At 61.8% G+C, this 57053-nt stretch carries 58 protein-coding genes and 1 pseudogene (1 of these 59 running past the window's edge); 48 read left to right on the top strand and 11 right to left on the bottom strand.

All coding sequences use genetic code 11. The features are described from left to right. The 4 genes from KBY77_RS14350 to KBY77_RS14335 form a co-directional block, all read left to right on the top strand. Positions 1-525, top strand: the end of a protein-coding gene (locus KBY77_RS14350; RefSeq protein WP_255105866.1) for a N2,N2-dimethylguanosine tRNA methyltransferase. 663 nt of this gene lie to the left of the window's left edge; the window shows 525 of its 1188 coding nt (coding positions 664-1188); the start codon falls outside the window, past its left edge; its stop codon occupies positions 523-525. Between the two features lie 17 nt (positions 526-542). Next, positions 543-641: a cytochrome b6-f complex subunit PetM gene (gene petM / locus KBY77_RS14345; protein ID WP_094556680.1), complete on the top strand. Its 99-nt coding sequence runs from the start codon at positions 543-545 to the stop codon at positions 639-641. A gap of 64 nt (positions 642-705) precedes the next feature. After that, positions 706-1668 carry an NAD(P)H-binding protein gene (locus KBY77_RS14340; RefSeq protein WP_255105864.1) on the top strand — a complete coding sequence of 321 codons (963 nt, stop codon included), beginning with the start codon at positions 706-708 and terminating at the stop codon, positions 1666-1668. 48 nt (positions 1669-1716) lie between these two features. Next, positions 1717-1932, top strand: a complete 216-nt coding sequence (locus tag KBY77_RS14335; protein WP_255105862.1) for a hypothetical protein — start codon at positions 1717-1719, stop codon at positions 1930-1932. A 75-nt stretch (positions 1933-2007) separates the two neighbouring features. Here KBY77_RS14335 and KBY77_RS14330 read toward each other — a convergent pair whose 3' ends face one another. Then, the gene (locus KBY77_RS14330; RefSeq protein WP_255105860.1) at positions 2008-2694 is read right to left on the bottom strand and encodes a pseudouridine synthase; all 687 of its coding nucleotides are present in this window, start codon (positions 2692-2694) and stop codon (positions 2008-2010) included. Positions 2695-2913: 219 nt separating this feature from the next. Between KBY77_RS14330 and infA the strand changes: the two genes are divergently transcribed. Further along, positions 2914-3183, top strand: a complete 270-nt coding sequence (gene infA, locus KBY77_RS14325) for a translation initiation factor IF-1 (RefSeq protein ID WP_094556684.1) — start codon at positions 2914-2916, stop codon at positions 3181-3183. 24 nt (positions 3184-3207) lie between these two features. Here the strand turns inward: infA and trxB are convergent, their stop codons facing one another. The 3 genes from trxB to KBY77_RS14310 all read right to left on the bottom strand — a co-directional run bounded on the left by trxB (position 3208) and on the right by KBY77_RS14310 (position 6654). Further along, positions 3208-4605, bottom strand: coding sequence for a thioredoxin-disulfide reductase (gene trxB / locus KBY77_RS14320; RefSeq protein ID WP_255105858.1), 1398 nt, complete (start codon positions 4603-4605; stop codon positions 3208-3210). Positions 4606-4810: 205 nt separating this feature from the next. Further along, positions 4811-5029, bottom strand: coding sequence for a hypothetical protein (locus tag KBY77_RS14315; RefSeq protein WP_255105855.1), 219 nt, complete (start codon positions 5027-5029; stop codon positions 4811-4813). Positions 5030-5160: 131 nt separating this feature from the next. Continuing rightward, positions 5161-6654: a DEAD/DEAH box helicase gene (locus KBY77_RS14310; RefSeq protein WP_255105852.1), complete on the bottom strand. Its 1494-nt coding sequence runs from the start codon at positions 6652-6654 to the stop codon at positions 5161-5163. Between the two features lie 224 nt (positions 6655-6878). Between KBY77_RS14310 and KBY77_RS14305 the strand changes: the two genes are divergently transcribed. Genes KBY77_RS14305 through KBY77_RS14295 form a run of 3 tightly spaced genes read left to right on the top strand, consistent with a single transcriptional unit; the run spans position 6879 to position 8829 of the window. Further along, positions 6879-7055, top strand: a complete 177-nt coding sequence (locus KBY77_RS14305; protein WP_255105849.1) for a hypothetical protein — start codon at positions 6879-6881, stop codon at positions 7053-7055. Between the two features lie 5 nt (positions 7056-7060). Continuing rightward, positions 7061-7780 carry an SDR family oxidoreductase gene (locus KBY77_RS14300; protein ID WP_255105847.1) on the top strand — a complete coding sequence of 240 codons (720 nt, stop codon included), beginning with the start codon at positions 7061-7063 and terminating at the stop codon, positions 7778-7780. A 20-nt stretch (positions 7781-7800) separates the two neighbouring features. Beyond that, positions 7801-8829, top strand: a complete 1029-nt coding sequence (locus KBY77_RS14295; RefSeq protein ID WP_255105845.1) for a YheT family hydrolase — start codon at positions 7801-7803, stop codon at positions 8827-8829. Here KBY77_RS14295 and KBY77_RS14290 read toward each other — a convergent pair. Both KBY77_RS14290 and KBY77_RS14285 read right to left on the bottom strand, forming a co-directional pair. Continuing rightward, positions 8778-9140, bottom strand: coding sequence for a ferredoxin (locus KBY77_RS14290; RefSeq protein ID WP_255105843.1), 363 nt, complete (start codon positions 9138-9140; stop codon positions 8778-8780). The two genes, KBY77_RS14295 and KBY77_RS14290, sit on opposite strands and share 52 nt — an antisense overlap. Then, positions 9137-10378 (bottom strand): 1-deoxy-D-xylulose-5-phosphate reductoisomerase, encoded by a 1242-nt coding sequence (locus KBY77_RS14285; RefSeq protein ID WP_255105841.1) that lies wholly within the window; start codon positions 10376-10378, stop codon positions 9137-9139. The genes KBY77_RS14290 and KBY77_RS14285 overlap by 4 nt, the downstream gene beginning before the upstream one ends. Positions 10379-10501: 123 nt before the next feature. Here KBY77_RS14285 and KBY77_RS14280 point away from each other — a divergent pair, with 123 nt between their 5' ends. After that, positions 10502-10768: a hypothetical protein gene (locus KBY77_RS14280; protein ID WP_255105839.1), complete on the top strand. Its 267-nt coding sequence runs from the start codon at positions 10502-10504 to the stop codon at positions 10766-10768. A 24-nt stretch (positions 10769-10792) separates the two neighbouring features. On the opposite strand, the gene cysS is transcribed toward KBY77_RS14280, so the two are convergent. The 5 genes from cysS to KBY77_RS14255 form a co-directional block, all read right to left on the bottom strand. Continuing rightward, a complete protein-coding gene (gene cysS / locus KBY77_RS14275) occupies positions 10793-12298 on the bottom strand; it encodes a cysteine--tRNA ligase (protein ID WP_255105837.1) in 1506 nt (501 codons plus the stop codon). 63 nt (positions 12299-12361) lie between these two features. Continuing rightward, a complete protein-coding gene (locus KBY77_RS14270; RefSeq protein ID WP_255105835.1) occupies positions 12362-12625 on the bottom strand; it encodes a hypothetical protein in 264 nt (87 codons plus the stop codon). 142 nt (positions 12626-12767) lie between these two features. After that, on the bottom strand, positions 12768-13484 hold the full coding sequence (locus tag KBY77_RS14265) for a hypothetical protein (protein WP_255105834.1): 717 nt from the start codon (positions 13482-13484) through the stop codon (positions 12768-12770). A gap of 227 nt (positions 13485-13711) precedes the next feature. Next, positions 13712-14380, bottom strand: a complete 669-nt coding sequence (locus KBY77_RS14260; protein WP_255105832.1) for a hypothetical protein — start codon at positions 14378-14380, stop codon at positions 13712-13714. A gap of 240 nt (positions 14381-14620) precedes the next feature. Beyond that, positions 14621-15949: a hypothetical protein gene (locus KBY77_RS14255; RefSeq protein ID WP_255105830.1), complete on the bottom strand. Its 1329-nt coding sequence runs from the start codon at positions 15947-15949 to the stop codon at positions 14621-14623. Positions 15950-16134: 185 nt separating this feature from the next. Here KBY77_RS14255 and KBY77_RS14250 point away from each other — a divergent pair, with 185 nt between their 5' ends. The 39 genes and pseudogenes from KBY77_RS14250 (at position 16135) to KBY77_RS14075 (ending at position 56043) form a co-directional block, all read left to right on the top strand. Beyond that, a complete protein-coding gene (locus KBY77_RS14250) occupies positions 16135-17259 on the top strand; it encodes an SLBB domain-containing protein (protein ID WP_255105828.1) in 1125 nt (374 codons plus the stop codon). A 6-nt stretch (positions 17260-17265) separates the two neighbouring features. Beyond that, positions 17266-17745, top strand: coding sequence for a dual specificity protein phosphatase family protein (locus tag KBY77_RS14245; RefSeq protein ID WP_255105825.1), 480 nt, complete (start codon positions 17266-17268; stop codon positions 17743-17745). Positions 17746-17844: 99 nt separating this feature from the next. Continuing rightward, positions 17845-18505: pseudogene (locus KBY77_RS14240) on the top strand (GDP-mannose 4,6-dehydratase); the annotation flags it as partial. Between the two features lie 8 nt (positions 18506-18513). Further along, positions 18514-18750, top strand: a complete 237-nt coding sequence (locus tag KBY77_RS16670; RefSeq protein ID WP_315856494.1) for a hypothetical protein — start codon at positions 18514-18516, stop codon at positions 18748-18750. A 225-nt stretch (positions 18751-18975) separates the two neighbouring features. Beyond that, positions 18976-20886 carry an ABC transporter ATP-binding protein gene (locus KBY77_RS14235; protein ID WP_255105822.1) on the top strand — a complete coding sequence of 637 codons (1911 nt, stop codon included), beginning with the start codon at positions 18976-18978 and terminating at the stop codon, positions 20884-20886. A 94-nt stretch (positions 20887-20980) separates the two neighbouring features. After that, positions 20981-21130 carry a FitA-like ribbon-helix-helix domain-containing protein gene (locus KBY77_RS16820; RefSeq protein WP_399212950.1) on the top strand — a complete coding sequence of 50 codons (150 nt, stop codon included), beginning with the start codon at positions 20981-20983 and terminating at the stop codon, positions 21128-21130. 1367 nt (positions 21131-22497) lie between these two features. Next, a complete protein-coding gene (locus KBY77_RS14230) occupies positions 22498-23607 on the top strand; it encodes a glycosyltransferase family 2 protein (protein WP_255105820.1) in 1110 nt (369 codons plus the stop codon). Next, on the top strand, positions 23604-24425 hold the full coding sequence (locus KBY77_RS14225; RefSeq protein WP_315856492.1) for a class I SAM-dependent methyltransferase: 822 nt from the start codon (positions 23604-23606) through the stop codon (positions 24423-24425). The genes KBY77_RS14230 and KBY77_RS14225 overlap by 4 nt, the downstream gene beginning before the upstream one ends. Before the next feature lie 161 nt (positions 24426-24586). After that, a complete protein-coding gene (locus KBY77_RS14220; protein WP_255105818.1) occupies positions 24587-25384 on the top strand; it encodes a glycosyltransferase family 2 protein in 798 nt (265 codons plus the stop codon). Positions 25385-26467: 1083 nt separating this feature from the next. Further along, entirely contained in the window at positions 26468-27631 is a 1164-nt protein-coding gene (locus tag KBY77_RS14215; protein ID WP_399212947.1) for a glycosyltransferase, read from the top strand. Further along, complete coding sequence (locus tag KBY77_RS14210; protein ID WP_255105814.1) at positions 27628-27900, top strand: Uma2 family endonuclease; 273 nt, start codon at positions 27628-27630, stop codon at positions 27898-27900. Before KBY77_RS14215 ends, KBY77_RS14210 begins: the two co-directional genes overlap by 4 nt. After that, positions 27890-28300, top strand: coding sequence for a Uma2 family endonuclease (locus KBY77_RS14205; RefSeq protein WP_255105812.1), 411 nt, complete (start codon positions 27890-27892; stop codon positions 28298-28300). Before KBY77_RS14210 ends, KBY77_RS14205 begins: the two co-directional genes overlap by 11 nt. 559 nt (positions 28301-28859) lie before the next feature. Then, positions 28860-29492: a Uma2 family endonuclease gene (locus KBY77_RS14200; protein WP_255105810.1), complete on the top strand. Its 633-nt coding sequence runs from the start codon at positions 28860-28862 to the stop codon at positions 29490-29492. A gap of 2 nt (positions 29493-29494) precedes the next feature. Next, positions 29495-29740 (top strand): hypothetical protein, encoded by a 246-nt coding sequence (locus KBY77_RS14195; protein ID WP_255105807.1) that lies wholly within the window; start codon positions 29495-29497, stop codon positions 29738-29740. Between the two features lie 10 nt (positions 29741-29750). Beyond that, positions 29751-29987, top strand: coding sequence for a hypothetical protein (locus tag KBY77_RS14190; RefSeq protein WP_255105805.1), 237 nt, complete (start codon positions 29751-29753; stop codon positions 29985-29987). Positions 29988-30382: 395 nt separating this feature from the next. Continuing rightward, positions 30383-31267: a glycosyltransferase gene (locus KBY77_RS14185; RefSeq protein ID WP_255105803.1), complete on the top strand. Its 885-nt coding sequence runs from the start codon at positions 30383-30385 to the stop codon at positions 31265-31267. Between the two features lie 10 nt (positions 31268-31277). Further along, positions 31278-32564, top strand: a complete 1287-nt coding sequence (locus KBY77_RS14180) for a glycosyltransferase (protein WP_255105801.1) — start codon at positions 31278-31280, stop codon at positions 32562-32564. 128 nt (positions 32565-32692) lie between these two features. Further along, on the top strand, positions 32693-33652 hold the full coding sequence (locus KBY77_RS14175) for a glycosyltransferase family 2 protein (RefSeq protein WP_255105799.1): 960 nt from the start codon (positions 32693-32695) through the stop codon (positions 33650-33652). A 1078-nt stretch (positions 33653-34730) separates the two neighbouring features. Further along, positions 34731-35867: a glycosyltransferase gene (locus KBY77_RS14170; RefSeq protein ID WP_255105798.1), complete on the top strand. Its 1137-nt coding sequence runs from the start codon at positions 34731-34733 to the stop codon at positions 35865-35867. 308 nt (positions 35868-36175) lie between these two features. After that, the gene (locus KBY77_RS14165; RefSeq protein WP_255105796.1) at positions 36176-37270 is read left to right on the top strand and encodes a glycosyltransferase; all 1095 of its coding nucleotides are present in this window, start codon (positions 36176-36178) and stop codon (positions 37268-37270) included. 5 nt (positions 37271-37275) lie between these two features. After that, positions 37276-38412 (top strand): glycosyltransferase family 4 protein, encoded by a 1137-nt coding sequence (locus KBY77_RS14160; protein WP_255105794.1) that lies wholly within the window; start codon positions 37276-37278, stop codon positions 38410-38412. Between the two features lie 288 nt (positions 38413-38700). Then, positions 38701-39237, top strand: coding sequence for an AAA family ATPase (locus KBY77_RS14155; RefSeq protein WP_315856493.1), 537 nt, complete (start codon positions 38701-38703; stop codon positions 39235-39237). Further along, positions 39182-39517, top strand: a complete 336-nt coding sequence (locus KBY77_RS14150) for a DUF4143 domain-containing protein (protein ID WP_255105792.1) — start codon at positions 39182-39184, stop codon at positions 39515-39517. The genes KBY77_RS14155 and KBY77_RS14150 overlap by 56 nt, the downstream gene beginning before the upstream one ends. A 189-nt stretch (positions 39518-39706) precedes the next feature. Next, a complete protein-coding gene (locus KBY77_RS16665) occupies positions 39707-40915 on the top strand; it encodes a glycosyltransferase family 4 protein (RefSeq protein WP_255105789.1) in 1209 nt (402 codons plus the stop codon). A gap of 462 nt (positions 40916-41377) precedes the next feature. Beyond that, on the top strand, positions 41378-41740 hold the full coding sequence (locus KBY77_RS16815) for an exostosin family protein (protein WP_399212960.1): 363 nt from the start codon (positions 41378-41380) through the stop codon (positions 41738-41740). After that, complete coding sequence (locus KBY77_RS14140) at positions 41737-42603, top strand: FkbM family methyltransferase (protein WP_255105787.1); 867 nt, start codon at positions 41737-41739, stop codon at positions 42601-42603. The genes KBY77_RS16815 and KBY77_RS14140 overlap by 4 nt, the downstream gene beginning before the upstream one ends. Then, entirely contained in the window at positions 42600-43766 is a 1167-nt protein-coding gene (locus tag KBY77_RS14135; protein ID WP_255105786.1) for a glycosyltransferase family 4 protein, read from the top strand. Before KBY77_RS14140 ends, KBY77_RS14135 begins: the two co-directional genes overlap by 4 nt. A gap of 206 nt (positions 43767-43972) precedes the next feature. After that, positions 43973-45076, top strand: coding sequence for a hypothetical protein (locus KBY77_RS14130; protein WP_255105784.1), 1104 nt, complete (start codon positions 43973-43975; stop codon positions 45074-45076). A 121-nt stretch (positions 45077-45197) separates the two neighbouring features. Then, a complete protein-coding gene (locus KBY77_RS14125) occupies positions 45198-46124 on the top strand; it encodes a glycosyltransferase family 4 protein (RefSeq protein ID WP_255105782.1) in 927 nt (308 codons plus the stop codon). Further along, complete coding sequence (locus KBY77_RS14120; protein ID WP_255105780.1) at positions 46121-47329, top strand: glycosyltransferase family 4 protein; 1209 nt, start codon at positions 46121-46123, stop codon at positions 47327-47329. Before KBY77_RS14125 ends, KBY77_RS14120 begins: the two co-directional genes overlap by 4 nt. Before the next feature lie 4 nt (positions 47330-47333). Further along, positions 47334-48449, top strand: coding sequence for a glycosyltransferase (locus KBY77_RS14115; RefSeq protein ID WP_255105778.1), 1116 nt, complete (start codon positions 47334-47336; stop codon positions 48447-48449). After that, the gene (locus KBY77_RS14110; protein ID WP_255105776.1) at positions 48433-49668 is read left to right on the top strand and encodes a hypothetical protein; all 1236 of its coding nucleotides are present in this window, start codon (positions 48433-48435) and stop codon (positions 49666-49668) included. The genes KBY77_RS14115 and KBY77_RS14110 overlap by 17 nt, the downstream gene beginning before the upstream one ends. Positions 49669-49672: 4 nt before the next feature. Then, positions 49673-50662 (top strand): acyltransferase family protein, encoded by a 990-nt coding sequence (locus KBY77_RS14105; protein WP_255105774.1) that lies wholly within the window; start codon positions 49673-49675, stop codon positions 50660-50662. Positions 50663-50685: 23 nt separating this feature from the next. After that, positions 50686-51234: a putative colanic acid biosynthesis acetyltransferase gene (locus KBY77_RS14100; RefSeq protein WP_255105772.1), complete on the top strand. Its 549-nt coding sequence runs from the start codon at positions 50686-50688 to the stop codon at positions 51232-51234. Positions 51235-51290: 56 nt separating this feature from the next. Continuing rightward, a complete protein-coding gene (locus KBY77_RS14095; RefSeq protein WP_255105769.1) occupies positions 51291-51848 on the top strand; it encodes a hypothetical protein in 558 nt (185 codons plus the stop codon). A 377-nt stretch (positions 51849-52225) separates the two neighbouring features. Next, positions 52226-53050 carry a glycosyltransferase gene (locus KBY77_RS14090; RefSeq protein ID WP_255105767.1) on the top strand — a complete coding sequence of 275 codons (825 nt, stop codon included), beginning with the start codon at positions 52226-52228 and terminating at the stop codon, positions 53048-53050. Between the two features lie 238 nt (positions 53051-53288). Further along, positions 53289-54221, top strand: coding sequence for a hypothetical protein (locus KBY77_RS14085; protein WP_255105765.1), 933 nt, complete (start codon positions 53289-53291; stop codon positions 54219-54221). A gap of 8 nt (positions 54222-54229) precedes the next feature. Further along, positions 54230-55171, top strand: a complete 942-nt coding sequence (locus tag KBY77_RS14080) for a glycosyltransferase family 4 protein (protein ID WP_255105764.1) — start codon at positions 54230-54232, stop codon at positions 55169-55171. 191 nt (positions 55172-55362) lie between these two features. Continuing rightward, positions 55363-56043 carry a hypothetical protein gene (locus KBY77_RS14075; protein WP_255105762.1) on the top strand — a complete coding sequence of 227 codons (681 nt, stop codon included), beginning with the start codon at positions 55363-55365 and terminating at the stop codon, positions 56041-56043. Positions 56044-57053: the final 1010 nt, after the last annotated feature.

Genomic DNA, 57053 nt, shown 5'->3' with positions numbered 1-57053 from the left:
CTGAATTTCAGTGATGGCCGCACCTTCCGCACTGCCGTGCAGGTGTTGCGCAGCCCCACGGCTGGGGACGAAGACCAGCTTGGTCTGCTGGCCCACTGCCACGGCTGCGGGAATCAGCAGGTGCAGAGCCTCAAACGCCTGCGGGGCTGGCAATCATGCGTCTGCAGCACCCCCCCACCCCTGGCGGTGAGTGGTCCGCTCTGGATCGGCCCACTCCAGGATCCCGGCTGGTTGGAAGAGCTCTCGTCCCTGGCTGCCGATGGCCACACGGCTGAGGAGGGCCATCGCCTGCTTGCCAACCTGGGCGCCGACATCGGGACTGGCGCTCGGGTCTGGCCGATGGCGGAGATTGCCAGGCGATCGCCTGGCGGCACGGTGCGCCTCAGGCAGCTGCTGGAGAGGCTGGACCGGGCGGGATGGAGCGCGAGTGTGAGTGGCGTGATGCCGGGCCAGCTGCGCACCTCGGCTCCCTGGGCTGTGGTGCTGGAGCTGGCCGCAACGGGGGATGGGACACTGGACCGGTAGCCGTTCTCCCCTGCCTCATGGCCTCGGAAATCTTCTTCACCGCAGCGATCTTCTGGGTGCTGATCCCCGTCGGCCTGGTGGGCGGAGCCCTGCTGCTCAAACTGCAGAAGGACTGACAATCCCCCGGCGCGTTGCTGACGGGTGCACCTTTAGGCTCAGCCCCTTCTGGTCGGGTGCTTCATGCAGGTTCTGGTCGTCGGCGGAACGGGCACCCTTGGTCGCCAGATTGCCCGCCGTGCCCTCGATCAGGGTCACCAGGTGCGTTGCGTGGTGCGCTCACCCCGCAAGGCGGCTTTCCTGCAGGAGTGGGGCTGTGAACTGACCCGCGGGGACCTGCTCGAGCCTGAAAGCCTGGCCTATGCCCTCGAGGGCCAGGAAGCTGTGATCGACGCGGCCACCGCCCGACCCACCGACAGCGCTGGCATCTACACGATCGACTGGGACGGCAAGCTCAATCTGCTCAGGGCTTGTGAGCAGGCTGGCGTGAAGCGTTTTGTGTTCGTCTCGCTGCTGGGAGCGGAGCGTCACCGGGAGGTGCCGTTGATGGACATCAAGTACTGCACCGAGCAGCTGCTGATCGGCTCTGATTTCGACTACACGATCCTGCGCTGCGTCGCCTTCATGCAGGGGGTGATCGGTCAGTTCGCCATCCCGGTGCTGGAGAGCCAGACGGTGTGGGTGAGCGGCACCCCGACCCCGATCGCTTATATGAACACCCAGGACGTGGCCCGCTTCGCCGTTGCTGCTCTCAGCCAGCCCGCCACTGTTCGTCAGGCCTTCCCTGTGGTGGGTCCCAAGGCCTGGAACACCGGCGAGGTCACCCAGCTCTGTGAGCGCTACAGCGGCAAGGCGGCCCGGGTGTTTCGGGTGAGGCCATTCCTGATCCGTCTGATGCAGGGGCTGGCCGCCTTCTTCGAGCCAGGGGTGAATGTGGCGGAGCGGCTGGCCTTTGCGGAGGTCACCGGTGGCGGTCAGCCCCTGGATGCCGAGATGGAGGCCAGCTACGAGGCCTTCGCCCTGGATCCAGGCGAGACCACTGGCCTCGAGGATTACCTCAAGGAGTACTACGACACGATCCTGCGTCGCCTGCGCGAGCTGGATGCCGACCTCGACAAGGAGGAAAAGAAGAAGCTGCCGTTCTGAGCGACCAGCAGTTCTTTTGTACCATGTTCCGACCGTGCTGACCCGTTCATGTCCATTGCCCAGATCAAGAATCTGCAGCGCCGGCTGGCCAATCTCGAGCAGGAAGCCACTGCCGAACTGAACAAGGCCTGCGGCAATGAGCTCTGGATGAGTCTGGGTTTCGATGCCTTTGACAGCCTCGAAGAGGCTGACCGGCGTGCCCGCGCGAACTACTACTACGGCCAGCTCCAGACCGTGCGCGAACTTCTGCAGGTCATTGGCTGAAGCGGCGGTTCGGATTGAGCTGAACCACTGGCCCGTGGCCCTGAACCACTTGCCTGTGGCCCACTCCAAGCCGCCCTACCCGCCCCCCCCGTCCCGCCCTGATTTCCCGCCTCCAGCCCGTCCGCCTCGCCCGGAGCGGAGCCTGCTCAAGCGCTCCTCTTCAGCGCGTGTGACCGGCCGCCACTGACCGGGCGCCAGCCCCTCGAGGCTGAGGGCAGGGCCCCCATCCATCAGGTCGATCGCCACCCGCAGCAACCTCAGGGTGGGCAGCCCCACGGCCGCGGTCATCCGTCGCACCTGGCGGTTGCGCCCCTCGCGCAGGCCCAGCTCGAGCCAGGCGGTGGGGATCGAGCGGCGCTGGCGTATCGGCGGAACCCGCTCAGCTAGGCCTGGATCCGCCAGGAGCTGGACCTGGGCGCTCAGGGTGCATCGGCCCTGGACAATCACCCCGTCCCGTAGCTGCTGCAGGCACCCAGCGGTGGGGGTTCCCTCCACCTGTACCCAGTAGCGGCGCCAGTGGCCCCAGCGGGGATCAGTGAGGCGCTGCTGCAGCAGGCCATCGCTGGTGAGCAGCAGCAGTCCTTCGCTGTCGGCATCGAGGCGGCCGGCGGCATAGACCCCCGGCACGGGCACAAGGGGGGCCAGGGTCGACCAGGGGCTGAGCGGCTCGGGGCTGAACTGGCTCAGCACCCCGTAGGGCTTGTGAAGCAGCAGGGTGGTCGGGGCCGGCTTGCCTGCGGATGCCGACTCAGAGACCGCCATCGCTGCGGCGGGCTTTCCAGAGATTCACCACCCCGATGGAAATAAGCAACAGGCCCAGATCAAGGGTCAGGGGTGGAACGACCAAGGCGGACGCCGGCAACGTCCCAGACCCTAGGGCTCTCCTGGATGGGGTGCTGATGCGGGGCTGCTGCGCCCGGGGGTGGCCAGCAGGGTGCCAATTTAAGGTGGAGTGATCTTTGAATCGAGCCACGGCAGCGCATGATCGAAACCTCGGGAGTGATCGAGAAGGAACAGGGCAACGGGTTCTACCTGGTCACCCTCGATCAGCCCTCCGGGCACCAGTGCCTCTGCCGTGCCGCCGGCAAGCTCACCAAGTTCCGCATCAAGCTGCTCGCCGGCGACAAGGTCCTGGTGGAAATCAGCCCCTACGACCTCACCCGAGGCCGGATCACCTACCGGGAACGCAATGCCGGAGCAGCCGGCCCCAGGCCAGGCGGCAACCGCCCCGGTGGACCGAGGCGGCGCTGAGGGGCAGCCGCATCAGGCTGAGGTTCAGGCCACCGGCGCGGGCAGGAGCGCTTCGATCGCGGCCTTGAATTCGCTGCGCTGCTTCACCCCTCGCCACTGTTGGCGCAGCTGTTTGCCGTGGAAGAGCTGCACGGTGGGCGTGCCGTTGACGCCGGCCTGGGTGGCGATATCCTGTTCGGCCTCGATGTCGATCTCCACCCCCTGGGCGGCTCCCTCCAGCTCCTGCAGCACCCGCTTGAGCTGGGGCTTGAGTACATGGCAGGGGCCGCAGCTGGGGGAGGTGTACACCACCAGCAAGGGTTTGTCGCTGTCGTGGTACAGCTTGCGCAGGGCGAAGCCACCTTTCTGCCAGAGGGCCGCGGGGTCGTAGTTGTCGGCGTCGCTCACGGCGGTGTGGACGGGCTCCCCGCTGGGCTCAGGCTCCACGTTGCTCCGCTTGACCGTTGTGGCTAGGCCGTGGTGGGTGAGCCAGCGCTCGGCGGCCAGGGCAGCCTGGCAGCCGCTGCCGGCGGCGGTCACTCCTTGGCGCCACTGGGCGTCGGCCACGTCACCGGCGGCGAACACACCTTCGAGGCTGGTGTCGGGCTGGCCTGGGGTGGTGACCAGATAGCCCTTGGCATCCACCGCCAGCTGGTCCCGGACCAGCCGGGTGTTGGGGGTGTGACCGATGGCATAGAAAAGCCCCCTCACAGGCAGTTCTTCGGTGCTGCCGTCTGGATTGCGCAGGGTGAGGGCCTGCAGCCAGCCGTTCCCCGAGACATCGGCCACTTCCCGCTGCCAGTGCACGGTGATGGCTGGGTTTGCCAGTACCCGGTCGGCCATGGCGCCGCTGGCGCGCAGGCTCTCGCGGCGCACGATCAGGTGCACATGGCTGCCGTATTTGGTGAGATACACCGCCTCCTCGCAGGCGGAATCCCCACCGCCGACCACCGCCAGCTGCTCATTGCGGAACTGGGGTGTGGCCCCATCGCAGATGGCGCAGGCGCTGATGCCCTGGCTCCAGAACTGCTGCTCGTGCGGAAGACCCAGCCGATTGGCGCTGGCGCCCGTGGCGAGGATCACCGCCTGAGTGCGGATCGTGCGCCCCTCGGCTACCACTTGGTAGGGGCGCTTGGAGAGATCGATCTTCTCTGCATCGGCCTCCACCAGGCGGGTGCCCCAGCGCACTGCCTGGGCCTTCATGCGGTCCATCAGGTCGGGCCCGAGTATGCCGTCGGGGAAACCTGGGAAGTTCTCCACGTGGGTGGTGGTCATCAGCTGTCCACCTGGAATGCCGCCGTCCTGGAAGCCGGTGATCAGAAGTGGGTTGAGGTTGGCGCGGGCCGCGTAGATGGCGGCGGTGTACCCGGCGGGACCTGAGCCCACGATCACCAGGTTCTCCACCACAGCCTCATCACCCATGGGGCCTGCGGAAACGCTCATCGGATCTAATGCGGACTGACTATGAGTTGAGCTTAGATCACGGGGCCCGCTTCCGTGGCGGACGGACTCTCAAGGGCATGGCCCTGAAGGCAGCGCTCCATTCAGGCTGGGATCTTGAAGAAGTGAGACGAGGATCGGCGGCGGATTTCACTTCTTAAGGATTGCCTTAGATTTGTCCCAGCTTCTTCGGTTGCGATGGCTTCGCCTAGTCCGCCATGTCCAGGGCCCCAAGGCCAAGCCCATGGGGTACCTGCAGGGGCTCGAGCCTGTCGGGGTGGTGGTCAAGACCGAGGATCCAGTCGCGGAATTCCTCGGTCAACGCAAAGCTGTCCTCGTAGCGCTCCTGACGGTCGAGTTCGGCGATGCGGGCCATAGCCCAGGTCACCAGAGCGGTGAGCTGGCTATGGGGAGAGGCCTTGGTCATGATCCATCTCCAGGTACGCACCAGGCTGGATGGCGGGTAAGCCATCAGCGGTGTTGATTTCAAGATCTTCGCACTCTCTTCGTTTTTGCGCTGTAACCAACGCAACTTGGTGAGGGCTTCTGTTCGGGTGTTCAGGAGCTTCGTCGGTCAAGAAACCCTGGCAACTGGGGGCCTCGCAGGCGAATCACCTCCCCCGCTCCATCGCGCAGGGCCTCCAGCGGCAACTGGCTCCCCCCTCCACCGCCGGCTGCTGGAAGCCCATCCTCCGGCAGCGCCCTGGGCCGGATCACATAGGCCTCGGCCACTGACCAGCTGCGGGCGTAACCCATCAGCCGTGGATCAGCCGGGGCGTACACGTAGGAGGGATGTCTGGGTATGGGCTCCGACGCGGCTCTGCCGGGATCGATGCGCACGGCCCGGGTGATCGCCTGAATGAAGCGGCTGCGGGTCACCACGGTGCTCAGGTAGGCCACCACCCGCAGCCGTGGGGCGTCGAATCCCTCGGCGCACATGTCGATGCTCACCAGCCAGTCGGCGTCCCCGGCCCGGAAGGCCTGGAGATGGGCGGCCGCTTCCGGATCCTGGGAGTGCACGAGCCGCACCCGGTCCCCCTCCTCCTCCAGCAGGCCGCTCAGACCCCGGGCGTGGGCGATGTCGCGGGCAATCACCAGTCCGCCCGCCTGGGGATGGTCGTCCTGGCGCAGCTTGGCCAGGCGCCGGCGGGCGTTGAGCAGCACTCGCAGGGCGATGCTGCTCTGGTCGCCGGGCCGGATGGCGCGACGGAGGTTTCGGGCCCGCCAGCTTTCACGGGTTTCCAGCGACAGGGGCGATCGCTCCAGCTCGCTCTCCCGTTCCCCTTCGCCATGGCCGTGGTCCACCCAGCCGTCCTGGAAGCGGAACTCCAGCGGCCTGACATCACCAGCCACGATCAGCTGGCGGGGCTCCACGCTCAGATCAGGCTCGATCTGCTCCACCAGCACCCCCTCCTGATGTCGGGGCACTCGCCGGGCGGCGCAGAAGGCCAGGTTGTCGGCACGGAAGGGTGTGCCACTCAAGCCCAGCCTCAAGGCGTGAAGGCGGCTCAGTTCGCTGAAGGCATGGCCCCAGGCCGTGGCTTCCGGCTCCTCGGGATCCAGGCCGAGGTGATGCACCTCATCGGCCACCGCGAGGGTGGGCCCGTTCAGCAGACTGGGCAGCTCCTGCTGCAAGCGTTGCCGGTGCCTGGCGGCGCTCTGGTAACTGAGCAGCAAGCCCTGGGCAGGTTCGGGGGCCTGAGCCGGGTCCCACTCGCACAGCTCCAGCCCCAGCTGGCGGGCCGAGTCGCGCCATTGGGCAGCGATCGAACTGCGATGGCAGAACACCAGCAGATGGGCGAGCCGGCCCTCCCGAAGCATCGACTGGAAGCTCAGCAGTGCCCCGAAGGTCTTGCCTGCCCCGGGGCCGGCATGGACCAGCACGTCCCGGCCCAGGCCGCTGGGCACCTCCAGGCGCCGGCGCAGCAGGTTGATCAGCTGGGACTGCCACTGGCGCGGGCGCAGCTGCAGGCCGCTGGCCCGGGGACTGCCGAAGTCAAACGATGGTCTGCCGCGGTAAACGGGCGATCGGCCGCTCGCTTCGTTATCCATGGCAGCGACGCCGGCGGGGGTGGCGCCATTGTGCGTGTTGCGGCCTGAAGATGAGTGTTTGCTACCAGGGCTTGGTTCTGCATCTTCCCTAATTTCCAGGCATTCACCTCGAGATTTCCACCGCTCACACCACACACCCACACCACACACAGCACACCGTGTGAACTGCCTCTCGCTTTGCTTTTCTCTCGCTTCGCCCGCCTCTGGCCCCGCCTTGATCACCGTTGGACAACCCCCATCCCATCAGCGGCTCCCAGCCAGGCTTCCATGAACACCTGGAGATCTGCTACCGGCTGGTCTGCGACATCGACCCCCTGATCCTGCGGGTGCGTCAGTTGCGCCATCGGGGGGACTTCCCTCGAGCCCGGTGCCTAGAACAGGAGCTGATGCCACTCGTCTGAATACCGTGCCTCTTGAGTCTTCGACCACCGAGCCCGCTGCTGGGCCGGGAGCCTGCCTGGCCGTGAGCGGAGCCTCCGGCAAGACCGGCTGGCGTGTCGTCCAGGAGGCCCTGGCCCGGGGTTACCGCGTCAAGGCACTGCTGCGCCCTGGGTCTCTGGTGCCAGAGGGGCTGCAGGGGGCCGAGCTGATCCGCCTGGAACTGGGTGATCAAGCCGCCCTGGAGCAGGCCCTGGCGGGGGCCCAGGCCCTGGTGATCGCCACCGGCGCGCGCCCCTCGGTGGATCTGGCAGGGCCCTTGAAGGTGGATGCCCTGGCGATCCGCCAGCAGTGCGCCGCCTGCAGGGCGGCTGGCGTGAATCGGGTGGTTCTGGTCAGCTCGCTGTGCAGCGGCCGCTGGTTGCATCCCCTCAACCTCTTCGGCCTGATCCTGGTCTGGAAGCGGCTGGGGGAGCGCTGGCTGGAGGCCAGCGGTCTCGACTGGACCGTGGTGCGTCCCGGTGGCCTGAACGAAGTGGAGGAGCAGCTCGAGGCCCAGGGCATCCGCTTCAGCGGTCCTGATCAGCAGGAGAGCAACAGCATTCCCCGCCGGCTGGTGGCCCGGGTCTGTCTGGATGCTCTGGAATCAGGGGCTTCGATCGGGCGGATCATTGAGGTCACCAGTGCGGCTGGAGTGGAGCCCCTTTCCCTGGCCCAGTGGTTGGCCCGCGCGCCCCAGCCGGTGTGAGCTCCCAGGCCCAGCGGCCCTTGAGCTCATCCCTGGAGCTGCTCGAGCGGCTGGGGCTGCAGCCGTTCCGTCCCCGACCGCCCTGGTGGGGTCCCGATCTGCAGACCCTGCGCGACACACTCAGGCCGGATGTGCTGCCCGAGCGCACCAGTAAACGGCTTGAGCTGGCTCTTGGGCCCTCCAGCCAGGGGAGGGGCGGCTCCCTGCTGGCCTGGCTCGATCCACCCGCCGCGGACGCTGACTGCGGCGGGCCAAAGGCCCTGGTGCTGCTGCTGCACGGCCTGGGCGGCTCCAGCGAGGCGGAGGGGGTGCGTCGCCTGGGCTGGTGCCTGAACCGGGCCGGCTTTGCGGTGCTGCGTCTGAACATGCGCGGCGCCGGTAAGGGGCGGGAGCTGGCCTCAGGCACCTATGCAGCCCGCTGCAGTTCCGATCTGGCGCCAGCCCTGGAGCAGGCCCGGCAGCTGGCGGCTGGTCAGCCCCTGCTGGCCGTTGGACTTTCCCTTGGCGGGACGGTTCTGCTCAATGCGGTTCTCGATGGGGTGGCGGCGCTGGATGGGTTGGCGCTGGTGAGCAGCCCCCTCGATCTGGCTCACTGCTCCGCCACCATCTCCAGCCCGCGCAACCGCCTCTATGAGCGCTGGCTGCTGGGGCGCCTGCGCCAGCAGACCCTCAACGATCGACCTCAGCCGGGCGAGGAGCTGGCGGAGCGACTGAGCCGGGTGGCGAGCATCCGGGCTTTCGATGACCTGATCACGGCACCCCGCTGGGGATACTCCAGCGTGGAGGACTACTACCAGCAGGCCAGTCCCCTGCCGCGGCTGCTGGCTCCGGAGCTAGCTCAGCATGCATCCCTGCCCCCCACCCTGGTGGTGCAGGCCCTGGATGATCCATGGGTTCCAGCCGATGCTGCCCTGGCCCTGGGACCGCCGCTGGAGGTGGTGCTCAGCCCCGGCGGTGGCCACAACGGCTTCCACGCGCCTGGGGGCTGCTGGTCGGATCAGTTGGTGCGGCGCTGGCTGGAGCAGCGGCTGGGCTCGAGGGTGTGCTGAGCCACGATCCACTCCTCGATGGGCCGTCCGCCGATCAGGTGCTCCTCCACGATCCGCTCGATCCGCTCGGGGCTGACACCGCCATAGGCAATACCCTCAGGCCAGATCAGCAGAATCGGTCCGCCGGCGCAGATGCGCAGACAATCGGCCTTGGTGCGCAGCACCACCCCCTCGGGGCGATCGGGCCGCTCCAGGCCGCGCTCCTTGATCAGCTGCTTGAGCCGGCTCCAGCTGGCCGCCCCCAGCTGAGGGTCGCCGCACAGGGGCTTGCTGGGGGTGGCGCAGAGCAGCAGGTGGCGCTCGACCTTCATGCCGTCAGCAGGGCGGGCGCGGCCGTGGCGGCCAGTTCACGGGTGGCCAGGCGGGCCCAGGCGTCGATGGCCAGCACGTCGTCGAGGCTGGGATCCTGGCGCAGGTCGGCCCCATGGCGTTCGCAGACCCCCTCAATCAGGCGTGGGATGTCGAGGAAGGAGATCCGCTCCTCGAGGAAGAGGGCCACGGCCTGTTCATTGGCGGCGTTGAGCACGGCGGGCATGGTGCCGCCGGCGCGCCCGGCGGCGTAGGCCAGACCCATGCAGGGGTATTTCTGCTGGTCGGGGGCGCGGAAGGTGAGCTGACCCACCTCGGTGAGATCGAGGCGACGCCAGGGCGTGTCGAAGCGCTCGGGCCAGCTGAGGCAATACAGGATCGGCAGGCGCATGTCGGGCCAGCCCAGCTGGGCCAGCACCGAGCTGTCGGCCAGTTCCACCATCGAATGAATGATGCTCTGGGGGTGGATCACAATCTCGATGGAGTCGTAATCCAGACCGAAGAGGTAGTGGGCTTCGATCACCTCCAGTCCCTTGTTCATCAAGGTGGCCGAATCCACCGTGATCTTGCGGCCCATACTCCAGTTGGGGTGGCTGGTGGCATCAGCCACGGTGGCTTTGGCCAGATCGGCGGCGGGCCAGTCGCGGAAGGCGCCTCCAGAGGCCGTGAGCTGGATGCGCCGCAGACCGGGGGTGGGGACGCCGGTGGACAGGCGGGCTGTGTCGGCCCAGGGGGTGCCCTGCAGACACTGGAACAGGGCGGAGTGCTCGGAGTCGGCCGGCAGCAAGCGGCTGCCACTTGCCTTCAGGGCCGGCAACACCACTGGCCCGGCGGCGATCAGGGTTTCCTTGTTGGCCAGGGCCAGGTCCTTGCCGGCCTTGATCGCTGAGAGGGTGGGAAGCAGGCCGGCGCAGCCCACGATGCCCGTCACCACCAACTCGGCGCTGGGCCAGGCGGCGGCGGCGCAGAGCCCTTCACTCCCCCCCACCAGCTCCGGCTGGCGGTTCGGCCGCTGGGAGGGGGCCAGCGCCTCCAGGCGGCGACGCAACTCAGGCAGGGCGTCCTCATCCGCCAGGGCCACCACCTCAGGGCCATGACGCCGGATCTGATCGATCAGCAGATCCAGGTTGCGCCCCGCTGTAAGTGCCACCACCCGGAAGCGCTCTGGGAACTCCTCCACGATCGCCAGGGTCTGGGTGCCGATCGACCCGGTGGAGCCGAGCACGCTGATCGCTTTCAAGAGGCCATCCCTGCGACGGGTGCCAGTCTCCCACTGATCCCCTCGGCATGGTCGGCCGCACCAGGAGGGGCCACAGCTCGTGCACACTGGCTGGGCAGGTGATCTTCACCCCTGGCGGCCGCGATGCTCTGGCTCAAGCGTTGGAACTTCATCGAGCGGGCGCGGCTGGAGCGCGAGCTCTGGGATGCCTTCGAGGCGGGTGACGACATCGAGGCGATGGTGGAGCAGCTGCGCAGCTCCCTGGCGGAGGCTCCCGCAGCCACTCCGGCTGCTGCTGACGGAAGCTTCCGGCTTGAAGTGTGGGAGACCACCCGGGTCCGCATCCGCCGGATAGAAACGCTGATGAAGGATCGAGCGCCGGCGCCGCCTCCAAAGGCACCACTGCGCTGAGCTTTCGATTGAATCAGGCGGGATTCAGCGCCGGATCCACTCGGTGCTGCCATCGGGGCGGTCGATCAGCTCAATGCCTTCGGCGCGCAGGCGATCGCGGATGGCATCGGCATCTGGGTAGCGCTTCTGCTGCCGGGCGGCCAGCCGCTCGCTGATCATCGTCTGAATCACCACTGGATCAGGGCCTGTGGCCGCCTCGGCCGCGCTGCTGGGGCTCACTTCCGGCTCCAGGCCGAGAACGCCGCTGAGTTGCTTCAGCAGCTGCCAGCGAGCTTGCAGAGCACGATCCTCGCCGTTGGCCTCCGATCCACGCTCGAGCCGCCGGGCCAGAGCCCGCAGGGGACGGGCGAGCTCGAACAGCACCGCCAGCGCCGCGGAGGTGTTGAGATCGTCATCGAGGGCGTCGATGAATCCCTGGCGACTGGTCTCCAGGCCCACGTCGAGGCCGTGGCCGGGATCAGGATCAGGTGCGGGGACGGGTTGGGCGGAAGCGGCTGCGGCCGCCCAGCCCAGGGCCGCAGTGAAGCTGGGATTCAGGCCCAGCTGAAGAGCTTCATTCAGCCCGTGCCAGCCCGTGGCGGCGGCGTCGAGGGCTTCACGGGTGAAATCGAGGGGTTTGCGGTAGTGGGCCTGGAGCACGAACAGCCGCAGGGTCATCGGCGATACGCCGCTGGCCAGAAGTGATCGGATTGTGGTGAAGTTGCCGAGTGATTTCGACATCTTCTCCCCATCCACATTCACCATGCCGTTGTGCAGCCAGTAGCGGGCCAGGGGTTCAGCGTTGGCCGCTTCTGACTGGGCGATTTCATTCTCATGGTGGGGAAAGATCAGGTCGGCTCCCCCCAGGTGAATGTCGATGGTGTTGCCCAGCTCCTGACGTACCATCGCCGAGCATTCGATATGCCATCCGGGCCGGCCGGGACCCCACGGGGAGGGGAAACTGGGCTCTCCAGGCTTGACGCCTTTCCAGAGGGCGAAATCAAAAGGATGCCGCTTGCGGGATTCCTCTTCGCTGTTGAGCCTGCCGCTGGCGCCTTCCTGCTGTTCGCTGAGGCTGCGCCCACTCAGTTTGCCGTAATCAGGTTGGCCCATCACGGCGAAATAGACATCGCCATCAGCGGAATAGGCCGCACCGGAAGCTTCCAGCTCTGCGATCATGGCGCGAATGCCATCCAGGCATTGGGTGGCGCGGGGAACCCTGTCAGGAGGGAGAATGTTCAGCGCCGCCATGTCGTCCTGGAAGGCGACGATGTTGCTTTCGCTCACCTCTTCCATGGAGCGGCCTTCCTTGGCGGCCCGTTGAATAATCTTGTCGTCGATATCGGTGATGTTCTGAACGAACGTCACCCGGTAACCGCTCCAGATCAGATATCTGCGCAGCACATCCCAGACGATGTAGCTGCGGGCATGGCCCAGATGGCAGAGGTCATAGACCGTGACCCCGCAGCAGTAGATCGAAACCTCACCGGGAACCAGAGGTTGAAAGGACTCGGTTCGCCTGGTGAGGGTGTTGGTGAGCCGCAGGGACAAGGCCAGCCGTCAGAAGGTGAAGGCACCGTAAGGGGTCAGGGCGCTGACCCTCCTCTCAGGTGATCACCAGAGGCCGCGCACGGGAACTTCCTGGAAGACGGGCTGTGGTGCCGGGCGGGCCACCTGGTAGGTGCAGGCTGGGTCGGAGTTCCTGAATCCCTGGGCCAGAAGTGGATCCTTGATCAGGCTGTCCTGGGTGATGGTGGCCGTGACGGCACTGAGGGTTCTGGGCTTCAGGCAGCTGGGAAGGTCGGCAAGATCAGCGGCAAAGGCTGGAGCCACCAGAGTGCCGAACGCAAGTGCACCGGTGCTGAAAAACCTGACCATGACTGAGCAGCGTATCGAATCTCTCCAATTGTAATGGGGAAAACCTGAAGCGAACATTCAGGCCAGATCGCCAACATCAAGATTGATACCGGTGATCCCCATGAACCCGCTCAGGTCGATCAGGAAGCCTCCTGCTGGGTGTTCAGCGGGACACGTTGTTGCTCCCACCGCCACCACCGCCACCACCGTTGAAGCAACCCGCCGCGGCACAGATGCCCACCCCCAGGCCCAAGCCGACGGGAATCACCCACCAGGGGAAGGGGTTGGAGGCTGAGGGTGCAATGAACCCGCAGGGGCTGGTTTTTCTGGACATGGAGGTGGCCGCCTTGGCCAGCTGGAAGCAGCAGGGAGTGATCCGCTGTGGCAGGGCATGGGGACCATCGGGCAACAGGGCACAGAGGGTCTCACCGTCGCGAAGGATGCGATCGTGCTTGATCGTGAGGGTGAGACGATCCTCTGAAATGGTGACATTGGGCGAATTGAGGGGGATGCTCTCCACTTCTTCGCCGTTCAAGCCGTCGCCGGCCGTGGAGCTGCGCCGACGGATGGAGATGTTGCCGGTGAGGTTGAGAGGCAGCGGACTGGCGTAGCGGATCTCAAAGTCCTCGTCGCCAGAGAGCAGATAGGTCACATCGCTCTGGTTTCCATCGTTGGGATCGGCCTGGCTGAGCAGCTGGCCGTCGCTGGCCAGCGACGGTGGTTGAGGAGTTTCATACAGGCTTGGATCAAGTCCCGGAAGGGCTCTGACCCCCTCGGCATTGACACGGACGAGATTCACCGACGCTCCGGGAAAAGCCTGCACAGGCAAGGCACTGACCGTGAAAGCGGAGAGAACAGCCAAGGGAAGAGCTGAGCGCATGCACGCTGTCCTGAGACTTGAATGATCGAGCTATTATGCGCTGCTGACCGGGTATCGGCAGTGGCCTTCAAGACAGTCTTGGCGAAGGTCCCAGGATCTGTGTTGAGTGTGCGATGGCCGTCCGGCTGGCTGTTCATGGTGTGATGGCCAAAAAAAACCTGGGCAGACCTAAAGGGCAACCCAGGTGATGGAGAGATTGGTGAGCTCAGAGCATCAAGACAAAGGAGTCAGCGGGAGACGTTGTTGTCGCCGCCACCGCCACCGCCACCACCGCCGTCAAAGCAGCCGGCGAGCGCGCAGATGCCTACGCCAAGGCCAAGACCAACTGGAATGATCCACCAGGGGAAGGGCCTCCCGGCCGGCTCGACATACGCGGCTGCTTTGGCCACGGTGAAGCAACAGGGTGAGATGCGAGAGGGTAAGGCGCCGGGCCCATCGGGAAGCAAGGCACAGATCACCGCACCATCGGTGATGGTGGTTTCCGGATTGATGGTGATGGTGCGACGATCGCTGGAGAAACTGACGCGATCGGAATTGAGGAAGATGCGCTCCACCTCCTCACCGGTTGACCTGTTGCGAACAGAAATGTAATCAGAGCTGGAAAACTGGGGCAGAGGCCCTTGATAGCGGATCTCCAGGTCTTCAGTGCCGGTGGGCAGCACCGTGACATCTCGATCCGACTGGTTGTCACCAGAGGCCTGGCTGATCAGCTCGACCGTTCCAGGGGTTGACGGGGGTGTCTGAATCGGAGGGGGCTGGAGGCCGGGCAGGGCGGTGACCCCATTCCCGTTTACCCGCACAAGATTGACACTTGCGCCTGGGAAGGCCCGCACGGGTAGGGCGCTGACCGAGAATGCAGTGGCCGTTGCCAGCGCAAGAGGAACGGTGAAACGCATGGGCCGGATGATCTCAGAGGCCATTGAATTCTGAATGTAAGAGCAAGTTCAGGACTTAGAAGCGTCTTGACACAAACCAGATAAAGAACTGTCCACTGGCCCTGCCGTTGGCGCTATTGCTCCGATTTCAGCCTCATGGATGGATCTTGTTGTCGATCGATCGACAATGAAGTCCATGTTTATACGATCAGCGTTAGTCAAAAGGTGCGGTTGATATTAATCATTGAATTCATTGATCTATCAGAACGACATTGTCAGCCGGCCGTAGTATCTGGGTTCGCAGGGGTTAGTGGTGCAAAGCCCATCAAGGTAGCTGGGAGTGTTGCCGAGGAAGTCCGTGGCGTACAGCGAGAAGGTGAGGGGGATGTCCTTGATGGGGCGCACCGACAGCCCAGCCCCGATGCCGAAACCAAACCATTCGTAGCCGATGGAAACCTGGCTGCCCAGGTGAAGGGTCAGGGCTCCGATCGGACCCCAGAAGCAGTCGGTGCCCTGGGGGTAGTTGAGGCTGCTGACGTTGTTGCCGCTCAGGCAGTTGGTGGATCCCAGGGTGCCATTGCCTGCATAGCCGTAGAAGTCGGAGCCGATGCCTGCGGTGGCGACCAGGAGGATGGGGTTCTGGCCGCGGCTGAAGGGGATGGCCTGAGAGAGCACCAGATAGAAGTTTCGGCCCAGGTCGGTGGTGTTGTCGAGCTGGATGATGTGTTCACCGCCAAAGGCCAGACCTGTGGTGGGTGTGAGGTTCACGGCTGTGCGGAAGCCGATGCTCTGGCCGGCGAATACACCGGTGCCCCGGTTGCGGCTGGTGAGGCTCTGGATGGTGTACTGGAACCCAAGGCTGGCGTATTCCCCTTTGAAGGGGGTGATGTCCAGGTAGGCCTCCGTGTCGGCGCAGTCGATCCAATCTCCGCCCGGTGCGACCCGGCAGGAGCGGGTGCGGCTGGTGCCGGTGAGGGTGGTGGACACGGTGAACTCCGGGTCCTGGGCGAAACCGTTGGGCACATTCAGCCCGGTGTCGGGGTAAGGATCACCATTGACGGTGATGCCGCGGGCCAGGCCGCGGACCTTGGGCCAGATCGGTGCTGGCTGCTCAGGCAGGTAAGGAGGCTCTGGCCTGGCATCGCCGTTGGCGAGGGCGATGGAGGGCTCCAGCACCTGATCCTCTGGAACCAGATACCAGCGCAGGCTGGTTTCCCTGGCGAGCAGTTGGCCGAACACCCCAGCTCCGGGGTTGGCTGCGCCGACAGCTGGTGAAAAGGCCAGGCTGCCGTCGTCGAAAGGGACGAGCTCCCAGTCGAGGCTGCGCTCACGGGTTGAGGCGATCGTGGTGGTGGACGCGTTCGGCAGTGGCGGCGGCGGTTGAAGCGGTGGCGGATTCGGCGGGACGGCTTCCCAGATGAGGCTTTGCGCTGGCCTGGCAGGAGCGCTGTCGGGCACTTTGGCCCTGAGTATGGGCAATGCCACCGGAACCGGCGGCGGCGGTTGGCTGGGGGTGACCACCACCGGAGGAGGGGCACTCGGAAGGTCCCAGACAAGTGTCTGGGCAGCCACCGCTGGAGCGGCGATCACGCCAATTGAGGTCAGCAGGCTGAGCCATGGAGTGAAACTGGTTCCAGGCAGCCGGGCTGACACGTCGATGACTGCTGAATTCGAATTTGCACAATGTATCGGTGAAGGCCAGCTGGTGACTGGCCCTCAACCGCCACCTTTTCAACCGGTGCGTGGCAACATTCGGTCTACTGTCCGTCTCCGCGATGGCGAGCTTGCGTGTGGAACTGGTGGGGAAGCGTTGGGCACTGCCCTTACTTGTGTTGGTTGGCTTCTCCAGTTTTCTGGCTCCCGTGGCGGCGACGGAGCCTCCCCAGGGATGGCTGGCCCAGGCTGAGACCGTCCCTGGCGCCAGCGACGCCATGCTTCAGGACGACGCCTACATCCTGGGCTCCGGTGATGGACTCAGTCTGAGATTTCTCGCCGTTTCGGACCTCAGCGGCCCGCTCGAAATCCTCAACGACGGCACCGCCTCCTTGCCCCTGCTTGGCAGCGTCAGGCTGTCGGGGCTGACCATCTCCCAGGCCAGTCTCTGGCTGGAATCGCTCTACAGGAAGCAGCTGCAACGACCTGATCTGCAGCTGAGCGTGGTGCGTCCCAGGCCCCTGCGCATCGCCGTGGTGGGTGAGGTGGAGCGTCCGGGCGTCTACACGCTCACCACCTCGGAAACCTCCACGGCGGAGGCTCCGGTGTCGATCAGCGGCCCTCCCACGTTGGTGGACGCCATCCAGAAGGCAGGTGGCATCACCTCAATGGCCAACCTCCGACGGGTGGTGGTGCAGCGCCGTCTACCAGGGGCCGACTCCCGCTTCAAGCGCGCCAGGGTTGACCTGCTGGCCCTGGTACGGGATGGCGACCAGCTTCAGAATCCCCTGCTTTTCGATGGCGACACGATCAAGCTGGAGCGGGTCTCCGAGCAGTTGGTCACCAATACCGCCGAGATGGCGGCGACCACCCTGGCGCCCAAGGAGATCACCATCAACGTGGTGGGTGAAGTGAAGTCTCCGGGTCGCCTGCAGGTTCCAGCCAGCACCCCCTTGATGCAGGCCATTCTGGCTGCCGGCAATGTGGAAACCTGGCGGGCCAAGACCTCGAAGCTGGAACTCGTGCGGATCAACCGCAACGGTTCGGCCATGCGCCGGACCTACCCACTCGATTTCAATCAGGGCGTTTCCATAGCCAAGAATCCCCCATTGGTTGATGGCGACACTGTGATCGTCAACCGCAGTCGTTATGCGGTCAGCTCCGATGCCATCGGGGCCATCAGCCAGCCCCTCAGCGGACTGGTCAATGTATTGACCCTGTTCCGCCTGCTCGACAACAACAACTGAGCCTGCATGCGCATCACCTGGTTGTTGAAGGATGAATTGGCAGTGGGAACGGCTCCTCGATGCGCTGCTGACCTTGATCGGCTCGAGCAACAGGGTGTCAAGGTCGTGGTCAGCCTCTGTGCGGCCGAGGAAGCTCCGCCCCCCATCGGGATCATCGATCGGTTCCGTTCGGTTCGAATGCCTTTGCCGGATCATCGGCACGACTGCCCGCCATCGGTCGAACAGCTGGGCGAGGTCATGGTTGAGCTGACCAGGCTCCGCCCTCACGGTCCTATGTACCTCCACTGCGTGGCCGGTGTCGAGCGCTCACCTCTCGTGGCGATGGCCTGGTTGATCCACAGCCGCCGCATGGGCTGGCAGGACGCCCTTGACTACGTGCAGCAGACCCATCCCGGAACGAGCCCCTTGCCCGAGCAACTCGCCGTACTGCGCACTGTGGCGTTGCGCTCACCCGCCTTCAATCGCCACATCCCAGCTGTAGCCTGATCCCATGGCCTCACGGCCGAAGGGATCGAGTCGTTGGAGCCCTGCTCACGACCGCCCGAGCATGCGGGGGTGGTGCGTCCATATTCGCCCATGTCTTTGATGACCTCACCCACGGCCCTGATCACTGGTATCAGCAGCCAGGATGGGTCTTACCTGGCCGAACTTCTGCTCGAGAAGGGATACCGGGTGCACGGGCTCAAGCGTCGGGCCAGCCGCTAAGGCCTCCGGCCGGCCTCGCGCACAACACCGCCCGGATCGATCACCTCTATCAGGATCCCAATGAGCGGGATCCACGACTGACGTTGCATTACGGCGATCTCACCGACAGCAGCAACCTGATCCGGATCATCGGTGATGTCAGACCTGATGAGATCTACAACCTCGGCGCCCAGAGCCATGTGGCGGTGAGCTTTGAGGAGCCGGAGTACACAGCCAACTGCGACGCCCCCGGAACCCTGCGCATCCCCTCTACCAGGCCAGCACCAGCGAGCTCTATGGCCTGGTGCAGGAGAGTCCCGAGCGGGAGACCACCCCATTTCATCCCCGCAGCCCCTATTGCGTGGCCAAGCTCTATGCCTACTGGATCACGGTGAATTCCCGCGAGGCCTACGGGATGTATGCCTGCAACGGCATCCTGTTCAACCACGAGAGCCCTCGTCGCGGTGAAACCTTCGTGACCCGCATGATCACCCGCGGGATGTCTCGCATTGCCGCTGGTCTCGAGCCCTGTCTGAATGTGGGCACGGTGGTTGCCTGTCGATCCGGGAGTTGGCCGATCTGGTGGCCGCCAGCGTCGGCTTCAGCGGCGGGGGCGAGTGGGACACCACCAAGCCGGATGGCACACCGCGCAAGCAGCTGGATATGAGCCGGCTCGCTGCCCTCGGCTGGCAGGCGCGGATCCCTCTGGAGCAGGGCGTGCGCGACACCTGCGGGCTCCTGAAGGATTCAGTGGCTCCTGCAGGGGTGCCGGCTGGCCTGGCCACCGTGGAGATCAGGGAGACCTGAGCCCGTCATCTGATCACGGTATCCGAAAGCGCTTTCGAAGTGCTGCTGCGGCAACGTCATGGCCTGAAGGTGCCAGACCCGATCATCCTGGCGACAGCCACCGACTCGATGGCGCCATCCTCTTGCCATGACTTATGGCTGGACATCATCGAGATCTTGCAGGGCTGATCAACCCCACACTGAATTCCTACCCACAATGAATTCCTATTGCACCTTCAGCCCTCCTTGAGCCACCGCCTGGTCCCACGGCTGGTACGCCGTCTGACGCGCCCCCTGGTGGGGGCCTTCCTCGATCCGCGGCCCGCATCTCGGTTGATCCGCGCCACGGCACGGCAACAGTGGAAGCTGCTGGCCTTCAATCTGGCCACCAGCCTGGGGGGAGCGCTCACTGAGGGGGTCACGCTGGCGGTGATCTTTCTGGCGGTGGAACTGCTCTCAAAGCCCACCGCGGTGAACTGGGCCAGCAACCCGCTAACCAGCCGCTTTCCGCCGCTTGTGGAACTGATGGGTGGGCTGCCACTTACGCCCCTGTTTCTGCTGCTCCTGGCGGTGGCGGTGCTGATGCAGGCCACCCAGGGGCTGATGAGCTATGGGAGCGCCGTGAGCCTGGGGGATTTCTCGGCCCGCTGCCGCAGCTCGATCACCGCTCTGATCCACAGCCAGATTCTCGGCTTCAGCTATGCGTGCGCCAGCCGCTATCGGGTGGGGGACCTGCTCCAGCACACGAGCACTGGACCAGAGGCGGTGCAACGACAGATCCAGCAGTCGGGTCAGCTGTTGATTCAGGTTCTGTTGATCGGCGTCTACGCGGCGGTGCTGGTGAGCCTTTCGCCCTGGCTGGTGCTGGTGGCGATCGGCCTGGCGGTGGCCTTGGCGCTGGTTCAGCGCGTGTTGCTGCCTCGCATCAGGCGGGGTTCGGTGCGTCTCACCCAGATCGGAGTGGAGATCTCAAGCCGGGTCACCGAAGACATCCAGGGGTTGCGGCTGTTGCACAGCAGCGGCCAGCTGGATGCGGCTGATCAGGCGTTGCGGGCGCGCATGGGCGAGCTTGAAATCGTGCTGCGGCGCCAGAACCGTCTGGAGCAGGTGGTGGGGCCGCTCTCAGGCTTTCTGCCGATCGCGGCGATCGCCGTGATCGGTGCGGTGAGCCTGCTGGCGTTTGGCAGCCGCAGCACTGGGGTTCTGCCCAGCCTGGTGACGTTCGTGCTGGCGTTGCAGCGGTTCAACGTGAGGCTTGGAGGCATTGCGGGCATCTTCAACACGCTCACCATCAACTCTGCCGACATCGATCGGCTAAACGAGATCCTCAGCCCCGACGACAAAGACTTCCGCCGACGAGGCGGAGTTCCGTTTCACGGGCTGCAGCGTGACATTCGCTTCGAAGCGGTGGGACTGCGCTACAGCCCGGACCTGGACCCCGCCTTGACGGAAATCGAGCTGACGATTCCGAAGGGCCAAACCGTGGCTCTGGTGGGGGCGAGCGGCGCGGGCAAGAGTTCGATCGCTGATCTGCTGGTGGGGCTTTATGCACCCACCAACGGCAGGATCCTGATCGATGGCACCGATCTGGCGGAACTGGATCTGGCCAGCTGGCAACAGCGGCTGGGGGTGGTGAGCCAGGACACGTTCCTGTTCAACGCCTCGCTAGCCGCCAATATCGCCTTCGGTTGCCCAGGGGCCAGACCGGCGGCGATCGAGGCGGCGGCAGCGAAGGCCCAGGCGTCCGGCTTCATCGAGGCCTTGCCGGATGGCTATGCCACCCTCGTGGGTGAACGGGGCTACCGGCTCAGTGGCGGGCAGCGGCAGCGCCTCTCGCTGGCCCGGGCGATTCTGCGCCAGCCGGAAATGCTGATCCTTGATGAGGCCACCAGCGCCCTCGACAGCCAGAGCGAGCGGCTGGTGCAGCAGGCGATCGAGCGGTTCGAGCGGCAGTGCACGGTGCTGGTGATCGCCCACCGGCTGAGCACGATCGTGACTGCCGATCAGATCTGCGTGCTGGATCAGGGGCGGATCGTGGAACGCGGCCGCCATGGCGAGCTGCTTGAAAGGGACGGTCTTTATGCCCACCTTTGGCAACTGCAGGCCAGCCATGACAAGGAGGCTCAGAACTCGTCCTTGACCTCCCTGCCGGCTTGAGGCATGGTTCAGATCACCGTAAGCATCCAGCAGACCCCGGGGGCGGTATCACTGTGATATCGCCGGTGAAGGTACCATCCTGCGATCACTCAGCTTGCGGGGAATTCCTGAAGACAACTACGAAGGCTTGCGACAAGTGGCTGCACGCAATCACAGCAGCATGCAGGAGCAGGTGCGGTTGATCATCGAGCGTGTGATCAGCGATCTGCGCGCCGCCCGCCACTGCGACTGCCCCACCCAGTGAATCCCTGGATCATTCCGCCCACCCTGAGGTTCAGGTGTACAGAGAACCCCTAACCCCTGGACGCAGCTTCGCTTGTGATCGCTCCGGAGCTGATGCTCGCTGAGGCTGAGCAGATCTGCCGCCACTGCAAGCTGCTGGCCAGCTCCGACACCTCCAGGCACATGGCCCCGACTGAACCTCGGTGCCCAGGATTGTCCAGGGATCGGGGCTGCCGCCCATGCAGGCGCAGAGATTCCCACGGCATTGTTGTTGCTTCGACAAGTGTGGGCGTTGAGATCGAGGATGTAGGAATGCAGCCGGTGCATGTGACCGTTGCCGGCCACGATCAAGTGGTAGACCCCGGTAGGAAGGTAGACGTTCTATGAGCTGGCGGCACGGGGCTGACGCTCGGTCGGTTTGGTGGGGAGGCGCGGCTGCTGAAGGTAGGACTCAAATCGCCGAGCCTTCATGAATGGGTTCTGTAAGTATCAGAAACAAACTCGGACTTGATGATCAATCTCGCGGCGTTCAGACGGATCTGACCGTGTAAATTGACACGACTATGCCATTCGAGCTATGGTTCATAGCAGAATTTAGCCTTAGAGGGTCCTCTCCATTCTGGAGTTTCACTGCTGTACGGCACGAAGTTCAATGTTGGACAGCCTTTGTGAAGGACCGCTGGCCGTAGACGAGGTCAGGCTGAGGGTGTCGACACCGTGCTGATTGAGAGCCTCTGGTTCAGCAGCGGCTTGGATGTGTTGAATGTCCGGACGGGTTAACTATATCATTAACTCAGGCTGAATCAGGTGGCGGCTGGGGTGGGGAGTTTCTCATATTTTCTGGTTTTGGCACCTGTAGACACGCTTTGCGCATGTGTTCTGAGTTGCTCTATGAACGGGCCCCTTGCGCCAAACCAATCTCTATCTAGCCACGTCCAAGCTCTCGTGGCTGACTTGGGTCGACTTCAATGGTGACAAAGTGTGGATTGCCCTACTAGGTAAGCCGATGGTGCGCTTGGTGCCGAGTGCCCTCTAGCGGCGAATTGGCGGAAGGGTTAGTCGCAATCGGACTGTATACAGATGGATAGAGCGTTTCAACACGCCCTCGATTAGGTCATGGTTTGTCTGCTGAACGTGAGGGCAGGTTCGCATTCGTGTTTGCTAGACACCCACCTGCTTCTGTGGTGGGTGCGCAATGATGATCACCACCGCCCCGAGCTTGACCAGCAGCTAGCTGATGGAGATTCTTCATTTGGTGTGCATTGCCAATTTACTTCATCACTCCTTTGCGCTCCGCTGACACGGCCGGCCTGCCGCAACGTCTCAGCGATCCGTTCGACAGTCTCCTGATTGCTGAGTGACTTTTCTTGGGTATTGTCTGCTAAGCGCATGACGGGCATTTCTGTCCTGCCGCGCAGTAACCGAACACCTGGCAAGCCTTCACAAGGAATGGTTGCACCACCTTGCATGCTGATCGAATTCCTGATTCCTGCTTACATGAGAAAGGACGGTGCAGCGACAGCTGCCCGCTCCATTATCAAGCAGGCAAACGGACTTCCCGTTGGCTCGATTGGGGTTTGGATCCAAGACGACTGCTCATTGAATATTAGTGATAGCTATTATCAGGAATTGTTGTCAGAGCTCCAGTCGCCATCTTCTGTTGTTGTAACAATTACCAGAAATGCTAGCAATATGGGAATGTCAAAAAATATTCTTGATATGGCCGAGAAGACTCGCGCACAGTATTGGGCCGTTCTTACTGATGATGATTATTTGGAGGAAGGATCTCTGGTTCCTCTGCTGAATGTAGTTGGTGCAGCAAGCGTGATCGAATGCCCTCTCCTGTTCACGCCAAGGTATAGCTATCTGGAGTCCGGTGAGTTGCATTGTGTTGAGTGCGCGCCATTTCCCGAGTATCCTTCAGTTATCCCATCGGGAGCATTGAGTGCCCTAAGGTACTGCAGGAATGGTTTCATTCTTACAGGCATGATTATTAGCTCCAATTGCGACTTTTCTGCCTGGAAGATTTTTTCGGATAATGCCTTTTTCCCTGTGATCAACTTTGGAGCTGCTTTGATCAGCTCGCCATGTTTGGTTGTTGATCGGCCGTGGTTTCATCATACTGTCCTAAATTCTGTTTATTGGCAATCTTGGGGGGGCAGTAGGTTTGCTCAAGATATGAGACTATTGGCGGACTATCTTAAGGCTCAGGATGTTGTTTTGAATTTGGCTCTTCGTGCCTCCGTATTGTCCGACAAGGCTTTACGCTTGTGGGTTGAGTATTTTAAGATCCGATATGCTTATTTGGTTCATGCCAGGAATTTGGTTGGTTTTCGTGCTGCTCTTTCCCTAGGCTTTGATCCTGATTTGTCCTATGTCCAACTTTTGTCTTTATTGGCTGCCTGTCAGATAGTTGATTCCTCCAGGCGGCTTCGAGCGCGAGCATTGCGCATCTTCTTTGCATTTATCACTCTATTAAATCCTCGCAGATCAACGTGAACTCAACTTCATACTTCAAGTCTCAATCAGTGAGGCATCAGTCTAAGCTTGCCATCAGGCTTCATGCCATCTTAGACCGTCTACTCACTCGGGCTGGGTTATCGTCTGTTGATCATTCTGCAGAGCTTCCCCCGGATTGCTTTGATACACCCCACCTCAAGTGTTGGTTTGATGATTTAACTTTCCAACAATGTTATCAATCTTCGATAACTGCGGCTGGTTCTGACTACCGAATTCCTTGGAGGGTTCACCAACTCCTTTGGTGTCTGAATGCCACTGAGCATCTCGATGGAGATTTGGTTGAGCTGGGTACGGGCAAAGGATTCATGATGGCTGCTGCTGCTAGCTATTTTCAGCAAACCGGTGATCCTAGATTAATTCACCTTTTCGATCTTTTTCGTAAGCCTGACTTTTCTGGCGAAGGACTGCTTGATCTATCCAAGTATTATGCTTCTACCCCGAATGATGTCATGCAGGCGTTTTCTCGTTATTCAAATGTTTGCTTTCATGTTGGCGATGTCCGCCAAACGCTGCCCTCTGGCGCACCTGACAAGATCAGCTTTCTGCACGTTGATCTTAACAACTGGCGATTAGAGATTGACTGCATGCGCTTCTTGATGCCGAGAATGCAGCAGGGATCTGTGATCCTTCTTGATGACTTCGCCAATCGTGGATTTGACGAAGCTTTTGATCAACATACTATGTTTTTTCGAGATCTTGGCTTGTCTATTCTCACAACTCCTGCCGGCCAAGGAATTGTTGCTCCGCTTCGCGATACGAATTGTTTGAAGAATCTTTCTAGCGCTGCATTCGAGTGAATTCATCCATGGCTGGCTTCCCAACCCCAGTTCTCCTAATCGCTTGGCGACGCCCTAATACCACCCGGATGGTGATCGACGCTATCCGAGAGGCAGCGCCGTCATGCCTTTTCGTGGCATGCGATGGACCGAATCCAGATCGGCCTGAGGAAGCGCAGAAGGTGTCCGCCACCCGTGACTTGATCGTTGGTTCGATCGATTGGCCCTGCGAAGTGAAGATGCTCTATAGCGAGATGAACCAGGGCTGCCGGGTGGGCGTCAACCGTGCCATCAGTTGGTTCTTCGAGCATGTGGAGGAGGGCATCATCCTGGAGGACGACTGCGTTCCCCATCCCGACTTCTTCCCCTATTGCGCCGAGCTCCTCGAGCGCTACCGCGACGATCAGCGGATCTGGTGCATCAGCGGCAACAACTTCCAGGATGGCCAGTGGCGTGGCGATGGCAGTTACTACTTCGGTCGCATCCCCTTGATCTGGGGTTGGGCCAGCTGGCGCCGTTGCTGGCAGCACTATGACGTCGACCTACAGCGTTGGCCGGCCCTGCGGGACTCAGGGCTGTTGGAGACAATCTTCGAGGATCCGCTTGAGCGGCAGTTCTGGCGCGATATCTGGGAGCACCTCTGCAGCGAGGGTGTGCCGGATACCTGGGACTACCAATGGACCCTCACCTGTCTCCGCAACGGCGGTCTCACTTCCCTTCCTAACCGCAATCTGGTGAGCAACGTCGGCTTCGGCGCCGACGCCACCCATACTACCGTCGAGCGAGACCCCACGGCTATTGCTGAAGGGCTGGGCGAGCTGGTACACCCCTCGTTTGTGCTTCGCGATGCCGCCGCCGATCGCTACACCTTCGACCATCACTTCGGCGGGGCCTCCATGCGCCGAAGCCGCGAACTTGTGCCACGAATCAAGGCTCGGCTGCGCTTTCACGGACGCCAGCTGCTCCGCTCCCAGCAATAATTGATCCCAGTCTTTACAGCCTCACTGCCTCAGAACGGATGACCATTGATCAGATGCTGAGCGCTGTGGGCCCATACCCCAGCCTTGAGCAGATCTGGCTGCTGATGGATCAGGCCTGGCAGGAGTGAGGATGCGATGACCGCCGGCCCGATGAGCGGCGGTACGCCCGCTTCTCCAACCATCCGATCTGGCTGCTCATCGGTATGTTCATCTAGCAGCACAATGTTTCGATGGACATCGGCGCACGATCACTGCGGATCACTGCGGCCATGGCGGCACTTTCGCCTGACAGGGTGGTGGACTTCAGCGGTGGATTTGGCACACTTTGGCGTCTGGTGGCGTCCGTCCATCCTGTCATGAGCTGAGGTTCAGATCTGCGACCCCTATCCAACCCGCCACGACGTTGAGAGCTGCCGACCCTATGCCAACATTCGGTTTTCGCCCCAGATCCTTTTCCAGCACTACGCCCCATTGGTGAGCATCGATGTGTTGGACACGTTCCTGACATCCTCGCCTTGCTAGCCGGATGGTGGAGGCAGTGCGGCCCGGCGGACACCTGTTGATCGCCAATTGCGTCTACCCAATGATCCAGTGCCACATACCCCCCACCTTTCACCTGCGCTATAATCTCGATCGCTTCTGCGTTGAACTTGGCTTGGAGAGTCTTGGCGGATGTGATGGGAGCCACACCACCCGCTATCGATACAGTCAGATAAAGATCCCAAATTGGCCGCGACTGCGCACCTTGGAGTGGAGATCCAAGTCACTGATCCCATGGTGGCAGTTGCGCCAACACCATCTCAGCCCTGGGCAGCATCGGATGAGCGTGTCGATCCTCGATCCGCATGATTACCCCCGAAAGGCGGCCAAACGGCTTGCTTTGTTCCTTTGACCGTTCTTCATGTTAACGCCTCCGATATCGGTGGGGGCGCCGCACGTGCCGCCTACCGCATTCACCGCTGCCTTGTTGAGTTTGGAGGCTCCGATGGAATCCGCTCCAGGCTCCGCGCTATCACCCAGCTCAGCGATGATCCAACAGTGATCGGAGGGTTGCCAGCTTCTCAAGCTCGCCTCTGGCGCCGTTTGCAACCCCGACTCAACAGAATCGCGCGCAGCAGTTTCCAGACGGGCAACCCCACCCTGCACTCAATTGCCTGGCCCGACACTGGCCTGGGTCGGGAGCTCCAGACCTGGCGCCGCCAGGGAGTGAATCTGCTCCATCTCCACTGGCTGGGCGATGCCACTCTCTCGATCGAGGAAATCGGTTGCCTGCTCCAGCCCCTGGTCTGGACCCTCCACGACCAGTGGGCCTTCTGTGGAGCAGAGCACTACACCAATCCGCCTGGGCCTGGCGAAACCGCTCGCCGCGAGGATCGTTTCGCGCTCGGCTACACGCCCGTAAGCCGCCCACCCCATGAATCCGGGCCCGACCTCAACCGCAACACCTGGCTACGCAAGCACCGCGCCTGGCGCCGGCCGATGCAGATCGTGTGCCCCAGCACCTGGCTGGCGGACTGTGCCCGTCGCAGTGCACTGATGGGCAGCTGGCCGATCACGGTGATCCCCAATCCCATCGATCTGAAGACCTGGGCGCCGGTTGACCAGATTCAGGCCCGGATCCTGCTGGGCCTTCCTCTTGAGCCGCCCCTTGTGCTGTTCGGTGCTATCGGCGGCACCGCCGATCCCCGCAAGGGGGCTGATCTGCTGCTGGAGGCTCTGGAGCGATTGCACGCACAGATGGCCGGTACGCCAATGGCTGCTCTTCAGCTGGTGGTGTTCGGCCAGAGCAGTCCGCAGTCGCCGCCTGCTCTGGGCTTCTCCATTCACTACGTTGGACGTCTCCATGACGACCTCAGCCTGCGCCTGGTCTATGCCGCCGCTGATGTGTTCGTGATTCCCTCTCGCCAGGACAACCTGCCCAACACCGCCCTGGAAGCCCACGCCTGTGGCACGCCCGTGGTTGCCTTCCGCACCGGTGGGTTGCCCGACATCGTGGATGACCGGGTAACTGGTGTTCTGGCGGAATGTTTTAATCCCGATTCCCTTGCCGGCGCCATCCGCTGGGTGCTTGAGGATCCCCATCGTCGCCGCCAGCTCGCTGTGGCTGCCCGAGCACGGGCCGAGCGGATCTGGAATCCGGCGCGGGTGGCCGGGATGTACGCGGAGGTTTACGGACAGGCGATGGCAACGAAGTCGTCCACGACCGGCATGACTATCGTTTCTCATTCAGGTCAAGTACAGCCATGACGCTCGCTGCCGGCCCAGTGATTGCAGCATCCACAGCCCCGATGGATGCCCTTGCGCCGCTGCGCCTGCCGGCTGAACTGCGGCTCACGCCCGAGCAGTTTGCCCTTGTGTGCGCCGAAAACTGTGAGGCGGCGGTGCTGGAGCTGGCGGCCGATGGCCAGCTGATCCAGATGTCCCCCACCGGCAGCGAGACAGGAGCCCGCAAATCCCGCCTGGTCATGCGCCCTGCTGCTGTGGGCCGATCAGCATGGCGCATGGATGGTGTTTGACAGCTCATCCGGCTTCCGCCTGCCCGATGGCTCCGTGCTCAGCCCCGATGCTTCCATGGTGCAGCTAGAGCGCTGGGAGTCACTTACCCCCATGCAGCGTCTTGGCTTCGCGCCCGTCTGCCCCGAGCAGGTGGTGGAGCTGGCCAGCCCCAGTGAAGGGGGGCCGCCCTGCGCCACAGGATGGCAACGTATCGGCCGACGCGGTGCCATCCTGGGCTGGTTGCTGCTGCCCCATGAGCAGGCTGTGGAGGTCTTTTATGCCCGCGTTGAGCCACAGCACCTGGAAAAGCTTGAGGTCCAGGAGGCCGGCGCAGAATTCCCTGGTCTGCGGCTGGAGCCGCCTATTCGTCCCTGCCCGATGATGCGCAGGCTGAGCATGAAGCACTGGAAGCGGCCTTGAGGCAACTGGAGCTCAGCACCGGCCGCACTGAACAGGCTCTCGATTGCCATCAACAGCTGGGTCGTCCGTCTGGAAACCGTCTTTGAGCTGTCGCTGCGTTGCCCTTTCGGCATGACCATTCTTCTGCCGGAAGCTGATGCCGGTGCTGATCCCCCCTCCTGAGGATTAGCTGCTTCGATGGAGGCTCTGCCCAGAAGGGACCTATGGGCTGCCCGATCCTCTGCGCTGGCTGGATCCGCTGATGTGGTTTCTGGGTAGCTCAGCTCCTACTGGGCCAGGTGCGGGTTGCCTCTCTGCGCTGCGTGCGTCGCCTTGGCGCCGTTGCTGGAAAGTACCGTCGTGCGCGAGGGGTTTTCTGCTGGAGCTCCTGGGCTACTCAGCCCCCCTTCGCAGCTGTGTTCTAGCCATTCGCCGCTCACTCCAGAAACTGGGTGCCGCTGTGCACTCGTGGTGGCCATTCCCACCGGCGGCCTGGCCGACATCGTTGATGACCCCATTACCGGCGCTGAAGCCACGTGGGTCAGCGTCGCTAAAGTGATAACAGCTTTGGCATGCGGCGATGACCATCACCACCAGCCCAGCTATCCCCGTCTCATTTGATGCCTTGGCGCCGCTGCGGTTCCCCAGTGATCTGCGGCTCACGCCCGAGCAGTTCGAACAGGTGTGTGCCGAAAACAGTGAAGCTGTGCTGGAACTCTCAGCCGGTGGCCAGCTGATCAAGATGACGCCTACAGGTGGTGAAGCAGGCTCCCGGAATGCCGAATTGCTTCTGCAGCTCAAGCTCTTCGCCAGGAGCCACAGCGGATGGAAGGTGTTCGACAGCTCCACGGGGTTTCGCTTGCCTGACGGGTCTGTCCTCAGCCCTGATGGCGCGTTGGTTGGTTTGCAGCGCTGGGAGGCCCTCAACGCTCACGAGCGGCGGAGCTTTCCGCCCCTTTGCCCGGACCTGGTGGTGGAGCTTGCCAGCCTCAGCGACGAAGGACCACGGGGTGTGTCCGCTCTTCGCCGCAAGATGGCTCTCTACCAATCCAATGGAGCCCGCGTCGGTTGGTTGCTGATGCCTGCGGAACAGGCCGTGGAGGTGTGGCCAGCCCACGGTGACCCCCAGCGGATCGAGCAGACCTGCATGCTGGAAGCCGCCCTCGAATTCCCCGGGCTGCGGCTGGAGTTGGCTGACATCTGGGCGGGTTGAGGATGCCCGGGGAAGCACAGTTCATCAGACAATCTGAATGCGCTGCACAAGCTGCCGGAAATAATTCTGAGACCAGTTCTCCAGCGGCTGCGGCCACGATCGATCGGCTGCTGGCACTGGCCCGGGTCGGCCAGCATCGCCGCCGTCGTTCCCGCATCGTCACCGGAGTGCGCAGGCGCACCACGGTGCGCCCATTCAATGGCTGGAAGGGCGTCAAGCCCGGCTGGTACTGCTTCGCAGCCGGCTGACGTCTAAGAGATGGATTTGGTGGCCCACTGCGGTGGGCGCATGGAGGACCCGTTCCTGTGGACGCCGGTGCTCACCGATGTGGCCAGCGGCTGGAGCGAATGTGCGCCGCTGCCCAGCCGTGATGGCCTGCTGGTGAGCTCAGCGTTGCAGGAGCTGCAGAAGCTGATACCGATGCCTCTGCGCGGCATCGACGTGGACATCGACACCGCATTCATGAACGAGGAGTTCGAGCGCTGGTGCCCCTAGGCTCGCAGCAACCAGACCGTTCTGATCAAGGGAACGGAGTGCGGGAACCGGCCAGAGTGGCGGGTCGCCCATGCCGAACAGGTAGTGGGCCAGCAGATGGGGGCGATCGGGGACCAGGAGAACAGCCAGCTCAACAGAAAAAGGAAGAAACAACCGTTGAGGCGTTGATTAGACGGTTAACATATGAAATGAGCAACCCGCTGGAGCGGGCACTGAGGGTCGCTGAAGCTATGGGTAATCGAGAAGGATTTTGTGTTCCTGGGGGGCAGTGATGGCGGCGTCCTCCGTTGTGAATGAGCAATTTCTTGAGCCGGGTGTCACTCTGGCTGGCATTCCCCTGGCTTGTGTGGTGAATAGAGGTATGGAGTGGGCCGTATCCCAAACTGAAGTGTGAGATGACCGATTTTCCTCTTTTTACAATAGTTATTCCTACGCTCAATCAGGGAGAGTTCATCGAGCAGGCTCTGGACTCCGTTCTCTCTCAGCAATATCCCCACCTACGTCTCATTGTTCGTGATGGGGGTAGTACGGATGCCACGCTGGCTGTTCTGTCTCGCTATGAACGCCACCTTGCGGGTTGGAGTTCGGCTCCCGATCGAGGGCCCTGGTCAGTTGTTCAGGAGGTTGCCAGCAGTGCAGAAGATGGGTGGTTCAACTGGCTCAATTCTGACGACTTTCTATTGCCCGGCTCCCTGTCGGCACTTGCCGAGCTGATCCACGCCTGCCCCGAGGTCCGATGGATCAGTGGTGCTCGGCTGGACGTTGATCGGGATGGACGGCCTCTCCGATCCATTTGCCCTTGGCTTCAAAGTCCAGCTGGCTTGGCTTTTGGAATGCCCTTTCTACCGCAAGATGCCACGTTCTTTCGCCTTGATCTTTTTCAGCAGGCAGCATGCTTAGTGCCTGCTAACCTTGGTTGCATCTTTGATACGATTCTGCATAGAGTTGCCTGGAAAATCGAGCCGCCACTGCTTACCACCTGTGTTTTTTCGGCCATGCGCTGGCATGGTCAACAGCTCACTTCGTCCAGTCCTTGGCGCAACTCTGAGTATGAGCGTCTGGATGTTATAGCTTCGCAGGAGAAGCTGTCGCCTGTTCAGCGCCTGCTGAAACGATTGTCCTGTACTCGCTTCAATCCGGAGATCTCCGCGCTGCTGAACGCAATGATCTCCCGAGGTTGTTTTGGTACTTCCGATATAAAGGCTTGTGCATACTGGCCTTGGCATTTGGAGCTGAAGTATTGCTCGGTGGCTGAAGCTTATGCGCATTATCGACTTTGATAATACAGGCATGCGCCTTCTCCATGTCAGCAACGACCTTTATCCCCGCGTCACCGGCGGCACCGAGATCTTCATTCACCAGCTGATCGAAGCTCAGCAGCAGCTCAACCCCACCCCAAGCATTCTGTGGACGGCCCATGAGGCGTCACTGCCAGCCGGTGATCATGCGCCCCATGCAGCGATGGCCCCCGAGCAGCGCCTGCTCCCAGCGATTGTTCCAGGCAGCAGGCAGCAGCAGGTGGCATCCACCGCGTCATCCATTCCTGGTTTCACCGAGCTGCTGAACACGTTCCGTCCTGATGTAGTTCATCTGCATTCTTTCAGCGATCGTTGTGGTCTCAGCCATGCCCGCGCCGTCAAGGCAGCTGGTGCGCGGTTGGTGGTCACAGTGCATGCCCCGGGCTTCAGTTGCATCAAAGGCAACCTGATCGATGCCAGCGGTGCCATCTGTGATGGGGTGCTGCGGGAGCGGCGCTGTACCCGCTGCCGTCTGCACAACGGCGGTCTGCCCCGTTGGCTGGCTGCGGCCGTGGCACTGCAAAAGGGATGGCCGCTGGATGGGGAAGCCTCAGGTTCGCTGGCCCATGTGCTCACAGCTCGTCAGCTCACCGCTGCCTTCCAGCAGGCCTGGCTGGAGCTGGCCCACCTGGCCGATGCCATCCATGTGTTGGCGGCGTGGAGCCGCGATGTGCTCGTGCGCCAGGGCATCCCTGATGAAAAGGTCCATCTGATCCGCACGGCCGGCCCGCTGCCGTTGCCGCCGCGACAGCGCATGCCGATGCATGACGGCGTGCTCCGCCTAGTTTACTGGGGCCGCTGCCATCCGGTGAAGGGTTTGCACCTGGTGATCGAAGCGATCCGCCGGCTGCCTGCCAATGCCCCGATCCAGCTGGATTTCTATGGCCCTTACTGGGAGAGTGACTACGGCCAGGAGCTGCTGGAGCGCATCACCGGCGACCATCGCTTCAGGCTGATGGGCAACCGGCTCAAGGATCAGCTGTTGCCGCTGCTGCAGGGCTACGACCTGGCGGTGGTGCCCTCCACCTGGCTCGAAACGGGTCCACTCACGGTGCTGGAGGCCTTCGCGGCGGGGTTGCCTGTTGCTGGCAGTGATCTCGGTGGGATCAAGGAATTGCTGGAGGGGGTGCCTGGGTGCTTTCTCCTGCCGCTGGAAGTTGAGGCGTGGTCCTCGTGCTTGGGTGCTTTGTTAGATAACGCGGCTCATTTGTTGACGTCGGCCCCGCCACTGCGACAGTTCGAGGCTTTGGCATCTGAGCTCAACACTGTCTACGCATGAGGGCTCGGGTTTCAGAACTGCCGGCATCGATGTAATGCATCTTGCCATTTTACGACGCTGAACTTTGGCGATCTGAATTTTGTTGTGCTTTATCCAATGCAATGGCTTTTCAGGGCAGATGACGTTCCATGATCAATGCCTTGATTGAGCCGTTAGTCGAGGTGCGTATCCCTACGTACCGACGCCCCGAGATGCTAATCGATGCACTGCAATCACTCTTGCGCCAAACTCATCAACGCTGGTTAGCTATTGTATTTGATGACTCGCCTGACTGTGAGGCCAAGGGTATTGTTCGCTCATTGGATGATCCGAGAATCTCTTATGCTTCCAACAGGACCAGGCTAGGCGCTGCTGGCAATATTAACCAATGTTTTAATCCATCTCCATTGTGCCATGAGGCCTCCTACTTTTTCTGCTTGGAGGACGACAACCTGATTCAGCCTCAATTTATCGAGCTGAATATAGTTGCACTTCGGGAGTCTGGTTGCGCTGTAATGATGCGCAATCAGCGCATCTTTGCTCGGCGTTCTAGTGGGCATGTAGTTGTTGATGGTACCACTCTTGGGCCATGGTTCTCTGTAACTGGTGTTTATTCCAGCTTGGAGCTTTGTGCGCGGACATTCTTTTATACTGGCGTCTCTAATGGTGCTTTGTTTTGGTCGCGCACTTCCCGATCAGTGCTGTACGATCGTTTCAGTGTGACGGATCCGTCTCTTCAGGAATATGTGCGATGCTGGGGTTTGAGCGAAGATATCTATATTGATCTTGCTCCTCAGGCTCTCTACCATCTTCCTGAGCAGCCCACTGATCGCCACTATACGACTGATAAAAGCTTTTCCAGGGGAATTCAGTCTGCGCATAGGGCTCTTGTAAGAACATATGGTGCTCGTCTTGTGTGCGAAGTTGTGAAGCTTGGTCGACTCTATGGGCAAGAGCAACAGTCTTATCGAGGGCTTTCTAACCTTGCCAGTTTTCGTGTAAGTTGGTTGATTGTTCGCTGTGGCGGTAGAATCATATTGAAGGCTTTTCTGAGGGGATTAATTAAGCGAGTATTTATTGCAAGTCCATTGCGCCTCTATCCGGATTAAGGGATTTTGGAATGTACCGCCTTTGTTTGTCGAATGCTATACGTTGACTTGTTGGTTTCTTGCTTGCGTCCACGCAGTTGTTGCTTGTGCTACGGATTTCTTGCCTTGTGGCAATAGTATTAAGCTGATGTCCATTTTGAATTCATTATTCTTGTAGCGACGTATTACCTGATCTCTGGATCTGCGACCATTGTTCGGTTCGCTGTGGATTAGTTGTAAGTGCGTTTTATTTGTCAGAATGTCTGTTGTTGGCATTCGTATGTGCTGAATGATTCTGATCTGTGCAGAGGTGTATGTAAGCTTCTCAGTGAAGCCTTATGGCTGATGGAATTCTTCGCCTGAGGTCCTCCTCGTTGCTTGGTTTGCCACAAAGTGCTCTAGTCTAAGCTGGAACAGTTCATTGCCTCACCGTAACCGCGCAGAGGCTGATTTCCTTGTTGTTCTAGGCGTGGATCCTGGCCCCTGGTCCTACCGAATCTTCGCTTGATCTCGCTCGCCACTTGTGTCCTCGTTAGATTCAACCTACGTGTGTTGAGGCTTCTAGAGGCTGGCATGCACTGTGTATCGGCCGTGAACTTTGTGCAGGTTCCACTATTCCCGAGCTTGCTCTGGACATTGAATGGAACTTGGACTTTATGACTGAGTTTAGTGAGCGTAATTCAGATTCAGGTGATGTTCTCAAGTATTTATCGTAGGCACTTGAGTGTAAGTTCTATTTTAGCATCACGATTCTCATAGAATTGCAGAATCCGACTTGCCAGCGCATATGATTCTGAGAACCATATTTATTTGTTCGGCTGAGGGCCTGGACATGGCCGCTTGTAACTGCGGGCGATTTCCAGCTTCGCCACGACATGTTTCCTGTTCATGTGCCTAGTGCCAGCGTCCTGGAAGAGTATTTTTTCAGATTTGCTCCGAAAGTCTATGCATTTTCTGATCAACTCCGGCAGCTTGCGTCTTCATCGCGTGCTGGTCGCCACATTGATGCTCTGTATCGCCAACCTCACTTCATTCAAGGCATAACTAGTCCATGGTTTCTTGATTGGGTCACTGGATCAACTGAGGTCGTAGTTTCTGGATGTTGATCGTTTTATCTTCCTTGGTGGCAGAAGGTTGCCCCCAGCTCGCTTTGCAGCTCACGCGTTATTTGCAGCAGAAGGGCCTCCACGTGGAGCTGATGGTGCTCACACGCCAACCGCTGGATCTGCTGCCGGAGTTTGAAGCCCTGGGGGTTGCGATCCACTGGCTCGCCCTGGGCGGCGGGCTGGGCCGCTACCCGTGCCTGGCCTGGCACACCTATCGGCTTTGTCGACGTCTGAGGCCCAGTGCCGTGCTCAGCTTTCCACTCGGCTGGCATGCATTCATCGCCATTGGCGCACGCAGTGCCGGCGTGCGGCGCGTCTGCGCCCATGTGGGCAATCTGCCTCCGGTGTGGACCGGCTCTGCCTTTCGCAAGTTCAAGCTGCTGGTGCAGCTGGGCCGTCCATTCACCCACCGCCTGCTCTGCTGCTCCGACTACATCCGCCACGCCACCTGCCGCGATTTCGGGGTGAGCCTTTGCGAAACCCGCACTGTCTACAACGCCTGCGATCTGGAACGTCTGACCACTTGCTGCCCGGTTTCAGCTGCCGGCCGGCCTTGGCCTCGCCACCAACCGCCGCAGCTGTCGATGGTGGCTCGGCTGGAGCAGCACAAAGATCAGCCCACCCTGATCCGCGCCATGGCCCTGCTGCGCGATCAGGGCCAGCCGCTGCAGCTCTGGCTGATTGGCGAGGGATCCTCTCGCCCGGATCTGGAGGCACTGATCGCCGCGCTGGATCTGGTAGGCAGCGTGCAGCTGCTCGGCAGCCGCCGGGACATCCCCCAGCTGCTTGCGGCCACAGATCTGTTCGTGTTCTCCGCTCGGCCCGATGAAGGCTTCGGCATCGCTCTGGCAGAAGCAATGGCGGCCGGCGTACCGATCGTGGCTACTGATGTAGGCGCCTGCCATGAGGTGCTCGAGGGTGGCCGACTCGGTCGATTGGTGCCTCCGCAGGATCCAGAGGCGCTGGCTGAGGGCATCCGCGAGGTGCTCACCGACCCCGAGACTGCCGCCCGGCACGCCTGGCTGGCGCGTCAACGCGCGCTCAGAGATTTCTCTGTGGAATCCATGGCCGTAGCATATGGGCGTGAGCTGGGCCTGGATGGTGGCAGGGCGCCAAGCCTCCCTCGTTAGCCTGCTGCTGTTCCCGTCGCTCCCATCCTTCTCCTCTGGGAGCCCTGCGCCTGAGCCGCTGTACCAGCTGGCTGGCCAAGGCACGAAATGATCTGGCGCTGGGTGCGGCGGCTGGAGGCTGCAATTTTTGATGGTTCCGCATTTGCGCGCTTGCCCCTGAAATCGCTCAGCAGCATGTCCATCACGTCGTGATACCCGATCGATGCCACACCACCTTCGGAACCTTTTGACACCACCGATGCCGAGCAGGCCATCGGCGGGGTCGACGTGACCGTCTTGATGGCGAATCGCGCTCGCGGAGGCCTTTGATGCTTGTGTTGCATGTGCTCAAGGGTCTGCATGCCGCCGGCATCGAAGCCCTGGCCCTTCAGCTCATCGCCCACAGCCCAGCCGGGGTTCACAGCGAACTGCTCAATGTTGACGGGAGGCAGCAGCAGCTTGCAGGAGCCTTTGAGACACTGCTGCAGTCCGGCCAGCTCCAGGCCCTGCACCAGTGGAGCCGCTGCGATCGGCTGTGGCTGGCCTGGCGCAGTTATCGGCTTTGCCGCCGCCGCCGGCCCGATGCTCTGCTGATCTACCCCTGCAACCGGCCGATGCTCTGGTTGGCTCTGGGCGCGCGCCTGGCCGGGGTGCGGCGGGTGGCTGTGACAGTGCAGAACACAGCGCCTCCAGACCCCACGGGTCTCCGGCGCTGGCAGCTGCTGCTGCGCTGGTTCCAGCGCCTCGGAGTGCTGGTGGTGCCCTGCACCCGGGCGATCGCGACCTCCCTGCAGCCCCTGCCCCGCGGCATGTGCCTCGGCGCCGTGATCCCCAATGGATGTGACAGCCCCATGATCGCGGAACGCGCCGCCGCCGTCCGGGCCCGCCGTCCGCCTGGCGATGACCGCCGCCTGCTGATGGTGGCCCGGCTTGATCCGATCAAAGACCAGGCCACCCTGCTGCGGGCCTTTGCGGTGGCCCGCCTGGCGGGCTGGCAGTTGCATCTGGTGGGCGACGGAGAAGACCGCACCCGCCTGGAGACGCTGGCATTGGAGCAGGGTCTCGATCCAGCCCAGGTGTTTCTCGGCCGCCGCGCCGACATCCCTGAACTGCTCGGCTTGGCCGATTTGTTCGCCTTCTCCACTACTGCCGCTGAAGGCTTTGGCATCGCTCTAATTGAAGCCATGGCTGCCGGGCTGCCCGTACTTGCCAGCGACGTGCCTGCCTGCCGCGAAGTGCTGCAGGACGGAGCTGGCGGTGAGCTGCTGCCAGCGGGGGATGTGCCGGCCTGGAGCCAGCGGCTGACACAGCTGCTGGCCTCAGAGCCTGAGCGCCAGCAGTTGGCGCAGCGGGCTCTGGCCCTGGCTCCTCAGTACGACATCCGCCACTGCGCGAAGCGCTGGTACGAACTCTTGGTGTCCTGATGGACATGTCACCAGCGCTCAGCCGCTATCTCCTCTGCAACGGCGACGCCAACGACCTTGCCACCTGGAGCAGCACCCCTTACTTCCTACTGCAGGCCGGCCAGCGCAGCGGGCTGCTGGCCGGAGGCCTGGCCCTGCAGCCCGAGCGGCTGCGCCGGCGGCGGCGGCTCTGGAACCTGGCCCAATGGCTGCGCTGCGGCAGGCCCGGCGGCTTTCAGTACAGCCGCAGTTTCACCCGTGTCCTGCTGGCCGAAGCCCAGCTGCCGCCCGATCAACCACTGGCGCTGCTTAGCCACTTCCCACTGCTGCCGCCCTGCCCATGGCCAGAAGCCTGGCGCGTGGAGTTCTACATCGATGCCACCACCCGCCAGGTGCTGGACGACTACGGCAGTGGCAGCCGCATCGCCCCGGCCTTCCAGCGCCAGGTGCTGGAGCGCGAACGCCAGGCTTATCAGGCCGCTGGTTCTGTGATCGCCATGAGCCAGTGGGCTGCGGATTCGGTTATCTCCGACTACGGCATCTACCCGGCCAAGGTGGATGTTGTTCCGGGCGGCGCCAACCTCGATGAGACCCAGTTGGCGTTGCACTCCCCTGTCGCGACGCCACCGTTTCCTTCTTTGGAGCATCCTTTGCGCCTGGGCTTTCTGGGCAAGGATTGGCAGCGCAAGGGCGGACCCTTTCTGCTGGAGGTCTGTGAAGCGTTAGCTGCAAAGGGCCTCCCGGCGGTGGTCCGAGCCATCGGGCCCCAGCTGGATGCCCTTCCGCGCCATCCCGCCCTGCAGCCTCTGGGTTTCATCAACAAACAGGCCGAGACACGGCGTTTTGCCGAGGAGCTGCGCAGCTGGCACTTCGGCACCCTCTTCTCCAGCGCCGAGGCCTTCGGGATCTCCAACCGCGAGTGCCTGCGACTAGGCATCCCTGTGCTGGCCCATGCTGTGGGCGGCATCCCCTCCACCCTGGCCGATGGGGGCTGCGGCCAGCTGTTTACGCCCCATCCTTCGGCCGCCGAGGTTGCGGCCTGGGTCGCCAAGCGGCTCACCCCCTATGAGGGCTATCTGAACTGGCGCGCGGCACTGGCTCTCCGCTGGCGGGAGTTCACATGGGAGGCGGCGGTGGAGCAGCTGGAGGGGATTCTGTGCTGAAGGGATTCAACACCTTCAGTCCGGGTTACGGAGCCGTGGCAGCAATCATCAGGTCGGTGCCGATGGGCAGTTGATTGCCATGCCCCTTACTGATCTTCCACCTTCTGAAGCACCACCTGATCGCCCACCAGCCGAAACTGCGGCTCACAGCTTGGCTGCAAGCCCGCTTGTTTAGGCCTGGCAGAGATCAGCGCCGTCCCAGCTTGCCGCTGCAGATGACAATTTGAGAAGAAAGCTTGTCGCCCTGGACGACAACCCCTCAGCTGCTGCTGCGCCAGAAGCTGGAGGATCGCCTCTCCATGCCCCCGCCCCCAGCCGGGAGGGCCCCGAACCTGTCTGTTACTCGATGAAGTGCAGGAGATTCCCGGCTGGGATGGCTTTTTACGCCGGCTGATCGACAGCGAGCCGCTCGACGTGGTGGTGAGCGGATGTTCGGCTCCGATGATCTCAGCGGCAATCGCCACCAGCCTGCGGGGCCTGGCGCTTGAGGCGATTGTGTGGCCCTTCAGCTTCTGGGAGGCCCTGCGCCACGTTGGCCTCGAACCCAGCGGCGACTCCTCCATCTGGACCAGTGCCGACCGCTCCCAGCTGCAGCATCAACTGGAGCGCTACCTGCTCAAAGAAGCCTTCCCGGAAGCCCAGGGGCTGGATGAGCGCAGCTCTCCCCCTCTGCTGCTCAGCTATGTCGACAGCACGGTGCGGCAGCTCCTTAACCATGCGGGTGTTGCCTTCTGCATCAATCGCCTGCACCAGTCCATACGTTCCCGGTTTGATCTCCCCCCTCTACGAGTTCAGCGGCCGCGGCAACCTGGGCCACGCCCTTGAAAAAGCCGTGATCATGGAGTTGCTTCGCCGCGGTGCGGATCTTGTGTACCTGCGCAGCGAGCAGAGCCGTGAGATAGATGCTCTCGCCATGATGCCCGATGGCCAACAGTGGCTGATTCAGTTCTGCTCCAGCCTGGAGGATCCCGCCGCGCGAATGCGCGCAATCATCTCTCTGACAGAGCTGGCTGCAACTCCTGCCGCCCAGGCCGCCCAACCCCTGCTGATCAGCCTCGATCGCCACCCGCCCGACCTTGGCCACGACGCCGGCGGTTGGCAGTGACGATCGATGCTCGATTGTTTCCTGGACATGTGTGACCGATGCCTGTGGCCTCCCATTCATGGCCTCTTCCATTCCCTACAAGATGGATGGTGAGGTTCGCTATCCCCTGTGCCTGGACGACATCATCCACTCCATACACGTCACAGCATTCGCGATCTTGGCCCCAACGCTTGTTCGGCCTTGAGTGAAGTGGCCCCATTACGTCGTTACGCCGTGCTCCAAGCCGGGGCCCGCATGCACTACGCAGTGCCTGCCCTGCTGGCCCGCAGAGGTGCCCTGGCCGCCTTCTACACCGATCTCCATGGAAGCCACCGGCCGCTGGAGTTGCTGGATCGCCTCTGGCCATCGGGCCGTCAGCCCCCAGCCCTAAGGCGCCTGCTCGGCCGTCGTCTTCCCCCAGATCTTCCTCGGGAGCTCGTGCGCGATCAGCCCGTGGCGAGCCTTACCTGGGCCCGGTCCAGCCAGCACAGCGACGCTCTGCTTGTGCAGCGCGCCTGCCGCAACCGTTTCGGCGGGGCGAATGCCCTTTACACCAACTTCATCAACAACGACCTCGACGCCGTCCGCCAGGCCCGGGAGCTTGGCCTGCATGTGGTTCATGAGCTGATCATCGGGGCGGATGTGGGCCGGGTCTTGCTCGAGGAGCGGCGGCGATTTCCCGGGATCGAACCTGAGGGGGAGAGCGCTGAGGAGGTGGAGGCGGGCATTGAGCGCGATCGTCAGAAGTGGTCCCTCAGCGACCAGGTGTTGGTGCCCTCCACCTATTGCTGGGATTCGTCGGTGATGCTGGGGTGTGATCCCGCCAAGTTGGCCTTGGTTCCCTATGGGATTCCGGAACACTGGTTCAAGCTCACGCCCACCCCCCAGCCAGGACGGATTCTGTTCGTGGGTCAGGTTGGGTTGCGCAAGGGAAGTCATGTGCTGGCCGAGGCCTGCCGCATCCTCCGGGGCCGCGGTGTGCCCTTTGAGTGCCGGGTCGTGGGCCCCCAGCAGGTGGATGTTTCCGATCCCCTCTTCGACGGCCCTATGTACCTCGGCACCGTTGCCCGCAGTGGGGTTGCCGAAGAGTTTCGGCAGGCTGATCTGTTCGTTCTCCCCACCCTGGCCGATAGCTTCGGATTGGTGCATCTTGAGGCGATGGCATGCGGGGTTCCTGTGATCACCACGCCCCACTGCGGTTCGGTTGTACGCGATGGGATCGATGGTTGTCTGGTGCCGATCCGGGACGCCATGGCTCTGGCGGATCGGATGCAGCAGCTCCTGGAGGACAACCGGTTGCGGCAGCGCCTGGGGGCCGCTGCTCGTGAACGGGCCTGGGATTATCGCTGGAGCCGTTATGGCGAGCGCCTGGCCGAGGCGTTGTTACAGCCGGGCAGGATGGCCGGCAGCACTCCATGAACCAGCTCAGACTTTCGATCATCAGCGTGGAGGATTCTTGATCTCAGCGTGCAGCAATCGAGCGTTTGCTTAGGGATTCGCTAGAGACAGGCCTGGTGCTTGTGGAGGAGCCGGAATCCGCCGACATTGTTCTGTTCCTCGATATCACTGAGGCAAATGCCTATCGCTCACTTCGAAGCTCCTCGTTCCGACGATTGAATCCGGATCGATGCTTTATCTACTCGGAGTTGGATAACCCTCCGGTGCTTCTGCATGGAGCTTTAGTTCCTTGCCAAAATGGAAATCCTGGGGTGGTAGATTTGTAGCCTTTGTTTATTCTCTCCTGGCCGATCGCTCCCCCAATCTGCCTCCAGAAGCCATTAGCGTGCTTGATCCGGACAGAAAGAGTTTTCTGCTGAGCTTCATGGGCAAGGCGTCCTGCAGGCTTCGTAAGCGATTGTTCAAGATTCACTTTTCTCATGACTGCTGTATCCTCAAACTGATTTCAGCTATGATCGATGGAATGACGGGTCACAACTTAAGGATCGTAGCCAAGAAAATTTGTTCTGGCATACCCTCACCGCCTCCAATTATGCATTGTGTCCACGCGGTGCTGGTACCTCCAGTGTTCGTCTCTACGAGGCCATGAGTATCGGTATCGCTCCCATCATCGTGTCCGACGGCTGGTCGCCACCTGCTGGACCGGCCTGGAATGAGTTTGCCCTTGTTGTTCCGGCTTGGCCCTTGATCACCACGGCTGAGCGGATCGATCAGTGGATCTGGCAGGTAAAGGCTAGGCTTCACCAGACACTGGTGCAGATGCGGCCTGGCGGCATGAGCCGATGAGTGGATCAGCTGCGAGCGTTTCGCGATGCGTCGATCAGGGTGTGGCGCGGCTTTATCGCTTCGCCCGGGCTCTCAGGAATTATGGCAATCCTCTTTCGCTGGCATGGCAGCTTGGAGTGCTTGACTCGGATCCAATCGAGGTCCGCGATCGATCCACCGGGCTCAGTTTTCTCTGCAGGTCGCGTGCTTTCCAGATGTTCGGAGAGGTTTTTCACCTCCATCTCTACGAAATTCCCTGGGTGCCGATCCGGCCTGGGGATCTTGTCATCGATATCGGCGCCAATCACGGCTTCTACAGCATCTACGCCGCAGCTCAGGGTGCAATCGTGCATGCCTTTGAGCCCCAGCGCGACACGCTGGAACTACTGCGCGAAAATGTTCGCCGCAATCACCTCCAAGACCGAATCGTGATCCATCCCTGCGCGGTGGGAGAACGCAACGGCACCACCCAATTAGCGGTAAGTGCGAACCTGGCCGGTGGCATGAGTAGTATCAATCCCGCCTTCACACACTCCAGCGGTGTTGAGGTGATAGATGCTTATGATGTGGACACCATCACCCTCAGCAGCTTCCTCCAGCAGGAGCAGATTGAGACGGTTCGCTGTCTAAAGCTTGACTGCGAAGGCGCGGAGCTGATGATTCTGGGCTCCCTCCTTCCGGAGCATTGGTCACGCATCGAGTCCCTGGCCGCTGAACTACATCCCGAGGCCTATCCTGCCCACGAGCTCTTCGATCTGATTTGCGCCACCCACCAGTTTCAGATTGGCACGATCGACACAAGGTGCCATTTTGGTGTAGGGAGTGATATTTTTCATTGTGCTCGCACCGCCTTGATCCGGGATTGGTTGATGGACCGTCAGTGATCCTCATCGCCCTCCATCGCGTCGGGCCCTATCACCATGCTCGTCTGCAGTGCCTTGCCGACCGGCTTGAACTGACCGTGCTGGAAACCCGGCCACTGAGTTGCGAGTATCCGTGGGACAGCCTTCCATCCGGCTCCTACACGCTCCATTCACTCCGTGGTGCCACCGACCCGGAAAGTGATCCCCCAACGCTTGATCTCGATCAGCAACTTGCTGAGCTCCTCGATCGCTGCCTACCCGCCGTCATCGTGAGTGTGGGCTGGGCTGACCGTTCCTATCAGAGGCTTGTGATGCAGGCCTGGCGCCGGCGGATTCCGCTGGTGCTGATCAGCGACAGCCGTTGGCGGGATGAACCTCGCCAGCCCTGGAAGGAAGCGATCAAGCGAGGACTGCTGCGGGGCTACAGCGCTGCCTTGGTGGCCGGCAGCGAAAGCCGTGCCTACTTGGGGCTCCTGGGTTTTCCTTCAGAGGCGATCTTCCGGCCCTGGGATGTGGTTGACAACGTCGCTTTCCGCCGGCCGCCAGAACGGCCCAGGGATTCCGGGATACCGCACTTTCTCTGCGTGAGCCGGTTCGTCCCCAAGAAGAACCACATCGGTCTGCTGACGGCCTACGGCGACTACCAGCGCCAGAGCGGGCGCTGGGGACTGCGGCTGATCGGTACTGGTCCGTGCGAGCCTCTGATTCGAGAGGCTGTCGCTTGCCTGCCGGATCCGATCCGTGTGAGCATCGAGCCGTTCCTTCAGCTCCCGGCGTTGGCCGCTGCCTATGGGGCCGCCTCCGCTTTCGTTCTGGCCAGCCATACCGATCAGTGGGGCCTCGTGGTGAATGAGGCGATGGCGGCTGGTCTGCCGGTGATCGTCAGCCGCGGCTGCGGTTGTGCTGTGGATCTGATCGAGGAGGGCAGAACGGGCTGGAGCTTCGATCCCGTCGATCCCGCCGCGCTCACGGCCTGTCTGCATGCCGTGGAGCGGCTGCCGGAGCCTGCCCGCCGGGCCGTCACTGCCGCCGCCACAGAGCGGCTTGAAGACTTCACGCCGGAACGCTTCGCCGACGGCTTGTGGGATGCGGTGGAATGGGCCCGGCGCTATCCACGCCATAGTCGCCGCAGCGCAATCGTGGCGTCACTGCTGAGTCAACGTTGCTTTTCTCCGGCCGCATGATCGACCCCACCCAGCTGACGGCCCTGGAGGTTCTGCTGGTAACTGCTCTGGCCGGTGTCATGGGCTGGGAGGTGTTGCGCTGCTGGTCGTCCCGTGAACCACTCGCTGCCTTCCGACCCACTGTGGTCATGGCCGTGATCCTGGCCTACTACTGCCTCTTGGGTCCTCTACTGGGGCTGGCCTCCGGGGCCTGGGCGCCTGGAGGCGTGAGCCTGCGCAGCGGCATGGTCTGGGGCTGGACGGGGGCTTTGGTGTTTTTCCTCTCAGTGATGCTGGGTTTCTATGGTCTGAAGCCCTGGCGACTCCCGCGCGCCTCTCTCCGTCGGCTCTCCCCGGAGTGGTGCCGACGTATCGGCCGCTGGTTGAACTTCCTCGGCTTTGGCCTCCAGGTTGTGGCGCAGGGTCCGCTCGTGCTGGCTCAGTTGAATCCGCTGGCCGCAGCGTCACTGGGGGAGGAGCTGCAGGGATGGGGCCTCTCGGGCGGTCTGGGGGTACTGAATTCCTTGCTTCAGTTCAGCCTGAATCTGCTGGTCCCAGGCACCCTGCTGCTCTTTGCTGCTGCCATTCATCGCCGCAAGGGATGGCCGGAAGTGATTCTCTGGTCTTTGATCGCAGCGGCTCTATACACCACGTCTGGGTTCCGTTGGCGTTTGGTGGTGCTGCTGGTACCGATGGTGATTCTCTGGTATCTCTGTCGCCAGAGGCGACCCAGGCTTGTGGTGATGGCCTTGTTTGCCTCTGGTCTGATTGCCCTGGCAGGGTTCATCGGCTTGACCCGTACCTATGGACAGGGCCTTGACATCAGTCAGGCAGGTGATCTGGGTGCCGAACAGGTGATTGATTCAGGTCTATTTGAAAGTACAGTCTTCTACACGACGGGAGAAGTAATTCAGCTGACACCTCAGCGGATCTCTTACATCGGCTTGACCCCTCTGGTTGGAGCTTTGGGTATTTTCATCCCCCGAGCGATCTGGCCTGATAAGCCATCGGCTGAGTATATTTCAACGGCAACAACAGCGGTTTATGGCAATACTGTCTATGCGGCAGGATCGGCATTTCTGAGTTATGCAGAATATTTCATGGTTTTTGGCTGGCCCTCGCTAATTGCGATCAGTATTCTGCTCGGCTGGCTCCTGCGTTGCTTGAATGCGTGGTTTTTGGAGCATCGATTCGATCCTTCGGCGCAGGTGGCCTACGTGCTGACCTCGGCCTTCCTTTATGTGGTTGTGAGCAGAGGTTATCTTCCTCAGGTGGCTTTGCTGTTCATCTTCACGGTGCTGCCGATCTTCCTGATACGGCGGATTGCCTGAGTTGGCTTTATGTGAATCTGATTGTCGCCCTTTGCGGATAGTTATCCTGGGGCCCACCATGCGCTATGGAATGGGTGGCGTTGAAACGCAGACTGAACAGCTTGCCAGGGCTTTTCGGGTCATGAGCCATCAGGTTTGTGAGCTGGAAACCTATCACTTACCTTGGGGATTGACTCGACTGATTCATGTCTGCAGGGCCGTTCTGCCGGCGGATGTGGTGCTCAGCATGGGGCTCAGTCTGAAAACCTGGTTGTTGGTGACGCTGCTGGGCCGTCCTGTGCTGATCAGTCATCACACGTATCTGGGGGGGGATGGCTGGAATCTGCGGCTCAAGCGCTGGATTCTGCGGCGTTCCCTCCACGTGGCCAACAGTGTTTTCCTGGCGGAGAAGTTGCGCGAGCTGGCCGATCTGCCCAGGCTCCCGATTGCCTTGATTCACCCCTGCTGCCCGCTGGAATGTCTTGCGCCCCAGGTCGGCCCCGATCACCCCCCCATGGACAGCCCTGGCTGGGACGTCACCTTCGTGGGACGCCACATCCCAGACAAGGGAGGACAGGTGCTGTTGGCGGCCCTGGAGAAGTTGGCGGCCTTTGGCTGTGGCTCCATGGCCGTGGCTTTTCTCGGTGCCGGGCCCGCTCAAGCAGAATGGCAACGCCTCTCCCTGGCCTGTGGTCAGCGGGTCTCGTTTCTCGGGTCGCTGCCTGCCTCGGAGGTGGCCGTGGAGCTGCGCCGGAGCCGGTTGGTTGTGATTCCTTCCCTTTGGCAAGAGCCTTTTGGAGTGGTGATGCTTGAGGCCCTGGCGGCCGGCTGTGGCGTGATTGCTTCCGCTGTCGGTGGTCTCCCTGAGGCTGGTGCTCAGCTGGCCCGCTACGTACCACCTGGGGATGTAGAAGCCTTGGCTGACGCCATCCGTAACGAGCGAACCCGGCCGGTACCCATTGACTGGGCCGCTCGCCATGCCCATCTTGAGCGCTTCCGGCCAGAGCGTGTGGCCCAGCTCCATCTGCAAGAGATCAACCGGCTGCTGGCTGCCCGGGCAGCGGCGTGACCGAAGCAGGCCGGATTTTGCTGGTCGGCCAGAGCTACGGGCGGGGTGGGGCGGCCACATCCCGGCTGTTCACCGAGTTGGCCGAAGCCCTTGCTTCCGCCGATTTCGTGGTGGAGGTTCTGACCTCGGCTGGAGCCGCACAAGCTTCCTCGAGCCAGTGGGAGGGAGGGGTGCTGGTGCATCGGGTGTCAGTGGGCCTACCAGGACGACGTATCCCAGCCAGGCTCACCCTTCCGCTGCTCTGGTTCCAACTGGTGCGCTGGTGCCTGTTCACCCGGCGGCGCTACCACCAGGCGATCCTCCTGGATACCCCTTACCTGCTCACCCTTGGTGGGTTGTTTCTGTGCTGGCGCCATGGCACTCGCCTGATTGCCTGGGTGATGGATCGTCCATTGCTGCAGATCAGCCGGCTGCGTCCGGAGGCTTCTCCTCAGGCTCGCCTGGCCCTGGGGCTCAACCGGCTCCAGATGGCGCTGTACCGCCACTGCCAGCTGGTGGTGAGCTTGGGAGAGTGCATGGCTGCAGCCCTGGCGGCCGAGGGAATTCCCACTGCGCGCCTGCGGGTGATCGGTACCTGGGAACAGGATGATTTACCCACGGCAGCCCTGCCAGCCGTGAGTGCACGCAGGATCTGTGGGCTGCCGGAGGCATTCACCGTGATGTACTCCGGCTATGCCGGGGCTTGGCATGATTTTGAGCCAATTTTCGAGGCTGTGGTGGCGCTGGCATTCAACCAAGACCTGCAGTTTCTCTTTTGCGGCCTGGGCCCTGGCATCGAGCGAATCCGCGTTTGGGCCGCAGATCATCCCAAGTCCCGAGTGCTGTTCCGGGAGCTGGTGCCACCCCAGCAACGGGTGGCGTCCCTCTGCTGCGGCGACGTTCACCTGGTGGCCCTGCGGGCCTCGATGGCGGGCACCTGCTGTCCCTCCAAGCTCGATGCGCTGCTCGGTCTCTCCCGGCCCGTGATCGTGGTGGCGCCGCCCCATACCCAGACAGCCCGCGACGTGGTGGAGACGGGAGCTGGTGTCTGCGCTCCCACGGGGCGGGAGCTGGTGGCCGCCATTCGCGCTCTGAAGGAAGCTCCTGGGTTTCCGGAGCCCTGGGCCAGGGCCGCTCACCAGGCCTTTCTGGTCTCCCATGCCGCTTCGGCGGTGCTGCCTCGCTGGTGTGCCCTGCTCGAGGAGCCTATCCAGGCGGCAATCTGATCGGATGATTCTGCACCTTTCCCATTCCGCTGGCGCCGTCGATGGCGGGATTGCCACCGCCGTGGCGGGCCTGGTGGAGGCGCAGCGTCTAGAAGGGGCTTCCGCAGGGTGGATCACGGCCGACCAGCATCCGGCCTGGCGACGGGACCTCCTCCTGCGGGATCAGGTGCTGCACCTGGCCCCCGATCTCGTGCACCTCCACGGTCTCTGGCGCAGCCCCACCCGCATCGCCCCGGCCCTTGCCCGAAAGGGCCTGCCGCTGCTGATCGCTCCCCACGGCATGCTCGATCCCTGGGCGCTGGCCTACTCTCGCCGGCGCAAGGCGGTGGTCTGGCGGCTGTGGGAACGTCGAGCCCTGGAGGCCGCCTCCTGCCTGCAGGCGCTCTGTCCGGCTGAGGCGGAAGCGATTCGGGCGCTTGGCATCTCGACGCCCATCGCCGTGATTCCCAACGGCGTGAACCTGCCGGATCCATCCAGAGGGCCCCTGCCCCCGCCCCCATGGAGCGGGATCGTGCCGCCCGGCGAGAAGGTGCTGTTGTTCCTCGGACGCTTCCATGCCAAAAAGGGACTCAGACCCCTGCTGACGGCCTGGGCCGCAATCGAGGAGGAGGCTCTCCGAGCGGGTTGGTGGCTGGTCCTGGTGGGATACGGGGATGGAGGTGCCACGGCCTCCGCGGTGGCAGCGGCCGGCCTCCAGCGCTGCCGGGTGTACGGCCCATGCTTTGGTGAGCACAAGGAGGCCTGCCTGAGTGCTTCGAGCGCCTTCGTGCTGCCCAGCTTCAGCGAGGGCCTGCCGATGGCGGCACTGGAGGCGATGAGTCGGGGTCTCCCCTGTCTCCTCAGCCCGGAATGTCATCTAGAAGAAGCCGTCATCGCCGGAGCGGCCCTGTCTGTACGACCGGAGGTAAAGGAACTTCGGAACGGAATCAGACGATTGTTCGCCATTGGCGAACCAGAACGGATGCAGCGAGGCAAGGCTGGAAGGCAAATGGTGATCAGTCATTATTCGTGGAATGTCATGGTCTCCAGGATCGCTGAATTGCACCGATGGCTACTGATAGGCGGTCTTTCTCCCGCTTTCATGGAACTTGGTGAACGTTGTGTTGAAGGCGCTGCGTAGGAATGGACATTCAATAGGGATGAACCAACCACCACATCAAGGTCATCTACGGAACCAGAGCTGGCTGCTAATCAACAGAATTCCACTCTTCTGTGCAGGCTTGTCGCTTGGCCTGGCATCGGTGCTGGTATTGCCTCGCATCCTGGATCTCTCCATGGTATCGGGCTGGTTTCCTGCTTATTACTATGTCAATTACTATCGCTTTGGTTTTGTTAAGCGAGCACTCGTTGGAACTCTGCTGACCCCATTGAATGTGATCTGCGGGATGGACGTGCGGCTGTTTGCTCTCCTGGCATTTAGTGTCGGACTGATGGTTTTCACGATTCTCTTCTGGAAGCTCTTCTCTGAAGCCACGAGTGCGTCTGTTTGGTTGACTGTGGGAATGCGCTGGCGACTTGCGCTCATGTTTGCTTTTTCGCCGGCTATTTTCTTGCACCTCGCTTACGATGCCGGGCGCACGGACGTCTTCTGGCTTTCATGTGGTATTGCTGCTCTGCTGCTTGCCTTCTCGAAGAGCTTGCCATTCTTATTCAAATTCTTATCCATCCTACTCCTAAGTTTCGCGTCGCTTCTTATTTATGAGGGCTCTGTATTCGTGATTGTCCCTTTTCTGTCCGTTGTCTTAGAGCGTTCAGATCGGCGTCGTGGCTTGGCGGCTGCTCTTGTCTACGCGCTACTGATGGCCCTCTTGACTTTGGCAATTCAGCACTTCGGCTCCTTTGAGGAGGGAAGTGCAGTTTTGGTTGAGCTTTTGTCTGGTACGGCCCCTGGGTTGGGCGATCCCCTTTCGATTGTGCTCACAGGGGATCTTGTTACAGACAACTTTCATCATGCTCTCGGTTCTCAGTTCAACTGGTTTGGAAACAATCCAGTTATTCTTGCCTATGCTCTCGTATGGGTGCTGCTGCTCGTCCGCTTGACTCGTGCCTCAAGCGACTTTCTTCGGTCTGGGCTGATCCTCGCAACACCATTCTTTGGATTATTCTTGAATATCATAGCACTTGATTACATTCGATATCTCTCTCTGGTGCTTTGCGTTTCGGCTATGTCGATACTTTGCTTGCTTGTATTTGACCCAGTTGCTGCTCGGGGTTTGCAGGGTCGCGTGCCTTTGCTTGGGATGTTGTTGCTGGGATTCGTACTTGGCCCCTTTGGCGTCGTTCCGGATCACGCCCTTCCACTCAACCCGCTCTCATTTATTATGTCTGCAGGAGGCTGACTGAGTGCTGGGTTCCTACCGCCTCTTGCTCTCTTTACTGGTGGCGCTGTCCCATGCCGGAGTGTCCATCGCCGGGGTCAACCCGGGCATTTGCGCCGTGATCTCCTTCTATCTTCTCAGTGGCCAGTCGACATCCCTGCTGATCAGGTACTCCTACATGGGCCAGGAGCGGATTGTCCCGTTCTATGTCGATCGGCTGCTGCGGCTGTTTCCCCAGTTTCTGCTCTACTCCCTGCTGGCTGGAATCGTGCTGATCACAGTGAGTGTCAGCTCTCCGTACACGATCGCCTTCACTCCGATGAAGGTGTTTCTCAACCTGCTGATGCTTCCCCAGGGCTATCTTTTTGCCCACACCCTGGAGGGAGCCCAGTTGCTGCCCCAGTCGTGGGCACTGGGTCTACAACTGTCGTTCTATCTGGCGGTGCCCTGGCTGCTGCTCTGGTTCCCCGGGCCTCAGCTGTATCTCACCGGCCTGGCATCGATGGCGGTGTTTCTTCTGGCTTACGTGGGGCTGGTCAACACCGATGCCGTGGGCTACCGCCTGCTGCCGGGCACCTTCTTCATGTTCCTGGCGGGGATGGCCTTTGCGGATGATCGGCTCTTCGCCCGCCGCTACCGCATTGCTGTGCTCGCCTTTGCTCTTTTGCTTTGTGGCGGGATGTTGCTGGATCCCCGGCTTCATGGCCTGCCGTTCAACCGTGAAGTGCTGCTTGGCCTGGTGCTCGGCATTCTGGTGATCAGCGCGATCCGGAACACCCGCTCCGGTTCTTTAGATCGGGCCTGCGGCGCCCTGGCCTACGGCGTCTTCCTCAACCACGTTTTGCTCATCTGGATTCTTCAGACGTTCTCCGGAGAAGAGAGTCTCCCTGGCCCCTGGTTGCTGCTGTTGCTGGCCGCCTCCCTGGTGCTGGCCTGGTGCTCCTACGTGGGTCTGGAGCGCCCCCTCGACCAATGGCGTCGGGCGCGTCGCCGCCGGCTGGCGCCAGCCTCCTGACTCCGATCTCCTTCTCTGCGCCTGTGGCTGTACCTCTCCAGGATCTGGCTCACTACCGCCTGCCGCCCGACTGGCATCCCGGCGTACCGCGCTGGCGCCAGGCGCTCTGGCTCCTCCTGGGCCAGCCACTGCTGGGCTCATTCCTGCCAGGCACCCCCTGGCGGAAGGCCCTGCTGCGCCTGTTCGGGGCCCGTCTTGGAGAGGGGGGTCGGCTCAAGCCCGGCCTGCGGGTGAAGTTCCCCTGGCGGCTGGAGGTGGGTCACCACTGCTGGCTGGGGGAAGATGTATGGATTGACAACCTGGCGCCAGTTTTGCTGGGAGATCGGGTCTGCCTGTCGCAGGGTGTGTACCTCTGCACCGGCAACCACGACTTCCGCACCCCAATGTTCCAGCTGCGGGTGCAACCGATCACCATCGATCACGACACCTGGATCGCCGCCCGGGCCGTTCTGGCTCCCGGCACCTGCGTGGGCGTGGGCGCGGTGGTGGCGCTGGCGGCGGTAGTGAAGGGTGTTGTTCCAGCGGGGAGCATCATGGCTGGCAATCCGGCTCGGGCTGTTGGCCGGCGGTGAGGCATGAGCGCTCAAGGCCTGAATGCCTGCTTCCAGCCTCCCTGGCCGGGATCTCATTGGCAGCGCTGCTGCTCTGGTGGTGCTGGCCTGGGCTGGCTCCGCGCTTGCGCCCCGCAGGCGGGGTTTCCGCCGTGGTGGTGCTGGCCGAAGATCCACGCCGCACCGAGGCAGCACTCGACCGCTGGCTGCCCATGACTCAGGCCTGGCTGGTGGTGCATACCGGCCCCCCCGGGCAGCAGGCCAGTCAGGCCCAGCTCACCGCCCGTGCTCCATCGCCGCAGGCTCTCAGCCGGGTTGAGAGACTCACCTGTGGACGCGACACCCTGGGCCAGATCACCTGCCTGGCGGTGGCCCTCCGCCGTTGGCGCCAAACACCCGGCGGCCCCGCGATCGGTTCGGTGATCCTGGTGACGGGGCAGGAACATCTCTCACGCGCCCTGGCCATTGCCCAGGTCGTCCTGGGGGGCCAGGGGTTGGCTGTGACAGGCTTTCCTGCAGACACCAAGGGCGTCCCGGAGGATCCCCTGCGCAAACAGCGCGACCGCCTGCGCGCCCAGCTCTGGCGCGCCACCGGTTGGGATGGTCGCCCATCGTTTCTCAGTTCGGAGGGCTGACTGGGGGAAGTTTCAAAATGGCTGGCCACACTGATCCAGCAGCCTTGCGCCTATCGTCCCCGCCCGAAGGCCTGTCAGCTGGCGGATCAGGCCCGGCGTAGCCAGCTGAGTCAATCCGATATTGTTGCCGACCTCGTGGGCTGTTGCGACAGCGCGCCGGCAGATCTTTCCACTAATCCCCCCTATCTCGCCGGTTTTGGTGAACGCTGAGCATGGCGCGGTGCGGCTGCCCTTTGCGCTGCAGGAGCAGACCAAATCTATCGCTGCCACGGCCGCCAGGCCATTCCCCTGATCCACCCCTGATCCCTCGCCACTGCCCCACGCTCCGGCGACGACGGCGCCATGGCTTCACACCCTCGAACACCAATCTGGACTGAGTGACCCAAACCAGCTTCGCCCCGCGACTGCTGATCGTGGTGCCCACCCTCAACTCCTTTCAGCTCCTGCCCCGGCTGGTGGCGTCGCTGCGTGGCCAGTCCAGAGAAGGCTGGCGGGTGCTGTTCATCGATGGCCCCAGCGGCGCTGAGCACCGGGCCTGGCTCCAGCGCCTCTGCGCCGACGATCCACGCTTCGCCTGGATCCCCCAGGATCCCGCGCTGCCGGGGATCTTCGGGGCGATGAATCAGGGCTTCGCTGCCGCCGAACACCACGACTGGCTTCTGTTCTGGGGTAGTGACGACTGGGCCGCCAGCCCGGAGGTGTTCGCCCGGCTGGAGGAGTCCCTGGCTGAAGCCCACTCCGCGGGCGCTGTCCCCGGTCTCTATCCGGATCTGATCGTTTGCCGGGGACGGTACGTATCTGTGGCGGCCGGCACTGGATGTCTTGGCCGCGCCACAGCCTTCCGTTGGTTCGGCGCCTACCGCCGCTCCCTGGCTCTGGGCTCGACGCCCCCCCATCAGGCCACGCTGATCGGCCCGGGCGCACGGCTCTGCCTCAGCCGCTATGCCTCAGGTTTCCAGCTCTCGGCTGACCTCGACTACTTTCTGCAGCTATCGCGTTTCCCCGAACTGAGGATCACCCGCCTCGATCTGGAACTTGTGCACATGGCAGAGGGCGGTGTGAGTGGTCTGCACCATCGCCGCCGCCTGCAGGAGGTGCGCCGGGCCTACCGCCGCGCTTTCGGCGTGCTCTGGCCCGTGCCCTTCCTGCTGCGTTACGTGCAGCGAGTGCTGAGCCTGCTTGAGTGCCGGTATCGACCCTAAGAATTGACGCGAGGCCTAAGGCGAGTGGTGTACGAGCAACAGCAGGATTCCCACCCCATCCGCCAGCCAGGTGTGTTGCGGTGGCGCCTTCAATTGCCTGAACCGGAGGCGCTCATGGCTCCGCTGCCTGAGAAGGAGCTCCAGGCCATCGAGGCCGGCTTGCTTCCCTGATGGACGTCCTGCTCGAAACCCACGCTCTGCTCTGCTGGCTGGCCCCGTTCCCCTGCCGACGGCTGTGGTGAGCCAGCCGACCACCCTGGTGATCTTTGGCGCCAACAGCCTCTGCGGCGAGGCCCTGATCGAGCAGCTCCCTGAGGGCACCCCCTGGCGGTGCCTGGGGCGCCGCTTGCCGCCGGGTGTGGCCGCCGACCACTGGCAACACTGCGAACTGAATGATCTGACGGCCACGGGGCTACAGGCCGCTGCCGCCGCTCTGCCAGCAGGGCCTCAGGTGTGGGTCGCCTTTGCGCACATCTGGCTGGCGGCGCCGTTCCTGCAGGCGCTGCGAGCCAGCCTGCCTGGCTGCCTTGCCGACCTGCGCGGGGTGGTGGCCTGCTCATCGTCAAGTGTGATCACCAAGCGCTTCGCAGCCAACGGGTTCGATCGGGAGTTGGTGAGGCGCCTGAGCACGAGCCAGGAGCAGCTACTGGCCGACTGCACCGAGCTGGGGGTGCAGGTCCGCATCCTGGCGCCCACCCTGATCTATGGCCGCACGGCCCACAACGTTGATCACAACGTGGAGACACTGCACCGCTGGCTGCGGCGCCTGCCCGTGCTGCTGCTGCCGGCCCACACCGGATTGCGCCAGCCGATTGCGGCAGCGGATCTGGCGGCCGTGGCGCTGGCCCAGGCGCAGGAGCTTGCTGATCCCGTGCCCGAGGAACCCACAGCCGCCTCCGCCGTGTTGCCTCTTGGTGGCGATGACACCCTGAGTTATCGCGCCCTGCTGGAGCGAATCCAGGCGGGTGATCCGCGCGCGGCTCGCTGCCGGCTGCTGACGCTGCCCACCCCGCTGTTTCAGTGGCTGGCTTCACCGCTGCTGCTGGTGTCGCCGAAAACCTTCGAGGCGGTGTTGCGATTGAGCGCGGATCTGGCCGGTTTTGCCCGCGTTGCCGACCTCCTGGGGCGTCCGCCCCAACCCTTTCAAGCTCAGCCCCCACTCCCGCGATGAGCGCCAAGATGGGCAGTCCGCTTGCCAATGTCTCGATCACCGTGTCGCTGGCTGCAGCCGCCAGCTGGATGCTCCTGCTCGTTCTGCTTCCGTGGCTGCGCCGTGACCTGCTCGATCGGCCCAATGCCCGCAGTACCCACCACCAGCCCACACCTCGTGGCGGGGGAGTGGCCTTCGTGCTGGTGAGCGTTCTGTGGGGCTGGCCGTTGATTCCCCTGCTGTGCGCGCCGCTGGCGTTGGTGGGGCTTCTCGACGATCGGCTGGATCTGCCGGCAGCCCTGCGCTACGGCGCTCAGCTGGCCACCGCCGTTGCCCTGCTGCTGGTTGCCTGGCCGGGGGGGCTACTGAGCGGTTTGCTTGGCTGGCTGCTGCTGGCTGCGGTGGTGGTGGCGATCACGGCGGTGATCAATTTCTTCAATTTCATGGATGGCCTCGATGGCCTGGTGGCTGGCTGCTCGGCCGTGGTATTCGCCGTAGCAGCGATCAGCTCCGGAGCTTTCTGGCTCTGGCCGCTGGTGGGCGCCCTGCTGGGTTTCCTGATCTGGAACTGGAGCCCGGCGCGGGTGTTCATGGGGGATGTGGGCAGCACCTTCCTCGGGGCTGTCTTCGCCGGCGTGGTGCTGCAGTCGCCCAGCGCAGCCGATGGCCTGGGGCTGCTGCTTGTTGCTGTGCCGATGCTGGCGGATGCGGCGGTGTGCGTGCTGCGGCGGCTGGCGGCGAAGCAGCCGGTATTCCAGGCCCATCGTCTGCATCTCTACCAGCGCCTCCACCAGGCAGGCTGGTCGCATCGGCAGGTGTGCCTCGCCTACCTGGCAGCCACCCTGCTGATCGGCGCAGGTGTGCTGGAAGGTGGCGTCGTGGCTGGATTGCTCGCCACGGCCTTCGTGCTCAGCTGGGGCCTGTGGCTGGAGCGCATGGTGGCCCTACCGTTTGCCAAGGCCGCCAGGTAATTAACATAAATAAACGAGCGGCTTCTCGGTCTGGCCCTGATTTTGATTCAGAGCTTTCGCGGCGGGACATTGCTTCTATGACGATGTTTTGCTTTCCAATCCGAACATACTTGTGCCAATTGTAGAAGTGGCTGGCTTCCTGCGATTTTGCAAGGATATGGCCCTAAGTTAGAACCAATTAAAATTTAGTGATGAAGTATTCCACTTCAAGAGCATTTGGAGTCTTGGTTGCTTCGGCTGGTGCTGCTTGTGGCCTGAGCATGATTCCTGCTCGGGCCGTTGACTCTTACGTGTTAACTGGAACAGGCACTACAACTTCTTGCGTGACGGGAGATGGAAGTCAGACCCCTGCTGTGGGGACATTTGATTGCCCTTCTCCGTTAAATGCAGCACGCGCTTTTACCTTCAATCTAGCTTTTGGCCTAGCACCTGCATATACCATTGAACCTGGTGGATCAATGAGTCTATTTGCAGACGCTAATCCTACGCAAAGCACTGTTTTACTTGGCCAAGGTTCGCCTGTTTCAGACTACGATGGAAGTGTTTTTAGTCTAGGTGCAATTAGCACTTCCGATGAGGTCGGCCCTCCTTTCGATGATCCCCAGCTTTTCACATTTGACTTTCCAGCAGCCAGTTTGCCTGCATTTGGTGAATCTGTAAACGGATCAGACGCCGATGCCTTTTATTCAACATGCAACTCAGATGCCTGTAAAACCAATGGAAATCAGCGAATTTCTGGCTTAGCGAGCATCAACTTTACAATTACACGAGTGCCAGCACCTCTGTCAGGCTTGGCTTTGGTTCCACTCCTGAGTAGTTTGGGTATTCTTAGAAAGCGTTATACCACTGCAGTGTCTTCAAGCGATCTATAATCAATTTTTTGAATATAGAATTCCACTTTTATTGAAAACTGATCAATATTGCTTTGGCTTGCCAATTTTCAAGTTAGTCCTGTTTTGCAAGTTGGCATATTTTAGTTTAATTGAAAAGACATGTTATTAAGCATATCTTTTTGTGATTTTTCTGTATGTGTCTAGACATCTAGTTGTAAGAATATGTCATTTTCATTCTTTATTCATTTCTAATCTCTTCTGCTATCTTTTCTTAGACTCCATTCAAGTAATTGAATGAATTGGCATGTACTTTGTAGTACAACAATGGCAGGCAATCATAGGCACAGAGTTCATAGACATGTTTTATTTGCACAGATTTAGACTGTCTAGCGTCTGATATTGTACGATTTCGCCTGAATCTCTTATGTTCGACTGGTTGTGAATCAGGCCGTGAGTTAAGCTTTGATAAGCCGATGGCTTGCGCTATTTGATGCCTAGCAGCTAGCTGCCCATGTGCCTGAAAAATCTGCCTCCTGCTGCAATTCGGTCCATATCCTGCCTTATCTGGCTACTTTCAAAATCGTGAAGGCAGCAAAGCAGTTTCTGGTTGTTAGAAATTTATGAGCATATTAAGATGTCTAGGGCCGCCATTATCGGTTTTAATTGAGCTGACTGCCTAAGCCAAGCTGAGGAAGTTATGTCTGCGCATTTAGCGGTATCCTTTAGTCTCGATGCTCTATCAGTGGAGAGGGTGAGTTTCCTGAAGATCGCATGGCCAGACAGGCCAGGTAAGTGATAGAGTCAAGTCGGATAGAATCCCTCTATCAGCGATTTAGTCATGCCTGATTAGCATAAGGGAACCTCGAAATATTGCCATTATCGAAGCAGCCCTGAGAAGACACAGTCTCATCCTCTGCACATACAGATTTGCCAGATAACTGACATCCATAACTTCAAGGCGGGGCGATTATCCAGCTAACTGATGATCAGGCGGCCAGCGATAGCCTTGATGAGCAGTGCAGGTAACGCAGGAAGTTGTATGTCAGATT

Origin of the sequence: Synechococcus sp. Cruz-7E5 (assembly GCF_024345995.1) — a bacterium.
GTDB lineage: Bacteria > Cyanobacteriota > Cyanobacteriia > PCC-6307 > Cyanobiaceae > Regnicoccus_A.
This window is presented reverse-complemented; position numbering and strand designations above follow the sequence as displayed.

What these genes read in the sequence shown, in the direction of transcription:
- petM (WP_094556680.1), top strand. Translation starts at nt 543, where the DNA reads ATGGCCTCGGAAATCTTCTTCACCGCAGCGATCTTCTGGGTGCTGATC.
- KBY77_RS14340 (WP_255105864.1), top strand. Translation starts at nt 706, where the DNA reads ATGCAGGTTCTGGTCGTCGGCGGAACGGGCACCCTTGGTCGCCAGATT.
- KBY77_RS14335 (WP_255105862.1), top strand. Translation starts at nt 1,717, where the DNA reads ATGTCCATTGCCCAGATCAAGAATCTGCAGCGCCGGCTGGCCAATCTC.
- KBY77_RS14330 (WP_255105860.1), bottom strand. Translation starts at nt 2,694, where the DNA reads ATGGCGGTCTCTGAGTCGGCATCCGCAGGCAAGCCGGCCCCGACCACC.
- infA (WP_094556684.1), top strand. Translation starts at nt 2,914, where the DNA reads ATGATCGAAACCTCGGGAGTGATCGAGAAGGAACAGGGCAACGGGTTC.
- trxB (WP_255105858.1), bottom strand. Translation starts at nt 4,605, where the DNA reads ATGAGCGTTTCCGCAGGCCCCATGGGTGATGAGGCTGTGGTGGAGAAC.
- KBY77_RS14315 (WP_255105855.1), bottom strand. Translation starts at nt 5,029, where the DNA reads ATGACCAAGGCCTCTCCCCATAGCCAGCTCACCGCTCTGGTGACCTGG.
- KBY77_RS14310 (WP_255105852.1), bottom strand. Translation starts at nt 6,654, where the DNA reads ATGGATAACGAAGCGAGCGGCCGATCGCCCGTTTACCGCGGCAGACCA.
- KBY77_RS14290 (WP_255105843.1), bottom strand. Translation starts at nt 9,140, where the DNA reads ATGAAGGTCGAGCGCCACCTGCTGCTCTGCGCCACCCCCAGCAAGCCC.
- KBY77_RS14280 (WP_255105839.1), top strand. Translation starts at nt 10,502, where the DNA reads ATGCTCTGGCTCAAGCGTTGGAACTTCATCGAGCGGGCGCGGCTGGAG.
- KBY77_RS14270 (WP_255105835.1), bottom strand. Translation starts at nt 12,625, where the DNA reads ATGGTCAGGTTTTTCAGCACCGGTGCACTTGCGTTCGGCACTCTGGTG.
- KBY77_RS14265 (WP_255105834.1), bottom strand. Translation starts at nt 13,484, where the DNA reads ATGCGCTCAGCTCTTCCCTTGGCTGTTCTCTCCGCTTTCACGGTCAGT.
- KBY77_RS14260 (WP_255105832.1), bottom strand. Translation starts at nt 14,380, where the DNA reads ATGCGTTTCACCGTTCCTCTTGCGCTGGCAACGGCCACTGCATTCTCG.
- KBY77_RS14250 (WP_255105828.1), top strand. Translation starts at nt 16,135, where the DNA reads ATGGCGAGCTTGCGTGTGGAACTGGTGGGGAAGCGTTGGGCACTGCCC.
- KBY77_RS14245 (WP_255105825.1), top strand. Translation starts at nt 17,266, where the DNA reads ATGCGCATCACCTGGTTGTTGAAGGATGAATTGGCAGTGGGAACGGCT.
- KBY77_RS14230 (WP_255105820.1), top strand. Translation starts at nt 22,498, where the DNA reads ATGACGGGCATTTCTGTCCTGCCGCGCAGTAACCGAACACCTGGCAAG.
- KBY77_RS14210 (WP_255105814.1), top strand. Translation starts at nt 27,628, where the DNA reads ATGACGCTCGCTGCCGGCCCAGTGATTGCAGCATCCACAGCCCCGATG.
- KBY77_RS14205 (WP_255105812.1), top strand. Translation starts at nt 27,890, where the DNA reads ATGGTGTTTGACAGCTCATCCGGCTTCCGCCTGCCCGATGGCTCCGTG.
- KBY77_RS14200 (WP_255105810.1), top strand. Translation starts at nt 28,860, where the DNA reads ATGACCATCACCACCAGCCCAGCTATCCCCGTCTCATTTGATGCCTTG.
- KBY77_RS14195 (WP_255105807.1), top strand. Translation starts at nt 29,495, where the DNA reads ATGCCCGGGGAAGCACAGTTCATCAGACAATCTGAATGCGCTGCACAA.
- KBY77_RS14190 (WP_255105805.1), top strand. Translation starts at nt 29,751, where the DNA reads ATGGATTTGGTGGCCCACTGCGGTGGGCGCATGGAGGACCCGTTCCTG.
- KBY77_RS14185 (WP_255105803.1), top strand. Translation starts at nt 30,383, where the DNA reads ATGACCGATTTTCCTCTTTTTACAATAGTTATTCCTACGCTCAATCAG.
- KBY77_RS14180 (WP_255105801.1), top strand. Translation starts at nt 31,278, where the DNA reads ATGCGCCTTCTCCATGTCAGCAACGACCTTTATCCCCGCGTCACCGGC.
- KBY77_RS14175 (WP_255105799.1), top strand. Translation starts at nt 32,693, where the DNA reads ATGATCAATGCCTTGATTGAGCCGTTAGTCGAGGTGCGTATCCCTACG.
- KBY77_RS14170 (WP_255105798.1), top strand. Translation starts at nt 34,731, where the DNA reads ATGTTGATCGTTTTATCTTCCTTGGTGGCAGAAGGTTGCCCCCAGCTC.
- KBY77_RS14165 (WP_255105796.1), top strand. Translation starts at nt 36,176, where the DNA reads ATGCTTGTGTTGCATGTGCTCAAGGGTCTGCATGCCGCCGGCATCGAA.
- KBY77_RS14160 (WP_255105794.1), top strand. Translation starts at nt 37,276, where the DNA reads ATGTCACCAGCGCTCAGCCGCTATCTCCTCTGCAACGGCGACGCCAAC.
- KBY77_RS14140 (WP_255105787.1), top strand. Translation starts at nt 41,737, where the DNA reads ATGAGTGGATCAGCTGCGAGCGTTTCGCGATGCGTCGATCAGGGTGTG.
- KBY77_RS14125 (WP_255105782.1), top strand. Translation starts at nt 45,198, where the DNA reads ATGAGCCATCAGGTTTGTGAGCTGGAAACCTATCACTTACCTTGGGGA.
- KBY77_RS14115 (WP_255105778.1), top strand. Translation starts at nt 47,334, where the DNA reads ATGATTCTGCACCTTTCCCATTCCGCTGGCGCCGTCGATGGCGGGATT.
- KBY77_RS14080 (WP_255105764.1), top strand. Translation starts at nt 54,230, where the DNA reads ATGGGCAGTCCGCTTGCCAATGTCTCGATCACCGTGTCGCTGGCTGCA.
- KBY77_RS14075 (WP_255105762.1), top strand. Translation starts at nt 55,363, where the DNA reads ATGAAGTATTCCACTTCAAGAGCATTTGGAGTCTTGGTTGCTTCGGCT.